Below are 57,671 nucleotides of genomic sequence, written 5' to 3'. Positions count from 1 at the left end.
AAAATGTCTGAAGCAAAAAATCCTTATGGAGACGGTAAAGCATCCCAACGAATTTTGGATTGTATCGCCTACGAATTTGGTTGCATGGACCAAAGACCTGAAGATTTCAAGTATTAGGAAGTTATATTTTTAAATAGTATTCTATAATTTAATATGCTATATTATGTTTTATGTTTGCTATTTAAGTGAGTTTTAAATAACTAGGAAGAAAGGTACAGGGCAATGCAAGTAAATCATTCAAAATTAAGCTGGAAAGATATTTGTTCTTTCAATTTTAAGCACGCCTACTTGATTAAGAATGCTATCTTAATCGTACTCGTGTTTCTCTTGATGAGATTAGTCGGATTTGAAAACGAGATGATCTCGTTTATTATCATGTTCGGTTTAGCAGTATTCAGTTATTTTTACATTTCAATAAAGAATAAAGATTTCTTCGATTTCAGGGCGATATTTTTAGCAGCCTGGTTGGTCTCGTTCGCTTTGAATTTGATCAGATTGAACCCTATCTATAATGAACTGAGTTTAAAGACCTCAATCGTTCTGATTGTCACGCCCGTTACGTTATTGTTGGGGTCTTTCCTCTATGAAATAATGCATAATAAGCAAACGGAGGGAAAAGTAAATCCAAGGGTATTTATGGACAGCAAGCTGTTTTTTGCTGTATCACTCCTTATTTCCGTGTTCATTTTAGGCTGTTTTATCGCGGAAAGTATCATAATCGGTGAGTTGCCATATTTCAGCAGTGACATGAATGCCTATGTTACCTTTTATGTCAGCGGGCTGCATCAATTTGTCGTGTTATCATACTTCGTTCCATGTTTGGCGATCATCTATATTCATCAGTATGGTGTAAAATGGTATTCGCCTAAAGCGTTGCTTTTGATTGCATTGAGTTTAATCAGTTATGCCATCCCAATACTGATTGTTTCCCGTCAGTTATTATTGCAGCAACTGTTTGTCATGTTCTTCACGTTAGCATTCTATCACCGAAAAAGAACATTTCAACTGTTTATCGCGATGGTGCTTTGCTTTGGATGGGCTTTTGTCTTCTTGTCTGGGGCGAGAAACCAAAGCGAGGAATATTTAGCCGATGCATACACACAAAGTAACAAACAAGAGGAAGATAGCAGTGAAGAAGCTTCAGAGGATTCTGAAACGATAATGCCAACCCAACATGAGGTCGCTTTTGATTTGCCATCGGTGTTGGTGACACCGTATGTCTATTTTTCAAATAGCCTCCAAAGTTTCAATAATCAGGTCAATTATCAGAAAAAATACTATTACGGCGTGTCTTTGCTGGAACTTCCGGTAAAGGCCTGGTCGAAGATTACGGGTACAGAAGTTGAGCTTATGGCCGCCTATAAACACGACAAGGCAAGGCTGCAAATCAGTCCTTTCCTCAATACTTTCGGCTTTGTATCTGATTTCTACTTTGATTTCGGCATTTTTGGGGTCATCGTTGGTATGGCCTTGTATGGCTATGTTTTGTCATGGCTGAAGCATAAATCGCTGGTTAGTCAAAATCCATTCATAATCATGCTATCTGGCCTGTTTGTTTACGCCTGTCTGTTTTCGTTCTTTATCCCATGGTTGAGCAACAGTACATTGCAATATACAGTTGTATTCTTGGTATTATTGGCTTTCTGGAACACGAAGATAAAAAATAAGGTTCCGGAAATGAACAGTCCGACCTACTGAAAACTGATTCTTGCTATTCCATAAGGCAATCCCGATAATGTTTCGGGATTGCCTTATTTTTGATTTTGAATGGAAAGTGATTTTGTAATGCGACGGTAATTATAATTCTCATTTTCCAATTTTCGTGAAGTTATGGTATTATAAGATGCGTATATTGTATCGGGAATTCAAAGGATAGGAAGGCATATCAACTTGTTTTTGAATGGGTACTTCCATGGTTTAAATTTATGAAGAGAAAGATTGGAGAACAGGCATGAAAGTCACAATTGTAAATTGTTTTGATACAAACCGTGATAGGGTGGATTTGATTTATGATTACTTTAAAGAGAAGGGTTATGAAGTCACCGTCATTGAATCCGATTTTCATCATGGCAGAAAAGAGAAAAAAAATATTACCCGTAATGATTTCCTGTTCATCGAAACTTTGCCGTATAAGCGTAATCTATCGGTAGGCAGATTGAACTCGCACGATGATTTCTCTAAAAAAGCTATACAACTTGCGGCGGATTTGCAACCGGATATCCTTTACGTGATGTTTCCTCCAAATTCATTAATGAAATACGCCAGTGCGTATAAAGCTAAAAATCCACAGGTGAAATTGATCGCAGATGTCATAGATCTCTGGCCTGAAAGTATGCCGGTTCCGGAAAACCTGAAGAGACTGTTTGTCTTCCGGATGTGGGCTGATATCAGGAACAAACATTTGGCAAAAGCTGACTTGTTCCTGACTGAATGTTATTATTATTATGATGTCCTAAAGAAACATATTGGTCAAACAAAAACCGGAACTTTATATTTAGCGCAAGATTCAGTACCATTTAATGGTGAAGAGCGTGTTCAGCTTTCCCAAGAGAGTTTCGATATTTGCTATTTGGGTTCCATCAACAACATTATTGATATCGACTTCATTTCCGAGTTGATCAAAAAGATGTCTGCCGTAAAAAAAGTGCGTTTGCACATCATTGGCGATGGCGAATCCAGAGAGGAATTTATCCAATGTTCCGAACGAGCAGGTGCTGAAGTTCTTTATCATGGCAAAATATATAATGCCCAAGAAAAACAAGCCATTTTTGATCAGTGTTATTTTGGCCTGAACATCATGAAAGAAACTGTTTCAATCGGCTTAACCACGAAATCAATCGATTATTTCAATGCTGGATTGCCAATCATAAATAACATAAAACACGATACCGTAAAACTGGTTGATCAGTACGGTATCGGCATTAATATTACTAGGGAATTGGACAATGTCCCGGAAATAATGAACGAGTCGATTGCGTTAAATAAACAAAGAAGAATAAAGGTCAAAGAAATATTCGATCAGTATTTTTCCAGAGAAGCTTTTTATGAACAGTTGGAAGTTCTATTGCGTAAAATAGACGTTTAATTGGCGCGATTGGCAACTGCAAGTATTCAATTATAGAGCTGGTTATCACCGCCGTGATTGCTATTTAAGAAGGGAACGGTTATTATTCAAAATCAAAAAATTTCGATACTCCTGGCTACTTACAGACCTAACTGGGAATTCTTCAAATTATTGTTGATCAGTTTAAATGATCAAGATTATCCGCATTTGGAATTGTTGGTCCGCGATGACAGCGACCAAATCGAAACCAGCGAAAAGATCCAGGAATACTTGCGCGAATTTGTCACAGCGATGCCGTACGTCTTTACCATCAATGAGCGGAATATGGGCAGCAACAGAACTTTTGAACTGCTGACGGAGGAAGTGGCGAATGGAGGATATCTAGCCTATTGCGATCAGGACGATGTATGGGAACCTGAGAAACTCAGCACGCTCGCCGCGCTGATCGAAGCACCCGGTGTCACCTTGGCTTATTCCGATTTATCCGTCATCGATCAGGATGGCAATAAAAAAGCGGACAGTTTCAGGGAGTTCCAAAAACGGGTGATCCATATTTATGGTGCCGATCTGTTTGGGACCTTATTGATGCGCAACAGCGTCACCGGTTGCTCGATGCTGATCGACACGGATGTGGCCAAACGGGCTCTGCCTTTCAGTCAATACTTTGTCCACGACCATTGGCTGACCTTGGTTGCCTCCAGCGTCGGAGAACTGGCCTATTCGGCAAAACCGTTGATCCAATACCGCTTGCATGACAATAATCAAATTGGTGCTTCGATGCTTCCGGGCATCAACAACAAGACTGATTATGTGGAGAAAAAATTAGCCCAAGATATCGTGCGCTTCAACTCCTTGCTGGCGGGAGACCTGTTTACGGCCGAGCAAAAGGCGCTTATACAAGGTAAAATTGCTGCCGTCGAGGACAGGAAAGCTTTCATCCAGTCGCCTAACCTGTCCGGTATCGGCAAATTGTTCAAGGCTTTGCAAGGGGATCATCAATTGTTTCTGGTCGAATTATTTTTGGGAATGGCTGGCAACAAACTGGGTGAGCGATTCCTGAAATTCCTGAAACGCTAGCAGTTATTCCATCGTTCGCTAGAGCGAGAAATTCGTTATTGAAAGAGAATAAAATGAAAATTATGAGCAGAGAATAGGAGCTGAAGAAATGAAAGGAATTATTTTAGCTGGAGGTAGTGGGACACGTCTATATCCGCTGACGAAAGCTGTCTCGAAACAATTGATGCCAATCTATGACAAACCGATGATTTATTATCCAATGTCTACACTGATGTTGGCAGGAATCAAAGATATTTTGATTATTTCCACGCCGACCGACACCCCTCGTTTTGAACAGTTATTCGGTGATGGTGCTGAATTGGGCTTGAATATCGAATATGCTGTACAGGAGAGTCCGGATGGATTGGCACAAGCTTTCATCCTCGGTGAAAAGTTTATCGGCTATGATTCCGTCTGCCTGATTCTTGGAGACAACATTTACTACGGCAGTGGTTTGGCTAAAATGCTGCAACGCGCGGCCGGCAAAGAAAAAGGCGCAACGGTCTTCGGCTACCACGTTCAAGATCCAGAACGCTTTGGTGTGGTGGAATTTGATGAAAATATGCGGGCCATTTCGATTGAAGAAAAACCGGAAAATCCGAAGAGCAGTTACGCAGTAACCGGGCTTTATTTCTATGACAATGATGTGGTGGAAATCGCGAAGAACATCAAACCATCCCCACGTGGTGAATTGGAAATCACGGATGTCAACCGCGTATACCTGGAAAAAGGCTTGTTGGATGTGGAAATCATGGGCCGTGGCTTCGCTTGGTTGGATACAGGCACACATGAATCCTTATTGGAAGCTGCAACTTTCATAGAAACCATCGAAAAACGTCAAAACTTGAAAGTGGCTTGCTTGGAAGAAATTGCTTACCGCATGGGCTACATTACCCGTGAGCAGTTAATCGACTTGGCACAACCTTTGAAGAAAAATGCCTACGGCCAATACCTATTGCGCTTAGTAAATGCATAAGAAAAACTCAACGAACCGTTCAACCTTGACAGGGAAATAAGATGTTTCCGCAGGGTGGCCGTGAGGTTCGACAAGTAAAAAAAGGGGTAATCGAATATGAATGTTTTAGACACAAATTTGCAAGACGTTAAGATTATTGAAATGCCTGTCTTCGGTGACCACCGTGGCTTCTTTACGGAAAGCTACGCCAAAGAAAAGTTTATGGCGGCAGGGATTGCTATTGATTTCATCCAAGATAACCATTCCTTATCGGTGGAACCTGGTGTATTGCGCGGGATGCATTTCCAAACTCCTGGCAAAGCCCAAACCAAATTAGTTCGTGCAACGACCGGCGTAATCTACGATGTCTTGGTGGATATGCGCGTGGGTTCGCCTACTTACGGCAAGTGGGAAGGCTACATCTTGAGCGAATTCAACCACCGCCAATTATTGGTGCCAAAAGGTTTCGCCCACGGATTTGTGACGCTGACACCGAATTGCAACGTCCAATACAAAGTCGATGAATACTATTCAAAAGAAAACGACGGCGGAATTGCTTTTAATGACCCAGCAATTGGCATTATCTGGCCAATGCCGATCGATAAGCTGATCTTGTCCGAAAAAGATACGCAACATCCGACTTTAGCCGAGTTTGATAATCCGTTTATTTACGGCAAAATTTAAGAACTAGGGGACACATAAAATGAAAAATATTATTGTTACTGGTGGAGCTGGCTTCATCGGATCGAATTTTGTTCATTACGTAGTGAATAACCATCCCGATATTCATATCATAGTATTGGATAAATTGACTTACGCTGGAAATAAAGAAAACTTAGCAGGTTTGCCAGCTGACAGAGTGGAATTGGTTGTGGGGGACATCGCTGACGCTGAGTTGGTGGATCGACTTGTGAAAGAAACCGATGCAGTCGTGCATTATGCTGCTGAATCCCATAATGACAATTCGTTGAAAGATCCGTTTCCTTTTGTTCAAACGAACATCATCGGGACGTACACTTTGATCGAGGCTTGTCGGAAGTTCGGTGTCCGTTATCACCATGTTTCAACTGATGAAGTTTATGGCGACCTACCGTTGCGGGAAGATCTTCCTGGACATGGTGAAGGACCGGGGGAAAAGTTCACTGCTGATACACCTTATAACCCATCCAGCCCTTATTCATCCACAAAAGCGGGTTCTGATTTGTTGGTGAAGGCTTGGGTGCGTTCTTTCGGGTTGAAAGCGACTATTTCGAACTGTTCCAATAACTACGGCCCTTATCAACATATTGAGAAATTCATTCCGCGCCAAATCACAAACATCTTATCCGGCATTCGTCCGAAACTCTACGGAGAAGGTAAAAATGTACGCGATTGGATCCATACGAATGATCATTCTTCAGCTGTATGGGCTATCTTGACCAAAGGCCGGATTGGGGAAACGTATCTGATCGGTGCGGATGGAGAAGAGAACAACAAACAAGTATTGGAGCTGATTCTTGAGCTTATGGATCAACCAAAAGATGCTTACGACCATGTAAAAGATCGCGCTGGCCATGATTTGCGCTATGCGATCGATTCGACGAAACTACGTGAAGAATTGGGTTGGACACCACAGTTCACCAATTTCAAAGACGGTTTAGCGGACACCATAAAATGGTATACAGAAAATAAAGACTGGTGGTCAGCTGAAAAAGCAGCCGTTGAAGCGAACTACGCGAAAAACGGTCAATAAGTGTCAGGAAAAAAGAGGTAGGATATTCCTACCTCTTTTTATAGAGGAGGAAGTTAAATGATTTTGATTACGGGTTCGAATGGGCAATTGGGTACAGAATTGCTTCACCTATTGGATGAAAGAAATATTTCCTATACTGCGACTGACTCCGCCGAAATGGATATCACGGATAAAGATGCCGTGGATACAGTTTTTCAAGCAGTGAAACCGACCTTCATTTTCCACTGCGCAGCTTATACTGCGGTGGACAAAGCAGAAGATGAAGGAAAAGAATTGGATGAAAAAATCAATGTATTGGGAACAAAAAACATTGCCGAAGCAGCCGAAGCAGCGGGGGCAGCTTTAGTCTACATAAGTACAGACTATGTTTTTGATGGCACTAACGCAGGAGAATATTCTGTGGATGCGGAAACGAACCCTAAAAACGAATATGGTCGGACAAAATTGGCTGGTGAACAACTGGTGCAATCGATTTGTTCAAATTACTATATCATCCGTACTTCTTGGGTGTTCGGTCAATATGGACATAACTTTGTCTATACGATGCGCCGTTTAGCAGAAACATACCCAATTTTAACAGTTGTAAGCGATCAAGTCGGCCGTCCAACTTGGACCCGTACTTTAGCTGAGTTCATGGTGCATGTGATGGAAACCAAACCAGAAAATGGCATCTACCATTTATCCAATGACAACAGCTGTTCCTGGTACGAGTTTGCCTGTGAAATTCTGAAGGATTTTGATGTGGAAGTGAAGCCGGTCACGTCAGAGGAATATCCACAAAAAGCTTACCGTCCGAAGCATTCCGTGATGGATCTGAGCAAAGCCAAGGCAACCGGTTTTGCGATCCCAACATGGCAAGAGGCTTTAGCAAGCTTTGTAAAAAATATTTAGTCACAAAGATAGATGAGTATTCCGGTCTGTGCCGCCAAGAAGGCGGCACTGGATGGAACTCTTTTTTGTATTTGATCAGTTCGAACCGATTATTAATTTGAAATTATTCGTTATGAAGTAAGGGAAACAGAACTGTAAAAATAAGCTCATTATAGGAGAAAAATGAAAATGGATAATCAGAAAATATTGTCAAAGGGTCTGACTCTGTTGCTATTGACTACGATGACATTGAACACAGGACTTACCACGGTATATGCGGTGGCGAACGAAGCCGATTCGAATGTAACAGTTCAACAAACGGAGAGTGCAGCTGCAACGGCTGATCCATCCGATTCGATCGAAATTGAAAGCAGTAAGGAGAGCACAGAGACAGCAGAAACAACAGAAATAATAGAAACAACAGAAATAATAGAAACGACGGAAGTGACATCTCAACAACCGACCGATTCAAATATAGAAACGGATATAGCCCCGGAAGCAGCTGATACTTCAGTTACGGAAGAAGTACCTTCAGCTGTCGTGACTGCAGAGGATAGTGACGTTGCTGTGGTAGAGGCAGCAAATTCCGGCGAAGTATACGATCGCGAAGCGTTGGCGGAACAAGCCATGCGAATGATGGCAGATGATTTGGCGCAAAAAAAAGCGATGCCGAAACTTTCGGGAAGCCTGACTGTCTCAACGAACAACACCTTCATCAATAAAATAGCGCCATTCGCAGCGACAACTTGGACAACACATCATATTTTGCCATCCATTACAATTGCCCAAGCAGTCTTGGAATCCGCTTGGGGTACAAGTAAATTAGCCATGGAGGCCAACAATTTGTATGGCATCAAAGCTTCCGATGATTGGACAGGTGAGGTATACGCCATAAACACTGCTGAATACGGTGATGCAGGATGGTATACGGTGACGGCCAATTTCCGAAAGTATGCTTCTTGGCTGGACAGCACTAATGATCACGGAGCCTTCTTCACCAGTACTGATTGGAGAAAAGAAAACTATAAAAATGTAGTGGGCGAGACTGATTATAAAAAGGCTGCCCATGCTTTAAGTGCAGCCGGATATGCAACAGATCCAGCATACCCAGCGAAGTTGATCAGCATCATCGAAAACTACAATTTGTCCCGCTTCGATCCGGTACCCAACATCACGATGAGCACCTATGTTGAAAATGACGGCTGGTCGGGCTTGAGCATGGGCTCCGATTATAGCGGCAAAGTCAGTGGAACGGTAGGAGAAAGCAAAAATATTTACAGTTTTAGCCTTTCCATCGATAACGATAATATTGCCGATGAAAAGGGTTTGGGTATCCAATATGCCGCCCACATCCAAGACCTTGGTTGGACCAATTATGTTTCCGAAGGGACTACTTTGGGAACTGCCAGCCAAAATAAACGGATGGAAGCCATAAAAATAAGGTTGACCGGAAACACCAATCTTAACTACAATATCTATTACCGTGTTCAGGCCGCAAACCTAGGCTGGACGGGCTGGGCAAAAAATGGTGAAGCCGCAGGCACGGAAGGCTTACAATATGGCATTGAAGCAATTGAAGTGTTGCTGTTGCCCAATTCAGCAACGGCGCCTTCTTCAACTACAATCGCCTTCCAGTCGCTGGTCGAAATGAAAGCAATTCAGCTGACGTATGCAGCCTACAGTCAGAACCTCGGTTGGCAAGCCAGTGTCGCAGAAAAACAGACAGCCGGCCAGATTAATTTGAGATTGGAAGCTTTTAAAATCAATATGAGCAACAGCAAATATGCGGATAAGCTCCAATATCAAGCCTATGTACAGAATAGCGGCTGGCAAGCGTGGCAAATGGGCGGTTCAACAAGTGGAACAACTAATCAAGCAAAACACATTGAAACTATCAAAATCCAGCTCAGTGGGTTGATGGCGCAGCATTTCGATATCTATTACCGCGTGTATGTAGGTGGTCTAGGCTGGCTTGATTGGGCCAAAAATGGTCAAGCATCAGGAACCAGTGGAATGGCCTCTCGCATTGAAGCGATGCAAGTTTCGTTGGTGGACAAAGGCAATGCCAGCCCTGGATCGACAAGCCAGCCCTATATTGAAGTTCCACCGATTTATTATGCGACCTTCAACCAAGCAACAGGTTGGCAAGCAGCGGTGAGTCATGGAGCTACCAGCGGAGCGACCGTCGATTCCAACCAAGTGGAAGCACTGCAAATTAAAGTACCAAACCTAAATTTAAGCGGAACAATCCAGTATCGTGCACATGTCCAGGACAACGGTTGGCTAGATTGGGCATCCAGTGGCGAAACAGCAGGTTTCACTGACAAAGGGAAACGCATCGAAGCTATCGAAATCAAGCTGACCGAAGAACTGGCCACCAAATATGATGTTTATTACCGCATCTACACCAACAAATTTGGGTGGTTAAACTGGGCTAAGAATGGCGCATCAGCTGGGACAGCCGGGCTAGCTGATCCAATCAAAGCGATTGAAATCAAAATACTTCAAAAAGGCAGTGCGGCTCCTGGGACGACCACCACACCATATGTCGACAAGAACAAATATGCCAGTGTGCTTTATCAAACTCATGTACAAAATATTGGCTGGCAAGGGGCGGTAGCGGATGGAGTATTGAGTGGCACAACCGGGTTATCCTATCGCTTAGAAGGCATAAAAATAAACTTGCAGAATAGTGCTTATAGCGGCTCAATCAGTTACCGTACACATATAGAAACTTATGGCTGGCAAGACTACGTCACCGGTAACGCCATCAGTGGCACAATGGGTGAATCCAAACGTTTAGAAGCGATTGAAATAAAACTGAGCGGCGAAATTGCCGAACATTATGATGTGTATTACCGTGTCCACGCTCAGGACTTTGGCTGGCTGGGGTGGACCAAAAATGGGGGTTCAGCCGGTACGGCTGGGTTAGCCAAGCGCCTAGAATCGATTCAAATCAAACTGGTGCCAAAAGGTCTGGCAGCACCCGGCAGCACAGCTAATGCTTACATAACGAAATAAACAACCAGTGAAGCATCGCCACAAAATAGCACTATTGGAACTTTAGCCATGAGAGATTATTTCAAGGAGGTACAAAGTGGAACAGCTAATAAAGAAAATTTCAATCATCTATCGATGGGACTATTTTCCATTTATCATTTATACATGTATTCTGTTGCTCGGTCATTTATTGCTTCCATTAGATTTCGGGGATGATATCTATTTCAGCAATGTTCTGAATGATCAAAATATTATTGCCTACCTTATTTCGAGGTACAGCAATTGGACCTCAAGAATCTTAATAGAGGCCGTTTTGGTTGTTGTGGCAAAGTACAGTATCTTATGGCGGATTTTGGATGTTGGTATAATGATATTGACAGCGGTGTCGATATCGAAATTGACAACGGAACAGCCATCCAGGAAAATAAATTGGATCATCATGTATCTGTCTGCCACGCTTTCTTATACTGTTTACAATAGCGCCGGTTGGATGGCAACTACACTAAATTATTCCTGGCCATTGGCGTTTGGGCTCTTTTCAATGATTTCAATAAAAAAAATTATATTGAATCAAAAAATACGTGGGTTTGAATATGCGCTGTATATATTTGCATTTATTTTTGCTGCAAACGCTGAGCAGATGTGTGCTATTTTATTAGGTGTTTACTTCGTTTTCACGCTGTATATCTATCATAGTAAAAAAATTGTGAACTGGTACATGATTGTGCAAACGCTGATAGGCATTGCCAGCATGGTATTTGTTCTGACCAATCCTGGGAATAAAATGAGACAGGAAACGGTTTATTCGATGTGGCCGGGATACAGTGAGCTGAGCCTCATCAGAAAAATTGAAATGGGCTATTCATCCACTTGGTATGAAATGATCATGCAGCCGAATCTGTTGTTCACGCTATTTTGCGGTCTGATTTTCATGAGCATGCTGCTCAAATACAATAAGAGCCTGTATTGTTGGCTAGCGTTTTTACCGTTGTTGGCAAGTCTTGTTTTTGGAGTGTTCAGTCCTGTCTTAAGTGTTATTTTCCCCTTCATAAGCCACATCCAGGGCGCGCTTACAGACTATGGCACCGGTATTAACCTGTCATCGTTCAGATCTTTGGTCCCTGACCTGATTTTGACAGTGGTCTTCCTGGCCATTCTCATATCGCTATTTTTGATTTTTGATGACAAGAAATACGCAGTGTTTTCGATTCTTATCGTGCTGGTAGGATTTGCCTCCAGAATGATAATGATCTTGACTCCTCAGATCAGAGGGGCCGGTTCCAGAGTGTTTATTTTTATGTATTTCTCATTGATTTTGGTATCTGTCTTGTTGTATCAAGTCATTTTGAAGTCTAATTCCGACCTGTATGTCAATGCTTCAAAGAATGTCATATATGTGGTTGGTTCTCTAGCGCTATTAAGCAATTTCTATTTGACGATTGTCTAAGGCGCATTCACAGGGATTATCCAAACTGACCTAAGGGGGGGTTTTATGAAAAAACGATTGGTCTTAGGGTTCGCTTTATGTATGATAATCGGCCTCACTTCATCTTTCCTGTATGAGAGTGCTGGACATCCAAGTAATGAACAACGTGCACTTTCTAAAGTTGCAGGAAGTGAGACAACTTTTCTTCAAACCAAAATAGACAGTATAGTTGAATCTGAGGGAGAAGAAGATTCAAGCGAGAGTGAGAGAGTGCTTGCAGAATCCATTGATCCAGTAAAAATAGGCCAAGCTCAAATAGAGCAGGTTACCGGCAATGAGGCTTTTGCGCCGGGAAAACAGACTGGATCCATATTCCTATCAGGTGAACTTTCTACGCCACAGCTACCCGGTGAAGAAGCCGCAAAAACGTTTCTGCAGGAAAAGAAACAGGCTATCGGTTTGGCTGACAATACCCAACTAGCGGTTGCTGAAGTGAGGACAGATGCGATAAACAACACCCATGTAAAATTTGCCCAAGTGGTGGACGGAATAAAGGTGGAGAATAACTCTTTGAGCGTCCATTTTGACGAAACTGGCGTTATTACAAGTGTCACCGGGGATTTGACGGATATTCAATCAATAGAAAAAACGGCTAGCGAACGAATTGCCGAAAATAGTGCAGTAGAAATTGCCAAGAAACAATATACATATGAAAGTTTGAGCGAAACACCTACAGTCGAGGAGGTGATCATCACTAAGGATGGCAAAAACTATGAAACCTATAAAGTGAAAATTTCCTTTATGGCGCCAGAAATTGCAAACTATGATGTTTACGTAGATGCCTATTCAGGTAATATTATTTATTCAGAAAGTAATATCCGTTATGCAAATGTTATGGGATCTGGATTAGACGTTTTGAATAATATTAGGGTTTTAAATCTTTACTATGACGGTTCGTATTATTATATGCAGGACGATACGCACAGGGCGACGAATGTCATCGAGACCTATTCGATGAACGGTGGAACGTCAAGTAAGACCCTTGTGAGAGCAACGAGTAATGTTTTTTCTTCTGAAAATAACAAAGCGGCTGTCAGTGCCCAGTATAATGCGAAACGCACCATTGATTTTTATAAAAATTTATTTGATCGAAATAGCTTGGATGACAACTATATGAATGTTGTATCATCCACGCAGTATTCAACGAAATACAACAATGCATTCTGGTCGGGCAGCCAAATGATTTATGGTGACGGTGACGGCTTAAACTTCACCTATTTAAGCGGAGATCTGGACGTCGTGGGGCATGAAATGACTCACGGGGTAATCGAATATACGGCTGATTTATCCTATCATAATGAATCCGGAGCTTTAAGTGAATCAATGGCTGACATATTCGGGGTGCTCATTTCCACCTATGATAAATATAATGTGGAATCCGGAGGTAGCTGGACATTTGCTGCTGCTGACTGGGTGATCGGGGATGATATATATACACCTTATATAACAGGGGATGCCTTGAGAAGCCTTGCGAATCCCGCACTTTATAATCAACCAGAGAAGATGAGTGAGTATATCAGCTCTCCTGATACAGAATCTGGCGACTGGGGAGGGATCCACAGTAATTCAGGTATCCTTAACAAGGCAGGTTATCTTGTAGCGGAAAGTATCGGAATGGAGAAGACTGCTCAAATCTATTACCGAGCTTTGGTGCAATATATGACAGAAATGACCGATTTTGACCAGGCAAAAAATTATCTAGTCCAAGCAGCAATAGATTTGTATGGTCAGGATTCTGCTGAAATGGCAGCCATCAACAGTTCTTTTTCTGCAGTCGGTATTGGGCAAGTATCGGTGAAGCCTGTTACCGGCATCAGCCTGGATAAGAAAGAGGCTTCTCTGTATCTGGATGAAATGTTAGATCTTAAAGCTACAGTGATCCCTCTTGAAGCTATAAATTATCAAATTGTTTGGTCAAGCAGTGCCCCCTCTATTGCTACTGTCGATGATAAAGGTACAGTTACAGCAGTGGGAATAGGGCAGGCAATCATCACAGCCAGTGTTGGGGATGTAACGGCTTCTATTACGATAACAGTTAAAGAATCCAACCTTTCCATATCATACAGTGTCCATGTTCAGAATATAGGTTGGCAAGAAGCTGTTAAGGATGGTCAATCTGCAGGTACCACAGAGCAATCTTTGAGGCTTGAAGGCATTAAAATTAACCTTTTTGGAGATGGGAGCAGCCTGTCCGATGCCCTTTCATATCGGACACATGTTCAAAACTATGGTTGGTTGGATTGGGTGCAAAATGATGGCATGAGCGGAACGACAGATGAAGCGAAACGTCTGGAAGCCATCGAAATCAATTTGACCGGGGAACCGGCAGAGCAGTATGACATCTATTACCGTGTTCATGCACAAAACTTTGGTTGGCTAGATTGGGCGAAGAATGGCGCCTCATCCGGAACCGCGGGTTATGGTTATCGACTGGAAGCTATCGAAATCCGTTTGGTGAAAAAAGGAGAGTCCGCTCCAGGACCCACGGCAACACCATTCGTTGAGGCTTTCATAGATAGTACCGAAAAGCTGACAGTCTCCTACACAACGCACGTGCAGGACTATGGTTGGCAGTCTTACGTTTCAGATGGCGTGTTGAGTGGAACTTTCGGCGAAGCGAAACGCTTGGAAGGCATTAAAATACAGCTGCAAAACGCCCCTTACCCCGGTTCCATTTCCTACCAAACGCATGTGCAGGACTATGGCTGGCAAGATTGGGTTTCCGACAATGGATTCAGTGGAACTTCCAGCGAAGCGAAACGTCTGGAGGCCATCAGGATCAAAGTGACGGATGAAATGGCTGAATACTACGATGTCAATTACCGAGTGCATGCACAAAACTTCGGTTGGTTGAACTGGGCAAAGAATGGGGAAGCTGCCGGGACCGCAGGCTACGCTTACCGTTTGGAAGCAATAGAAATTCAATTGGTTCCTAAAGGCGGCAATGCACCCGGGACGATGGGAACAGCTTATGCAGAGAAACCGGAAACGTTGGCAACAATTCCGAGCACTGACAGTGATGCGGGCATAAATTATGTGGTTGTTGAAAATAAAATTATGGAACTGCTAAATGGATTGCGGACAGAAAACGGGTTGAACACTATAAGCGAAAATGATACGCTAAAACTGGCGGCCGCCAACCGTGCAGTTGAAGTGGCCAGCTTATTCTCTCACACGCGTCCTGATGGAAGTCAATGGGATACGGTTCTTGAAGGCAGACCGTATGTGTATGATTATAAAACGATTGGCGAAAATCTGGCGATATCCACCTATTCCCAAGGTGAAGAAGAAATGGCTGCCTATATATTCGATATGTGGGTGAACAGCTCAGATTATTATGCGAATATGATCAATGCCGACTATAAAGAAGTCGGCATTGGGGTTCATTATAATGGTGGAGATATATACGCTGTGCAAATATTCGGAACGCAATTGAATTAAGTGGAAATCCTTGCATAAGCAAGGATTTTTTTATGGCTGATTAAATCAATGAATCAATAATAATTGTTGATTTATTTTCAAAAAGATGCAATTTCGTGTATAATTGAAGAGTAGCATAGTTCATGATGGTAAGCGTTTTCGTTTGTTTTTAGGGAGGCAGGATGGAACAAATTCTGTAGGGAGAAGTGATAAATTTGAAGATATTTTGGCGGATAATGATGATAGGGATGTTTTTTTTCGGTAGTGCGTTTCCATTAGTGCAAGCAACGGAAGGTTTCGAAGCTGACTCAACGGTCAGTGCCGATATGCTTGCTGAAGAAATAACGATAGACAGTTCAGTCGATTTAGTATCAGAAGCCACTGACAGTTCAGTGATAACAGACAGCTCAGCTGAATTGCCGGAAAATAGTGAATCAGGTGATTCGTTGGAGGTAAAGAGTGTTGTTTCGGTAGCGGATGAAGCAGTTCCTTTTGTATCCTATCGCACGCATATTCAAGATTTTGGCTGGCAAGGTGCAGTTAGAGATGGGGAGTCCAGCGGGAGCGTAGGACAGGCGAAACGTTTGGAAGCCATTGAAATCAAGTTAGGCGATACACCGGTAGCAGGGGGGATTGATTATCAGGTACATATCCAAAACTATGGCTGGATGAATACAGTTTCGAACGGCCAATCAGCCGGAACGATTGGAGAAAGCAAGCGTCTGGAAGCCATTAAAATTAATCTAACAGGTGAGATGGCGGCCAAATATGATGTTTATTATCATGTCCATGCGCAAAATTTCGGATGGCTAGATTGGACAAAAAATGGAGAACCCGCAGGGACTGCTGGGTACAGCTACCGCCTGGAAGCCATTGAAGTTGTGTTGGTGACAAAGGGCGCTGCTGCACCGGGAGCCACAGCGAGACCTTTTGTAAAATATCCTACGCTTTCCTACCAGACTCATGTACAAAACATCGGTTGGCAAAATTACGTTTCCTCTGGGGCATTGAGCGGAACGACAGGAGAAGTCAAACGATTGGAAGGCATTAAGATTAATCTGGCGGATTCAACATTTGCAGGTTCGATTTCGTACCGTACGCATGTACAGGATTACGGTTGGCAAGCTTGGAAGCAGGATAATGCATTCAGCGGCACCGAAGGGGAAGCCAAGCGGTTGGAAGCTATCGAAATTAACTTGAGCGGAGAAATAGGGGGATACTTTGATATTTACTACCGCGTGCACGCGCAAAATTTTGGATGGCTTGATTGGGCTAAAAATGGCGAAGCCGCAGGGACAGAAGGTTTGGGATATCGCTTAGAAGCCATCGAAATAAGACTGGTGAAAAAAGGCGAGGTGGCTCCGGGGGCAACAGCTACTCCATTCGTCAGGCTAGGTGGGATTGCTACGCAAGTAATGAGTGCAAACCAAATGAGTGCAACAAAGGTGCAACTGAAAACGCAGCTTAGCTATGGCACTTTGGTGAATGGTGTAAGGGTTGCAGCTCCCATCAGCAACATTACGGCGTATATGCAATCCACAACCAGCGGTCATCAGGTAAACCTTTCCATTTTAGCAACAAGCGATCCGTTGATTTTTAACCTTAGCTTCAATGAAAAAGCGTTGAATCCGAGCGAAACATATAAATTCATCGCATCAGTGGCGGGGACTTCGTCACAGTTATGGACCAGTGGCATAAATCAAAATACGATTTTAGGCAAGCTGTCCACCAACGGCAGTTATGTATACTACAGAAGAGATCAAACACCAGTAAATCAGTTGACGCTGAAGCATCTGCTTAAAACGGCGTTGGAGCCGGTAGGAAGCACATTATATGTTTGGGGCGGTGGATGGAATGAAGCGGACACGGGCTCAGGTATAGAAGCCGTCACCATGGGAGCCAGTCCACAATGGAAAAGCTTTTTCAATCAATACGGATCAATCTACGATTATACGAAAACACTGTATCAGATCCACAATGGACTTGATTGCTCCGGTTATATCGGTTGGGCAATCTACAACACTGTAAATACGTCAAACAATAAAGATGGTTACGTGATGTTGGCAGATGGCATATCAAGCAATTTCGCCGGCAGGGGCTGGGGAACCTATAGGTATAAAACAACAATCAGCCAGTACAAGCCGGGGGATATTTTGAGTTCGGCTGGACATGTGTATATGGTGTTGGGCGTTGCTTCGGATAAGAGTTTGGTGATTGTGCACTCTACTCCAAAAGGGGTTCAGATAAACGGCACCCCCACACCGTCCGGTAATACAAACAGTGTTGCAGCCAGTTTGGCGAAGCAATATATGAGTACTTATTATCCTGCCTGGTATAATAAATTTCCGAGCGTGAAGGTGGGTTATTCCTATTTAACCGACTTTAGCCAGATGACGTGGGATGTTTCCGGCAATGCATTATTGAGCGATCCGGATGGAATCGTAAATAAGAGCGCCGAGCAAGTGCTGGCTAGCCTTTTTTCGGAATAGATTGCTCCTTAGGCCTTTCGAATCAGCTGAAAATAGCCTGTATTTATAGATCAGAAAGTTTTGGTGCATTCGAAATGCGCCAAAGCTTTCTTTTTTTGGGGCAAACCGAGCAGGCCAGGATGGAAAGTGAAGCGCTCATAGTTGAAGCAACGCTCATTCTTGGTGGTTACATGAATAAATGATATAGTTATGTTAGTGATTGTCTAAATATCTAATGCCGGTTTACAAGTAATCATTAATCTGACTTTCGCTCAGTTTAATGTTCAAAATCCTGCACAAAGGTCAGCAGATGTATGCTGTTTTCTGGGCTGACCTTGTTTCGGGCACTGTTATTTCTCGACACGAAATGAATCCGTTTACAAGGAGGCTGGGGTATTTGCTTTGTTTTGACCTACAGGGAGTAACAAGTTGTAAAATGATGTATATCGTTTTTATGGATTGTAGTTCGGTGATTTGGTGAGGGGGAGAGGGCGAATGAAAGCGATTGGTAAAATAATTATTCTATGGTCATTCATTTTTAACAGTTTATCACCAGCACTCGCGTACGCAGTTGAAGATAGTTCTGCAATAAGACAAAGTGAGATTTTTGAGGCAAATAGTGCAGAGGTGTACAGAAACGATCTAATTGATTCCTCAGCACCTGTGGATACGGGAAGCGAAGAACAGACAACAGAACAAACAATTCAGGGCAGTGAGGAAAATGCGGTTACTGGGACAGAAAATACAGATAGTTCAGATCAAGTTTCGGAAAACGATGAAGAAACTAAAAGTATAGAATTGGATAGCGGTGATTCAATTGATTCCTCAGCATCCGAACAGCTTGAATCAACCGTGATTGGAAGTTCAATCAGTGAAACTACGAATACAGACAGTTCAATTGAAGCACAGGAAAGCAGTATTTTAGCTAATCAGCCGGAAGTAAAGCCCATGCTTGCGGCTGATTTGACAACACCGTCAGTATCATATCAAACGCACATCCAGAACTATGGTTGGACAACTGCGGTGAAGGATGGCATTACCAGCGGTACCATCGGCGAAGCGAAACGTTTAGAAGGAATAAAAATCAGCTTGGTTACTGCACCGGTAACTGGTGGAATCGAATATCAAACGCATGTCGAAAATATTGGCTGGATGGGAGCCGTTTCTGATGGACAGGTAGCCGGAACGATAGGGGAAAGTAAACGGTTGGAAGCCATCCGCATCAATTTAACCGGAGATTTGGCGGGAATTTATGATATCTATTATCGCGTTCATTCCCAAAATTTTGGCTGGTTGGATTGGGCGATGAATGGAGCGTCTGCAGGAACTTCGGGCTATGGCTATCGTTTGGAAGCCATTGAAATTCAACTTGTGAAAAAAGATGGAATCGCTCCAAGTCCCACAGCGCAGGCCTATATGGAGAAGGGGGAAGGTGTGTCTTATGCGACACATGTCCAATCTATTGGCTGGCAAAATTACGTAGAGGATGGAGCCTTGAGCGGAACGACAGGAGAAAGCAGACAGATAGAAGCCATCAAAATTAAAGGGACAAATTTTCCTTCATCCGGTTCGATTACTTATCGAGCCCATGTCCAAGGTATAGGTTGGCAGAATTGGGTGGGTAATGATGCATTAAGCGGTACTGTAGGGATGGGTAAACGTTTAGAAGCAATTGAAATAAAACTGACGGGAGAAATGGCAGAGCGCTATGATATTTATTATCGGGTGCATGTGCAGAAATTTGGTTGGCTCGGATGGGCCAAAAATGGTGAATCCGCTGGGACGGAATTCTACAGCTATCGCACCGAAGCCATTGAAATTAAGCTTGTTGAAAAAGGCGGAGGCGCACCGGGATCAACAGCCAATCGCTTTATTGTGCGGGAGGAACCTGTTCTTTCTTACTCTAGCCATGTCCAAAATGTAGGCTGGCAAAACTATGTGTCTGATGGAGCTTTGAGTGGTACTTTAGGGGAAAGCAAACGCCTGGAAGCCATTAAGGTTCGTTTGGATTCGCAGCCCTATGATGGGGCGGTTGCCTACAGTGCCGATGTGCAAGGATCTGGTTGGCAAGGGTGGTCGCAAAACGATGGATTGACAGGAACGACAGGAACGGGCAAGTATTTAGAGGCCGTCAAAATAATGTTAACGGGAGAAATGGCAGAATACTATAACATTTATTATCGTGTCCATACCCAAAACTATGGTTGGTTGGATTGGGCAAAAAATGGCGCCTCTGCAGGGACAGAAGGCTATGACTACCGCATTGAAGCTGTGCAGATCAAAATCGTACCCAAGGGAGAACCCGCACCTGGAAACACGAGCCGACCGTTTGTGAAGAAGCCTACGCTTGTCCTCGGACCAAACTGGACTGTGGAACAAGGTTATTTCCAGACAACATCCGGTATAAGGTATTATGTCGGAGGCAGTTATATTATTCTGAGCATCGCTCAGCAAAAAATGTGGTCATACATCGGCATACAAAAAATTGTGGAAACAGATGTCATTACCGGAAATCCCTATCTGGGATATGCTACTCCAAAAGGATTATTTTCAATCCTAAGTAAACAATCGCCAAGTGTATTGATTGGTCCCGGTTATGTTTCACCGGTGCAGTATTGGATGCCGTTTTTAGGTAATGCATATGGGATACATGATTCTTCTTGGCAAACGCATGGCTATGGGGGGGATTTGTATTTAACTTATGGTTCGCACGGCTGTGTGAACACACCTTTAGCTGCAGTCAGGACTTTATTCTATACGTATTCGGTGGGCACCCCGGTAGTTATTTATTGAGGAAATTCGGAGCTGTAAAAAAAACGCGCAATCGATCCAGCAAAATGCTGCTGATCCGGTTGCGCGTTTTTTTATAACTTGTAAAGTGGTGTCACTAATAAAAAAGCTGTTTTACCATATTAAAAAACAAAAAGAAACATTTAATGAACAAAAACAAAAAAATAAAACAAAAAAACGAACAAAAAGATTGATTTTATGTTTGGTTCTGTTTATAATGAGGGCATAAGGAAATAAAAACGCTTCCGGGAAAATGAGTTGTGATTTTCCATACTGTCTTCGTAAGATCATTAAAATATTTTTAGTAAGTAGAAATTAATATGGCTATTGTACTGGGGACGGATTTAGCGGGTAAGTAATTGAAATCAATTAATACAAATCAAAGAGGGTGAGCAAGCTGCACGTAAATGGTGGCGAAAGACTGGCTTTAATATCGATACACTAAGCAAAGTTCTTGGAATGGCAGCAACATCTTGGAAAGAAAAAATCTGAACAAATTGGAGGAAATGAAATGAACAGGGAAGAAGCTACTTTATTAGGGTTTGAAATTGTTGCCTATGCAGGTGAAGCGCGATCGTATCTTTTGGATGCTTTAAAAGCAGCGGAAAAAGGTGATTATGATAAAGCCGAAGCATTATGTGAAGAAGCAAATACCAGCATCAAAGAGGCTCATAAAGCTCAGACAAGTTTGCTTACTATGGAAGCTTCAGGCGATGATATTGCCTACAGCGTTACGATGATGCATGGACAGGATCACTTGATGACAACATTACTGCTTAGGGATTTGATGAAACATATGATTGAATTGTATAAAAGAGGGAGCAACTAATTATGATGAATGCCTTGATTGCACAAATTGAAAAAGCTAAACCTTTTTTTGAGAAAGTATCCCGTAATATCTATCTACGCGCAATACGTGATGGCTTTATCTCAGCGATGCCTGTTGTTCTGTTTTCAAGTATTTTCTTATTGATTGCATATGTTCCTAATATCTTCGGTTTCTCATGGAGTGCATCGACTGAAGCTTTGATTATGAAACCATACGGATATACGATGGGGATTTTAGGAATTTTGGTTGCTGGCACAACCGCAAAATCTTTAACAGATTCCTTTAACAGAAAGCTGGAAAACACAAATCAAATTAACTTTCTTTCTACTATGCTGGCTTCCATATCTGGTTTCTTACTCCTTGCTGCGGATGCAGTTGAGGGCGGTGGATTTGCAAACGGATTCTTAGGGACAAAAGGACTATTGACAGCGTTTCTTGCAGCGTTCATTACTGTGAATATCTATAATATCACTGTGAAAAATAATGTGACAATCCGGATGCCGGAAGAAGTACCACCAAACATTTCACAAGTATTTAAAGATATTATTCCTTTTACCTTAGTGATAGTCGTTCTTTATGGTTTAGATATATTGACTAGGAACATTATGGGCACGAATGTGGCGGAGTCTGTTATTAAGTTATTCGAGCCACTATTCACAGCGGCTGATGGTTACTTGGGCATTACAATAATATTTGGTGCATATGCACTATTCTGGTTTGTTGGTATACATGGGCCATCTATCGTTGAACCTGCTATTGCAGCGATTACTTATGCGAATATTGAAACAAATTTCCAACTTTTACAAGCTGGACAGCATGCAGATAAGATTCTGACATCCGGAACACAAATGTTTATCGTTACAATGGGTGGTACGGGTGCAACGTTAGTTGTTCCATTCATGTTCATGTGGTTATCAAAATCAAAACGTAATAAGGCGATCGGTAGAGCGTCAGTTGTACCAACTTTCTTTGGGGTTAATGAGCCAATCTTATTTGGAGCACCTATCGTTTTAAATCCAGTATTCTTTGTTCCATTTATTTTTGCACCAATTGCTAACGTATGGATTTTCAAATTCTTCGTTGATGTTATTGGAATGAACAGCTTTAGTGTGAATTTGCCTTGGACAACGCCAGGTCCTTTGGGAATTGTTATAGGAACAGGATTCGGGTTGATGTCATTTGTTCTCGCTCTTACATTGATTGTAGTAGACGTAGTGATTTACTACCCATTCTTTAAAGTCTATGATGCACAAATTCTTGAAGAAGAAAAAGCAGGTGTATCATCTATTGATAGTTTGAAAGAAAAAGTTGAAGGTAGCTTTGATACTAAAAAAGCCAAAGCGGTCCTTGCAAGTGCTGATACGAACGAGAATGATCCGAAAGTTTTTGAAAATAAAATAATAGAAGCTAAAAATGTTCTTGTCCTTTGTGCCGGCGGTGGAACAAGTGGCCTTCTTGCTAATGCTTTAAATAAAGCTGCGGCTGAATATGGGGCTCCTGTAAAAGCAGCAGCGGGTAGCTATGGTGCTCACATGGATATCATGAAAGACTATGATTTAATCATCCTGGCACCTCAAGTGGCTTCGAATTACGAAGATATTAAACAAGATACTGACAGATTGGGCGTTAAACTTGCTAAAACGCAAGGAGGTCAATACATTAAATTGACCCGTGATGGCCAAGGGGCTCTTGCATTTGTTCAGGAACAATTTGAAGACTAGACAGGAGATTATAATATGAAAAAGTTACCAAAAGATTTTATTTTCGGGGGCGCAACAGCAGCCTATCAAGCTGAAGGGGCGACACAAACAGATGGAAAAGGCCGTGTAGCTTGGGATACTTATCTTGAAGAAAACTATTGGTATACAGCAGAGCCAGCCAGTGATTTTTATCATCTTTATCCTGTGGACCTGGAACTTAGTGAAAAATTCGGTGTAAACGGCATTCGAATTTCCATTGCATGGTCACGTATTTTTCCGACTGGTTTTGGTGAAGTAAATCCTAAAGGTGTTGAATACTATCATAATCTCTTTTCAGAATGCCATAAACGTCATGTAGAACCTTTTGTCACGCTGCATCATTTTGATACTCCTGAAGTGTTGCATTCAGATGGAGACTTCTTAAATCGTAAAAACATTGACTATTTTGTTGATTACGCTGCGTACTGTTTTAAAGAATTTTCAGAAGTTAACTATTGGACTACGTTCAATGAAATAGGCCCGATAGGTGATGGTCAGTACTTAGTTGGTAAATTCCCTCCAGGGATCAAGTATGATTTTGAAAAATTATTCCAATCCCATCACAACATGATGCTTGCACATGCAAGAGCTGTTAAGTTTTATAAGGATAAGGGATATTCAGGAGAAATAGGTGTCGTTCATGCGCTCCCAACAAAGTACCCTTATGATCCATCCAATCCAGGTGACGTGCGAGCAGCAGAATTGGAAGACATCATTCACAACAAATTTATTCTGGATGCCACTTACTTGGGGAGGTACTCTCAAAAAACGATGGAGGGTGTCAATCATATTCTCTCCATAAATGGTGGCAAGTTAGATCTTCGTGAAGAAGATTTTGAAATTCTTGAAGCAGCTAAGGATTTAAATGATTTTCTGGGCATTAATTATTACATGAGCGATTGGATGCGTGCGTTTGATGGTGAATCAGAAATTACGCATAATTCAACCGGGGCTAAAGGCGGATCTAAATATCAGCTGAAAGGTGTCGGAAGAAGAGAATTTGACGTAGATGTTCCACGAACTGATTGGGATTGGATGATCTATCCACAAGGCTTATATGATCAAATGATGCGGGTCAAAAATGATTATCCTAATTATAAAAAAATCTATATTACTGAAAATGGCTTAGGCTATAAAGATGAATTTGTAGATGGTACAGTCAAGGATGATGCACGTATCGATTATGTTAAAAAGCATTTAGAGATCATTTCAGATGCAATAACAGCAGGTGTGAACGTGAAAGGTTATTTCATATGGTCATTGATGGATGTTTTCTCATGGTCAAATGGCTATGAGAAACGCTACGGATTATTCTACGTGGATTTTGAAACACAGGAACGTTATCCGAAGAAAAGTGCTTACTGGTATAAGAAGTTGGCAGAAACTCAGATAATCGAATAGCACGTTTATTCTTATAGAGTAGGAAAGTATAAAATTTTTCAGCTGTGGAATGTGATGATAGCACATGTTCCACAGTTTTTGTTTTGGTTTCACAGTGGTAAAATACTTAAGTTATTGAACCGCCGTGTACGGAACCGTGCGCACGGTGGTGTGAGAGGTCGGAAAATTCAGAGCCAGCTCCGGCGAAGGGACTGCTCGCCGGAGGAAACAACTCCAAAAATAGGGGCTAACGCCGGCGAAGCCGTCGATCACCGGATCACCGGGAGCTGTGCTCCGGTGATCCGGTAACCTTTGGCAACACCGTAACTCCACAAAAATAGAACGCACAATCGGGATAAGCCGATTGTGCGTTCTATTTTAATTTTTCAGGCTTTCTCTTCGAAGATGCGCTGGGTGAAGCCGTTGAAGTCCGTGATGACGCCGTCCTTGCAGAGGTTTTCCTTTTGGAAGGTGTCCCGGTTCTTGAAGAACGGATCGATCGCGATAATCATGCCGATGTTCGCGCTGTTGGCAGCGCGCAGACCGGAATAAGCATCCTCGATGACCAGACATTCTTCGGGGGTGACCCCGAGTTTTTTGGCGGCATGCAGGAAGATGTCCGGCTCCGGTTTGCCGGGGAATGAACCGTCATCGAAGACGACTTTGTCCGGATCGAACCAACGATCAAGCGCGAAGGTGTCGAAATAGAAGTCGACATTTTCTTTGATGGTCGCGGTGGCGATCGTCAGCGGCAAATTGCGCTCCTTCAGATCGTCCAGCACTTCGATCAAGCCGTCCGTCAACACGAGTTGCTCCGGTTTGTTCAGGCAGAGTCTGCGGTAGTGTTCTTCCTTCTCCAAAGAAAGTTTCTGCACTTCCTCGTCCGTCAGGTCAGGGGATACAAAATGACGCAAGATTTTGTCGTTCGTGCGGCCGTGTACGTTTGTCAGAATCTCTGTTTCTGTGAGCCCGTTGCCTGGACTGTACTTTTGGATCATGTCGATCCAGGCCTGTTCGTGCAGATGCGAATCCTGGAACATTGTGCCGTTGAAATCAAAAATGATGCCGTTCAGTTTCATAAGTTAGCTCCTTCTTCTGTTTGGGCTTGGGTCAGGGTGACGTACTGCGAGTAATGCGTGACCAGATCTGCGCTGATATGGTCATCGGTGACCAGGTGATCAATGTCGTGCAGGTTGTAGAAATTGTAGAAGTCGTCCCGGTTGAATTTCTTGTTGTCCGCCAGCAAGTATTTTGTGCGGGAGTTGTTCAGGGCGATGTTCTGGGTTTCGCCTTCCGCCATGCTATAAGTAGAGATCGCTTCATTGTGGATGCCGTTGGCGCTGATGAAGCATTTGGTGAACTTCAACTTTTTCAGGTTGTCGTTCGCGATCGGGCCGAAGAAAGCACCCGTATTTTTCCGGTAATCGCCGCCAATCATAATGATATCCGCGGTGTCGTATTGGCGCAGATTTTCGAAAACCGGATAGCTGTTTGTGATGATGCGGATTTTTTTGCCACCGAGATAGCTCGCCAGTATTTCGATCGTCGTGCCCGGCCCGAGGAAAATGGTGTCGCCATCCTCGACGTAGCTTGCCGCCAACTTTGCGATCGCTTTCTTTTCTTCTTTTTGGACTTCTTGTTTTTCCGTATGCGAGAGCTCCTGATCCAATGCGTAGCTGATGCTTTGTGCTCCGCCGTGGATGCGCAGGATTTTTCCGGCCTTATCGAGTTCGTCCAGATCCCTGCGCACGGTCATGTCGGAAACATTCAGTTGCTTGACGATGTCGGCTACGGTGATGATGCCTTCTTGGTTGACGATTTCAGTGAGTATTAACAGGCGTTCTTTTTTTAACATTTTCATTCACCTCTTTATATTATCCATAATTTAGCACAATTTCACGGTCTGGTCAATGGTAAACGAACAAAAATAAACAAAAACATAACAAAGTAGTGGGGTTTCGAACAAGAATATGTTTTTTAATGCAATATAGGTGAAGTTAATTGTTGGAAAATCATTTGGATGCGGTTTCCGTAAAGACGTAAAGAAACACAAACAATCATTAATGAACATGAATAGGGGAGAGGCAGCTGTTTCGATCACCTGAAGATCTTCTATTTGGTTGGGCCACTGCTGCATATCAAGAAGGTGTGTATTTCTATCATAAAGTCTTTGCGGAATGTGAAAAACAAGATGTGCTGCCATTCGTGACGCTGCATCATTTCGGCGCAATTCTGATTAGCAACAAAAAAACCAGCTGATGTGCTGTTTTTTTTGTGAAAATACATCGCCAGCTCCGGGGAAGGGCCTCTCACCGGAGCACAGCTCCCGGTGATCCGTTATCAGATCAGGGTGTAATTGGAAAGGCACAAAAAAAGACGCACACCAGCCGATTGCTAGTGCGCGTCCGTATTTCTTGATTATAGTGATTTAGCCAATGCTTCTACTTTAGCCAAGCCTTCTTCGATGATTGCTGCTGCTTGATCAGGAACAGCTGCGTGTCCTTCGATGATGACTTCGCCGATGATTTCCATTCCGAATACGCCGCCGAATGCGTTGCGCATGTAGTTGACGCCCATGTCCAATGGAGCCATTTCAGGAGAGGAGTAGTTGCCGCCGCGTGCGTTCAGAAGGATAACTTTCTTCTCAGGCATCAAAGCGACCATTTGGCCAGTTTCGTCGTATTTGAAAGTGAAGCCGGCTGCGAAGATGTAGTCGATGAATGTTTGCAATTTAGCAGGGATCGTCAAGTTCCACAATGGGAATGCGAAAACGATCACGTCAGCTGCAGTCACAGCATCCATAACTTTTTGTTTTGCTGCCAAAAGGCGTGTTTCGATGTCAGTCAATTCTTCGCCGACTGCCATTTTGCCGTAAGCGCCGAAAAGATCTTGGCCCAAGTAAGGCATGTCTTCTGAAAAGACATTGTAAGTTGTGATGTTCAATTTTTCATTTTCTTTGGCTGCAGCCAAAAAAGTTTCGTACATTTTTGAAGAAATTGCCTCTTCTGCTGGTCTGTTGTTTCCTTTTACTACTAAAACGTTCATGTGTGTTCCTCCACTTATTGTATATTTGATGCGGTTTTCAGTTCACTTACCGCATGTAAGTACAGTATAACATCTCGGCTTCGAAATAAATAGTCGGAATGCTCAAAAAAATAAATAATTTGAAATTTTGTAACATTTGAACTACCATAGTAAAGAATATTTCGATAGTTTCGAAACAACGGGAGTGAATGTTTATGCAAAAATCCGGCCAAAGCCAACGGATTGAAATTTTTGACGGTATGCGGGGATTGGCTTCCCTTATTGTCATGATTTTCCACATGGCGGTCTGGACAGTTTATGGCTACAGCGCCAATGAATACAAAATATTTGCCAATTCCTTTTGGAGGGTGGCGACGCAGACACCCTTGAAAATGATCTGGGGCGGCAATGAAGCGGTGCTGGTTTTCTACATCATCGGCGGTTTCGTCCTGGCGCGGCCTTATCTGAACGGGCGGAAGCTGGACTTCAAGCCGTTCATCATCAAACGCTGGATCCGGCTGATGCTGCCCTATGTGCTTATCATCGCAGTGACGGTCATCCTGATCGCGCTGTTCGGAGCATGGAAACATGACACGATCGACTTGAGTGGTTCGTTCAATGTGAAATGGAAAAGAGTGCCGAATGCGCTGGAGATGCTGCTGTATTTTCTCGGGTACGACTACAATCTGAACATCCTCAGCGGCGCTTTTTGGAGCATGGTCCAGGAATGGCGCTTGTCCTTCATCCTACCCTTTTTGGCTGTAGCGCTTCACCGCAACCGGACAGGGAAGGTCCTTGGATATTATACTGTCGTGCAGTTGGGGATCGAGGCATTGACGAACTGGGGCATGCGCAGCGGCACGGCCTGGTTGGCACAACTGTCGGAGTCGCTCAACCGAACCAATTACTATGCAATCTTTTTTGTGATGGGGGCAGTGCTGGCGAAGCACCTTCCGGCCATCCGGACATTTGTGCGGGAGCACTGCCGTTTCCGGATCCTGTCGGCCTTGGCGATCCCATTCTTGATCCCGAGCCAGTGGATCCTGTCGGCGCTCGGTTTATCGTTCCGGGTGCGGCACGCGCTGTTGCTGACGGGGCTGGGCATCATTTTGTTCCTGCTGCTGTGCATGGAATCTCCGCATTTGACCGCCTTCTTCAAATCGAAACTGCTGCTGCTTTTGGGAAAGCTGTCCTTCAGCCTGTACCTGACGCATACGACGTCGATCATCCTCTTCGTGACATTTTTGGGACAGGTCATCCCCCCGGAAACGGCGCTGTTGCTTTCGCCGTTGTTCGCTTTGCCGGTGGCGTATCTGTGGCAGAAGCACGTCGAAGCTAGGTGCCTTAGTTTGCTCAATCATTTCAAGAATTAGACGGCCAACCCGCCTCAAATATGATACTATAGAAAGAAGTATAAGAATTCTGAAAAAATAAGCAGAGGTGGACACATGTCAAAAGATATCATTTCCATCGTCGTTCCTTGCCATAATGAGGAGGAGATGGTCCCGATTTTCCATAAAGCGATTGCGGCAGTCAGCTATCAGCTGCCGGATGCCGCATTCGAACTGATTTTTGTGAATGACGGTTCAAAGGATGCCACGTTGGTGGAATTGAAGCAAGCGGCCGCTTTGGATGAGCGGGTGCACTACCTTTCCTTTTCGCGGAACTTCGGCAAAGAGGCCGCGCTGGTGGCAGGGCTGCGCCATGCGACCGGGGATTACGTAGCCGTGATGGATGCGGATCTCCAGGACCCGCCGGACATGCTAGTGGAAATGTTTGCGTTGATCCGCACAGGCGAATATGATTGCATCGGCACGAAACGCATTGACCGCAAAGGCGAACCGCCAATCCGTTCCTTTTTCGCGCGGCAATTCTATCAATTGATCAACCGCATTTCTGATACGGAAATCGTCGATGGCGCCCGGGATTATCGTTTGATGACGCGCCAAATGGTCGATGCGGTCCTTGAAATGACCGAATACAATCGGTTTTCGAAAGGGATTTTCAGTTGGGTTGGCTTCGAGACGAAATACTTACCCTATGAAAATCAGGAACGGGTCGCCGGCCAAACGACATGGTCGTTCTGGAGCTTGTTCAAATATTCGCTGGATGGGATAGTTGCCTTTTCTGAAGCACCGTTGGCGATTGCTGCCTTAACCGGGGTCCTGTCTTTTGCGGTCGCTATTTTGGGAGCATTGATCATTGTCGTGCGGACCTTGGTCTTCGGAAACGAAACATCTGGTTGGACTTCGCTCATCGTCATCATTTTGGGGATGGGGGGCTTACAGTTGCTTTGTCTGGGGATACTCGGAAAATACCTGGGGAAAACCTTTATGGAGACCAAAAGGCGGCCGATCTATATCTTGAAGGAGACAGATATTACCTTGCCGACTAATTACAGGGAGGGGCAAGACAATGACTAAACTGTTGGCCCAAGTGGTGAAGTTTGGACTCGTCGGTGTAGTGGCTACTGTACTGGATTTTCTGATTCTTTACATTTTGGCCGATTTCATCGGCTTTCATTATCTGACGGCCGCCGCGATGGCTTTTGTGGCGGCGACTTTGTTCAATTACGCAGCGAGCATGCGCTATGTTTTCACGAGCCGCTTCGGTGCGGCGGAGAAGCGCCAAGAGTTGCTGTTATTTGTCACCCTCAGCGTCATAGGTTTGGGATTGAACCAATTGCTGATGTGGCTGTTCGTTGATCAAGTGGGGTTATACTATCTGGTGGCCAAAATCGCCGCCACCGTGTTCGTGATGGCCTGGAATTTCATTTCCCGGAAAGTTTGGCTGGAGGACAAAAACGGATAATGGCGAAGGGGCTAAAATCAGAACGCCTGCTCCGGGGAGATTACGCTCACCGGAGTAGGGAGTATTTTAGCGTTGCCTCCTCCGGTGAGGATCTCCTCGCCGGAGGAGCCGCTTCGTTTATCCAGAGGACATTAAGAATATAAAAAAACGAATGCGTTTGCCTCCTTTTGGAACAGCCGCATTCGTTTTTCTGTAACAGTAAGCCTAAATCAGTAACTGGTCCAGCCAGCGTCCGCGGTCACGACGGCGCCATTGACGAAACTGGAGTCGTCGGATGCCAGAAAGAGTGCGACAGAAGCAATCTGATCGGGCGTCCCGAAAGCCGGGTTGATCACCATGCCGACGCCGGTCGTTTCCTGGCCGAATTTGCTGACTGTGCCCATGGATTGGGCGATATTGGTAGCGACAGCTCCAGGGGCGATTGCGTTGCAGCGGATGCCTTTTTTCGCGTACATGAAGGCTGTATTTTTCGTCAACCCGATGACAGCATGCTTGGAAGCGACATAAGCTGCGCCAGCGCGGCCACCTTGCAGACCGCCAATCGAGGCGATGTTGATGATGTTGCCATGGCCTTGTTCCAGAAAATATTGGATGGCTTTGCGGCTCGCATACATCGGACCGTTGACGTTCACGGCGAAGACCCGGTCCCAGCGCTCGTTCGAGACTTCCCCGACCGGTTCGAAGCCGTCCATAATGCCGGCGTTGTTGACGAGGATGTCCACTTTTCCGAAGAGAGCGATGGCGGTATCGATCATAGCGTCGGCATCGGCTTCGATGGAAATGTCGGTTTTTATGGCAGCGGCAGCATCCAGGGTTTCGGCGTTGATTTCGTTTGCGACTTTCAGTGCACCCTCGTAGTTGTAATCAGCAATAACTACTTTTGCGCCTTCTTTTGCGAATTTGCGGCAGATGGCTTCGCCCATACCCGAAGCGCCTCCGGTCACAACAGCAACTTTGTTCGTCAGTCTCATGTTGATTTCCTCCTCATGACTTGTTGGTTCAATCATATCACGATGGCGCTTACAAGTATCGGATGATGATCTGTGCAGAAGAAAAAATACAAAAAGCGATGGCTTATTTCTTCATTTCGGATAAAATAGAGTGATAATAACGTGGGAAAGGATGTGGAAAGCGGAAGATGGCAAATTATCCATTCGACAAGGAGCGCAGCCTCCTGAAGACGGACGAATCGACCAGAATAACAATGCTGCTGCTGAATACTTTTTTAATTGTGACTGCTGTCGCGTTGGTGATCAGCTTCTACATCCTCGCCAATCTGGAAATAAACGAAGAGCCGGCCGTATCCGACATCATCATCGTACCGGAAGGCGCGCCGGAGCGGGGCATCAAGGCATCCGAGTTGCTGGATGAAGGCTATTCCGAGTCCGGCAAGATTATCGTCTCCCCGCTGCTTGTGGATGCCGAACTGTTGCATCTGCAGCCATACGGCGAACTGGGCATGATGGATGATGACATATTGGCGGATTACCAGGCGACCAGCACTTGGACCAATGCCGTCTTCAGCATCGCGTTGATGGAGGAGAACGGCTACGATTCCGCGATTGTTGTTTCGAGCGATTATCACATGAACCGGGTCAAGTACAGCTTCGAGAAAGCGGCAAAAGGGAAGGACTTGACGTTCATCTACGTTTCCGCTGGCGGCCCGTACGGTTTGCCCTGGATCGAAACCCAGCTCGGCAGGCGACTGGCTCAGTATGAAATCTTTAAGACAGTCGGTTATTGGTTAGGGTTATATAATTTCATCGATATAGGGGAAGGCGGCTCGTGAATGGGGAGCGCGCCTTTTTTTATTTCATGGGGGATTTTCCTCATGCAAACATCCAAAAAATACATACAAATCCGCACTCGTGTATCCGTTTGCAAAAACGTTCCCCACTTTTGCATTCTTGACGGTTATTCTTAGAAGAAACGCCGCTGTGGTGCTATACTTTTTGGTATAGGAGGTGCTGAGATGCTCGTGGAAATTGTGATGGAGAACTTTTTTTCCTTTAAGGATGAAGCTACTTTTTCGATGGTAGCCAGCCCGATTGCTGAACATCCGGAGTCCGTCTACGGCAAGGACAATATCGCCGTGACGAAATTGGCGACGATCTACGGGGCGAATGCCAGCGGGAAAAGCAACTTGCTGAAGGCGATGAAGATGATACAGGAAGGCGTACTGTTGCAGAATTTAACGTCCATAGAATGGTTGGATCACATCGAACCGTTCCATCTGGATGCGCGCACCGAGAAAAAGGACACAATGTTGGAAGCCAGCTTCCTTTTGGCCGGGAAACTTTATCGCTATGGGTTTTTCGTCAATCGCAAACGGGTGACCGAGGAATTTCTTTATCTGGAAGGCGACGAGCAGAAGGATTTGTTTTTCCGGGATGCGACAGGCAAGATCGTCGGCGGGGAATGGGCCGAACTGTTCAATCACATCATTTTGGATGATACGCGGTTGGCATTGTCATCCTTGCTTTCCGCACCTGAATCAGCCGAGCATCCGGAGTTGAAACTATTTCTCGAATGGTTTACGGAGATGCGCATCATCCTCGATGCGTCGAAAATTGGCCTGTCCATTTCGATGGCGAAGATGCATCTGTCCAAATACAAACATAATCTTATGGCCTTGATTCGCGTGGCCGACCCGTCCATCCAGGACATCGTTGTCCACGAACTCGGCAATACGCGCAATGGCCGGCCGGAACTGGCGTTTTTCGTCGTCAAAACCCGGCGTAATGAAGCAGGGGAAGCAGAGCCGCATTGTGAAAATTTCCGTTTCCAGGATACCGAATCAGCCGGGACCGTCAAACTGTTGGCATTGGCCGGCCCGATCATCGAGGCGCTCGAAAAGGGTGGCCTGTTGATGGTCGATGAGATGGATACGCAATTCCATACATTGATGACGCGCTATGTGCTGGAACTCTTTTCCGGCGACGTCAATGACAAAGGCGCGCAGATGATCTATTCGACGCACGACATCACGAATCTGTCCAGCAGCCTTTTCCGCAGGGATCAGGTCTGGTTCGTGGAGAAGGACAGCTACAGCGCTAGCCACCTGACTTCCTTGGTGGAATATCGTTTTGATGACGAAGAAAGGAAGAACAGTTTTGAATTTTACCGCAACTACCTGAACGGCAAATACGGGGCGATCCCGTTCCCGTTGCCGGTGGATTGGTGGGTCGACAATGGAAAATAGAAGAAGGGGCCACAAGAAAAAATTTGAACGGCCGGTCGGAACCAAACGGCCGGAAAAAACTTTCCTGATCCTTTGCGAAGGCACCAAGACCGAGCCGAACTACTTCCGCAGTTTTCACGTCATCTCTGCGCAGGTCGAAATCGTCGGGACGGCGATGAACACGATGTCCTTGGTCAACCATGCGCGCGAAGTAATCGATACCCGGCGTGACGAGTATGATGAAATTTGGCTTGTTTTCGACAAGGATTCCTTTGACCGGGACATCTTCAACGAAGCCGTCTTTTTCTGCGAAACGCATTACCGGGAAGGCTTCCGGGCTGCCTACAGCAATGAAGCTTTCGAAATCTGGTATCTACTGCATTTCGAACTGATCAAAAAATCGATTTCGCGCTTCCATTACCCTGACATGCTGTCGAAACGGCTGGGATTTTTCTACAAAAAAAATCATCCGCATATGTACAACGTATTATTATCAAGGCAGCCGGCAGCTATCCAGAACGCCAAGAAACTCTACAGTCAGCGCTCGCCATCGCCAGCCCGGGACAACCCGTCCACGACCGTCTTCATGCTTGTCGAGGAACTGAACAAACACCTGCGAAAATAAATTAAAAAATTTTAAAAATAAAAAAAGCTGGCGCGGATTTTTGCGGATAATACCAGTGTAGGTCTTATCAAGCAGCAAAGGCCATTTAACAAGACGAGAAGGGATCGATTGCATATGTTCATGACACCGGTATTAGGGATGGATTTCACGGAGGACAAGAAAGGGGTCGTCATTCATTTTGTTGAAGACGACGCAGTGGCAGAGGAGTATCTGTTCGAAACGACGGATGAGGCGTCCGTATTTTTCAGGAGCTGCCAAAACTTGTGCGCTGAGGTCAAAGAGGAACCGCTAGAGGTCCAATATGCCATCATCAGAGAGTTTTTGGATCTGGATATCGGTAAATTCAACTACGAACGCGCTTATTATTGATGGGAATCACAAAAGAAGGCCAGTCCCGGTATGATTCGGGGCTGGCCTTCTTTTGTGGCGTCGGAATCGATGCGCAGTTCCGGCGAGGGTCATGTTCGCCGGAGGACACCGGTATTAATCGGCCTCACATTCGGCGAAGCATGCCTCATCGGAGCACGCACCCGAAAATGTGGCCCGAACTTCGGCGAAGCCTGCGTTCACCGGAGAAAAGATTTTAATGCCCATGCAACGATATCTGCGGAAGCAACAGGGGATTCGGATTCTCTGCATTTATTGCGATTTCCGGTATCTTTCAGTATTGGCGCACCTTCAGTTGCTGGCCGATCAAGATCAGATCGCCCGACAGCTGGTTCAGCTGCTTCAGCGTAGCCGGTGTCGTTCCGTATTTGCGCGACAAGCCCCAGAGCGTTTCGCCTTTCACGACGCGGTGCAGCAGGAATGTGCCTGGCGCGCTCGCAAAGGGAGGCAGCGCGGATAGGCCGGCTTCGATATCCTGACGGAACCGGGTCTGCGATATACCCCAACTCGCTAGGTAGCCATCCGGATCGGTATGGTTGGTCCCGCCGACATTTTTCGAAACCCAGGAATGGGTTTTGATGCCTCTGTCCTGCACGCTCGCTCCGCTGTTCAGCGTGCAGGGGATTCCTGCTTCCAACGCCAATTTTTGCAGCAGCCAGACATAGGCTTTGTAGTCCTGTTCAAAGATGGAGCGATTGTTCGTCCGTGCCAGCTCGACTTGAGCATAGGCATAACCGTTCGCTTTCGGGCCGACACCCCATTGGACTTTACCGGTGTTGGCGATCTGGATTATTTTTCCGCCTCCGCCGACCCAATGGGAAACAAAGGCGTTTTGCCAGTTGCACTGCATGTAGCTGACTTCGTTCTCGAGGCTGTTGCGGCCGACGTTGTTTGGGTTGCCGGACTCGTGGGCGATGATCAGGTTGCTTGCGGAGAGCGGGTTTTGGTAGATGGCAAAGATGCGTTTTTCGATTGTGTAGTTCATGCTGTTCCTCCTCTAATTTGTAAAATAGCCGCCCGGAATCGCATCCGGGCGGCTGTTTATTGTTGATGAATACTTAAGTTGTCCAGCAGTCCAAGCGGCTTGTACTGCTTTTCTAATTTTTATTCGGCTTCGGCGATCAGGTCAGTGATGGTGCGTTCCACGTAGCGGGCGCTGTTGACTGCAGTGAAGGGGTTGATGCCTTTCACTTCGAACGCGTTCAGACCGATGATGGCATCCATTGCCGGCTGCAGTTCAGCCGATGTCAAACCGCTTTTCGGGTTCTTGACACTCAAGTTGCGGGTTTTCCCGTCGGCCGTCAAAAATTTCAATTCCAAGGTTACTGTTGTCGTCATGTTCATTTCCTCCTAGATGTCTGATGGGTAGTGATTATCGAGCTGCTTTCGGTTGGCTTAGGCGATGGAGTAGCGGTTCTTTTCGACAACGACTGCGTAGGCAGCGGGCAGGTCGACGAGACCGGATACGGCTGTTTGGAAGGATTGGACCTGTTCAGCTGTGACGCCTGGTTTCAGGTTCGCGAATGACTGTTTAACTTCCTTCTCGTTTGCAAAATCATTGAAATAAAGCTCGATGTTTCCTTCTTCGTATTGTTTCACCATTTGGCATTCCTCCGTTTTCTTTTCTAGTAAGTGTCATGACTGCTTACACCTATAACGACGAAGGGGGACAGGTGATGTGTAACCCCATCTATCAGCCCTTCAGAAAAGTGCTGGCTTTGGTTTGGATGTGGCGTCTTCTTTTGTAGATCGTTTTGCGCGAAATCTTTTGTTTTTTGGCGATTTCGGTGATGTTCAGTCCTTCCAACGCGTCCCGCAGATAGGCATTCTCCTCAGTTGTAAGACAGGCGCAAAGGCGTTGCAGCAGATCTTCCTGCTCCAGTTGGTCTTCAAACGACGCTGCGTTGGGGATTTCCTCCAGCTCCTCTTCGGAAAGGTAGGCTTCGCGGCTTTCTTTTTTCCGGTCCTTGCGGATTTGGTCCAGGAAGGTCCAATGGATTTTTTGTTTGGCATAGCTGACGAACAGAAAACTGTTCTCGGTTGCGAGCGCGTCCTTCAGGCAAGTTTCGTACGTGTCAAAAAGGGTGATCAGCCCTAATTGGTAGAAGTCGTCGTAGTCGTTGTGGTCCGGATACCGATTGATTTTTTTCAGACAATGATGGATGACACCCGCGTACAGCTCGCTCAATAGGGTGGCGGCTTCATCGGTGCAGATTCTTTTTTTCATATTCATGGTTTTGCCTCCGTAATGTAGTGGATGGCGTGATGCAGGGAAAGTTCCCTGTGCATGCTCATCACGGCCCGGCAAGCTTGCTGATGCCATATTAGCGGTCTGGAGGCGGAAGGGTCAAAACAGCAAATACGGCAAAAAATATGACAAAACCAAAGACAATCAAACATTTGCATACAAATTTTCCGAATACGCGACAAAATGTAAGCGTTCTTATATCATTCTGACGCAAAGTAGTATATATTTTTGTTAAACATTCCTATTTGGGGGGATTTTATGGAAAATAAGGCAAATAAAAAATCAGGGAAGGGACCGAATCAGAAAGTGGCCCAACAATCGAACGAAAAATCCGGTAAGCCAATTGTCAGGAAATCAGCGGCAGAAGTACTAGCTGAGCAACGCTTGAATGATTTGGGGGCAACCAAAGATGTGGGGAAAATACTCGATCCGGCAACATTGGATGCGATCATGTCGCATTTCCGCACATCGCTGGAAGAATCTTTTGCGCATAAAAGCCAGAAGAAGGAGGAGGTAGCACCATTCCTTGTCCTGCTTGATCCGGAAAGTATCCAGACCTATCTGGAAAAGGCCTGGGATCTGGACCGGTTTGTGTTGGACAACAGTTTTCTCTACCTGCTCAGCCTGGACCCCAAACTGCACCGGACCGATTTTCGTACGCTCATCTTCTTCAAGGACGGTCGCCTCATCAAGACGCGCGAAAGCAGCAACAATGTGATGCGTTCGTTTTTTGAATTGATCGGGTTCAGTTATGATTTCATTCGGGGAATCTCGACGCGAGTCAACGGAAAAGAGGGCCATTGCGTGCCTTATATTCTCGGGAGATACAGTTTTTTGCCGTTGAGCGGACCGACCCGCAGGCAGAGTTCGTGGGTCAACCTTTCGAAGGTGCAGCATTATCGGGCTCTGAAAGGGGAAAAAGGGGTGGAAATCCATTGTGAAAATCAGCATGTTTTCCAGCTTCCGGTGCGCCCGCAATTTTTTGTCGATAAGGTCAAACAGGCTGGCCAGACTATCCATCGCCAAGAGCATCTTTTACGCAATGTTTTAAAGAATTTCGATTATGTCGACGGAAGGAAAACGGAGCGTGAGAATAATCTGTTGGGGAATGCTTTTCATGCGCACACCGATCGGATTTCGCTGATTTCGATGGAAGATTACATCCGGATTTTTCAATTTTCCTTTGCAGAGACGGCTTTGAAGCATCCTTCGTTGCGTGACAATCCAGTGACGGACGAAGCGCTGCACCTCTTGAGGGAGAATCTTTACGACGATTTGCCTCATCTCAGGAACGCTAGTCGCTAGCCGCCCACACGGATTGAGGAAACGCACACTTATGAAAAAGGCTATCATTTGTGATTCAGGTGGAAGTATTTTACAATGAATGCAAAGAACTAATCATCAGTAATGGGAGGAATCGAAATGGACAAGAGAATCGAAGGTACCTTTGCTAATCAGGAAATGGTGATCGATGAAATCACGCATTTGATCAAGCATGAGGGCTATGCACCGGAGCAATTGCTGGTCATCACCCGCAACGGCAAGAGCAATTTCATCACGGAGGAGACGGCGGTGCAGGTCATCATAACCGGAGAAGACCGCGAGGAAGATTCCTTATGGGACAAGATCGTAAAATTCTTTACAGTTGATTTGGACGAAGAAGAGGAAGAAGCGATTTTCGAACGCTACGGCATTGATGAGGATACGTACGAACGGTTTGAGGATGCGTTGGATGACGGGGAATTATTGCTGCTGATCGACGATGCGGCTCCGATCAATGATGAGCATGCTGAATTTCTTGTGCGTGATGGCATTTTGCCTGACGAAAAAATCGTCCCTGCGGCAGTAACAGCTGCCACTGCCACGAAACCGGATTGGACAGCTGCCGACAGCGAAGAAGTCGGCGATGTGCCGGCCCATTCCATCGAAGCTGAGAAAAAACTGGAAGTCACCGAAGCTGAAGTTGCGGCGCCGACTCAACCAGCCGATTTGACCGACGACATCACCGGCCAACCGATCGAAGCGGAAACGGTGGCGGATCCTGCGATGGCGGAAGAGAGTCACCATTTACCTGAAATGCAGTTCGACAAAGACGCTTCCCTTCCAGAAGTGGATGAAGAGAAGGAACAGTTTTCCAAAGACCCATTCGGAGGCGACACGGTCGTTGCTGAAGCCGGCGAGGACGCGGAAGACATCGAACCTGATTATGACGAGACGGACAAATCAAAACCGGCTCTGTGATTGATGAAAACACCAAAGGCTGCCTCGAAAAAAAGAGGCAGCCTTTGGTGTTTTTGGCGGGCGGAGACTGATTGGATGAATAAACCATCTTTAAATGTGCTACAAACGCCAAAAAGATGAATAAAAAAGAGTAATTCATCTTTTTGCGTATGTAGAGTCCTGAAAAGCTGGATTGTTGAGAGTTATTCATTTTTTTGGGCACATTGGAGTCCGGAAAGATGGATAAACGTGAGTTATCCATCATCGCATGCCTGAACGGTCAAGTCGGCCTGAGCCATCACCGGCCCAAATAAAGATTTCGAACATACGTTTTGTTCCTTTTGTGTTTTGCATGTATAATAGCAAGTGAGATTCGCCGAAAGGAAGTAGAACATGGATCATACCGAAGAGCAGGCTGGAAAATTGCCTGTCGTAACAAAAATAACCGTCCAGAAAAAACGCAAGGACCGCTTCAATGTCTTTATCGACGGGGAGTACTCCTTTCCGATATCGGAAGCCGTGCTCATCAAGGTCGGCTTGCACAAAGGCATGACGCTCACGAAAGAACGCAGCGCCGAAATCGAGAAGGAAAATTACGACTATATGGCTTACACGACAGCCGTCAATTATCTGTCCTACAGTCTGCGCAGCGAGAAAGAGGTCCGCAAAAAACTGTATGACGAAGAAATCAGCCCGGACGCGATCGAACGTGCGCTGACGCGGCTGGTGGATCAGAATTACGTCAATGATCGCAGTTATGGCGAAAGCTATACGCGCACGGCGGCGAACCTGAATCTGAAGGGGCCACAGCTGATCGCGAATGAACTGAAAGGGAAGGGCTTGTCGGAAGAAGATATCGCCTTTTCCCTGAAACAATATCCACATGAGCTGCAGCTGGAAAATGCCCAAACGATCGCCGAAAAGCAACTCCGCAAACAAAGCCGGGTCTCTTCGCATGAAGCGGCATCCAAAATCCGCCTCCATCTGCATCAGAAAGGCTACCCTTCCGACATCGTCCTGGAAGTCATGGGAGAGATCGAAACGGAAAAAGAGGAAGAGGACGAAATGGCCGCACTGCGCATGCAGGGGGACAAGCTTTGGCGCCGTTATGAGCGCAAAGCGAAGGGCCGTGAGCTGCAGCAAAAAGTGAGATCGGGCCTTTACCAAAAAGGGTACCAGGGGGATATGATCTCCGCCTATATCGAAGAAAAGGAACAGGAAACAGAATAATGACAAATTCGGAACACGAAAAAATATTCAAAGCAGCCGGCATCGAAATGTGGCCGGCCGAAAAGATAAATGCTTTCCGCAAAGCCTTGTTGGATTGGTACGAAAAAGAGAAACGCGACTTGCCTTGGCGCCGCACGAGCGATCCCTACAGCATCTGGGTGTCGGAAATCATGCTGCAACAGACGCGGGTGGACACAGTGATCCCATATTACCACAATTTCCTGGATAAATTCCCGGACATCGCAGCGTTGGCGACAGCGCCTGAAGACGCGATACTGAAAGCTTGGGAAGGGCTCGGTTATTATTCCCGCGTCAAGAACATGCAGAAAGCAGCACAACAGATCGTCGCCGAATACGGCGGTGTTTTCCCGGAAGATCCGCAGGAAATCGCGAAGCTGAAGGGAATCGGTCCGTATACGGCAGGAGCCGTTTCCAGCATCGCCTTCCAGATCCCAGAGCCGGCAGTCGACGGCAACGTCATGCGGGTCATGAGCCGATTGTTCGAAATCGATGCCGACGTCGCCAAACCAGCCAGCCGGAAAATTTTCGAAGCAATCGTGCGCGAACTGATCGATCCGGAGCGTCCGGGCGACTTCAACCAAGCCTTGATGGATTTGGGCTCGAGCATCTGTTCGCCGCTGAATCCGCAGCCTGAGATCAGCCCGATCAAGGCATTCAATGCAGCCTACCAAAACGGAACGATGCACCTTTATCCGGTCAAAAGCAAAGCGAAAAGACCGGTGCCGATGAACTTGCAGGGCGTCATCCTGCAGAACAAAGAGAAGCAGTTTCTTTTGGAGAAGCGTCCGAACAGCGGCCTGTTGGCGGATTTTTGGACCTTTCCGTTGATCCAGCTCGACCTCGATGCGCTTCCGGAATCGGTGGATGCAACCCTAGAACCGGCAATCATCCAGACGGAATTGCTGGTCGCGGAGGATTCCCCGCAGCTGACAGAAGCAGCAAGGAAGGCCGACAAAAAGCTGCCATCCTTTAACCAGCTCGAGGCCCAGCTTTCAGCGGCTGTGGCTGAGAAATACGGCTTGAAGCCCGTGTGGCTGAAGTCGGAAACCGGATCGGTCAATCATGTCTTCAGTCACATCAAATGGCACATCACCGGTTATTACGGACGCGTGTTGACGAACGATGGCAGCCAATTGCCCGAACAATGCCGTTGGGTCAGCGAAAATGATTTTGCCGATTATGCCTTCCCGGTGCCACAGCAAAAAATGTGGCAACAATTCCAGCAACAAACCCGAAAAGAATTTGGTCTATAATAGCTAAAGTTTCGCAATCTATTTCCATTTTATGATATACTGTTCAATGAACTGAAAGTTGAGAGTTCCGCCGAAATGATTTCCGGCGAGGGCTCAAATAGTTGAAGAAAGTTGGGCACCGTGATGCATAACCCTCGGGAGGGAGAATTCATCACCATAAAGAGTTATAAGCATGACGGCAGCCTGCATCGAACGTGGCGTGACACCATGGTATTAAAAACTAGTGACCAATCCATAATCGGCTGTAATGATCACACCTTAGTAACGGAAGCAGATGGGCGTCGTTGGGTCACCAGAGAGCCTGCATTGTTGTATTACCATAAACATTATTGGTTCAACATCGTCACCATGATCCGCCAAAAGGGTGTCTCCTACTATTGCAATCTGGCATCGCCTTATGTGATTGACCAGGAAGCACTGAAGTACATCGATTATGACCTGGACATTAAAGTTTTTCCTGATGGTGAAAAACGTTTGCTTGATGTAGATGAGTATGAATTGCATCGCAATCGCATGAATTACCCAAAAGAGATCGATCATATCCTGAAAGAGAACGTAAAGATTTTGGTGAGCTGGATCAACGAAGAAAAAGGTCCATTTTCCAAAGAATACGTCGACTTATGGTATGAGCGGTACTGTCAGCTGTCGCATAATCAGCAAAACTCGTGATGAATCCAAATTATAAAAAACCAGTCGAGCTTCATGATCGGCTGGTTTTTTATCGAAATATACGCTTATACAAAAAAATATCGTGCAATAATACCACCGTTATATTAAGATAATTATATCTGTAATATAGAGTCAATATTTGTAATATCATTAAAATATTGGAGGAGTCAGAATGAAAAAAAGGGAAATAGTACTAGTTTCCATCATGGGTATCCTTACGATTGCGATTGTTCTTTTTGGATATAAATATGCTGCCGGGGAAAAAGATGCTTTATTGAACGAAGTGGAAAAACAGACGGAAACTGTTTCCGAAACGGTTTCCTCCCAGGAGTCGACAGTCGCAGAGAGCGACACATCCGAAGCTTATTCACAGTTCTTGGCCGCTTTTTCCGAGAACAGAAGCAACACGACGGTTGTTGATTATCTGCAATATGTTCATCACCATACGAAAGAAGTCAATGTCGCCTTCTTCGGGGATGTCGCAGCAGACGCGGCTTGGACCAAGTCTGCTATCGCCGCAATCCAAGCCGATTATCCGCTCGAGAATCTGACGACATCATTCTTCAGCCATCCGTCCGACAGCAGCTCGGTCTTTCTGAGCAGCCAGTACGTTCAGGAAATGGTCGCCATCAATCCGGATGTGATTTTTTACACCATCCCGACGAAGACCGATCAGGTGGTTGACATCAGTTTGGTCGATTCTACGCAAAACATCTACGCGATATATGATGAAATCAGAGCGGCTTTACCTGATGCGCTAATCGTATTGGTGACCCCGCCACCTGCAGAAGCAAAAATGTCTGATTGGAATTCACGCACTTTAGATTATCAGAACTACACTAATAATCTGATTTCAGAAAACGCTGTGTTCACGGTTCCTTTATTCGATCTCCATGCGGATTTTCTTGCTGAGCTGTCGAATCGCAGCGAAGTGCTGGCCACCTTCACTGATACAGCCGGATTGGAATTGAATGAAGCCGGACAGCAACTTTACGGTGAAATGTTCGCGAACAGCCTGCTGACAAAAATGATCGATACGACGGCGGGCTTGTATGTGGAAGGCGAGAAACCTGACTACACGCCGATTGCACCGAACTTAGTCGTTCCTGAAATGCCTGTCGCAGAAATCGAAGAGACTGTCAGCGAAGAGACTGTATACGAGGAGCCGGTTTATGAGGAGTCAACCTATGTTGCGCCGACCTACGTTGCACCAACATATGTAGCACCAACATATGTAGCACCTACATATGTTGAACCGACATACGTTGAACCGACATACGTAGAACCGGTTACCGAAGAGCCTGTTCCCAGCATGGATACTTCATCATCGACTTCAGAAACTCCAACGGTAGATTCAGCTTCATAGAATTATTTTTTTACGATGACATGAATACGAGATGTTCTCATTAAATTCTCACATGAAAAAGTCTGCGTTAACCGGTTTGTCCGGTAAATACGGGCTTTTTTAATACTTTTTTCGGATTTCTGCTCACGGAAAAGCAGATAAGTTTACCGTTCTTAATCCATGCTTCACAAAGTACTGGTTTATGGATAACACAAAAACATTTTTGTTTTTACTTCTTAAGACATGCTTTGAAATATTGATATTATTGCGTTTCTATTGTATAATTATGGCGTAATAAAAAGATGTAAGCGTTTTTATAAAAGGGGTTCTGTGTAGGTCCAAAACTTTGTATTTCACAAATATGCAGACAAATTTGGAGACCGCCGCACGACAGCCATCCGCATAAACGCAATTTCATCAGAAAAGAGATTTTTCGGAGGTAATGTCATGTACATACAAGTTGATGAACGGAAACGGACTGACGTTCTATCGACTACTTATTATCAATATAACTTAGATAATTTAGATGATCGACTAGAGCAATTTGTACAGTCGCCTGTTTTTGATAAAAAGTATTCATTTGATGGGGAATTGGGAGCACTCTATACACCACAGCGAACTATTCTGCGGCTATGGGCTCCGACTGCGCTCAGCGTAGAAGTAATCGTTTATGAAAGTCTGTATCGCAAAGAGAAGAAAAGACACACGATGGGGAACGGTGGAAGAGGGACTCACGAACTCATTATGATTGGGGACTATGCGGGCACTGCCTACAAATACGCCATTACTTTTCCGGATGGCAAAGTTGTTGAAACAGTCGATCCTTATAGCTATGCGACCACCGCAAACGGAGAACGCTCCGTCATTATGGATGCAGTAAACACGAATCCAAAAAGATGGGGAGCCCGATTGGAGCCGATCGCTTCACCAGTCGACGCCATTATTTATGAATTACATATTCGTGACTTCACGATTTCCCCAACAAGCGGGATTGCAAACAAAGGCAAATTCCTTGGAGTGGTCGAGCAAGGTACCTTATCTGCGGATGGCGACAAGACCGGGCTGGATTATCTTAAAGAGTTGGGCGTAACGCATGTCCAGTTTTTGCCGATGGCCGATTTTTCCACAGTCAATGAGATGAAACCGTTGGAACAATACAACTGGGGCTATGATCCGCAGAACTTCAATGTTCCGGAAGGATCCTATGCCACCAATCCCTATCAACCGGAAGTTCGGATCCTGGAAATGAAAGAAATGATCCAAGGATTGCACGATGCGGGAATCCGTGTCATCATGGACGTCGTTTACAATCACGTCTATTTACCGAAACTGCATGCTTTGGAAAAAACTGTGCCAGGCTATTATTTCCGGAAAAATGCTGATGGAACGCTCTCCAATGGGACGGGTGTCGGTAACGATACCGCCTCGGAGCGTTATATGATGCGCAAATACATCATCGACAGCATCACGTATTGGGCGAAGAACTTCCATCTGGACGGATTCCGCTTTGATCTCATGGGAATCCATGATATCGAAACGATGAATGAAATCCGTGTCGCTTTGGATGCAATTGATCCTTCCATCATTATGCTCGGTGAAGGGTGGAATCTGAACACCAATCTGCCTCCTTCCGAAAAGGCTGTCCAACAGAATGCGGACCGCATGCCCGGTGTGGCTCATTTCAATGATGCGTTGCGCGAAGCAATCAAAGGTTCCGACTTCAACAGCGGGAACGATACTGGGTTTGTCACCGGCAAACCGTTCATGGAAGGTTGGGTAGCGACCAATCTGCAGGGCGGAGCGTATTATCCCGCTAGTCGAGGAAACTACAAGACTCCGGCTCAGATAGTGCAATATGTGGAGGCGCACGACAATCTGACGCTTTATGACAAATTGAAGATTTCAATGCCGTGGGATGAGGAAGATTCCCGTATGCGGCGTCATCTTTTGGCAACCAGCTTCGTTTTGTTGAGCCAAGGCATTCCGTTCATTCATGCAGGGCAAGAGTTTATGCGCACAAAGAACGGGCTTGAGAACAGCTACAATGCGCCGGATTCGATCAACCGCATGGATTGGCACCGCCGTTTCGAGATGAAACAGGCTGTGGATTACATGAAAGGCTTGATTGCATTGCGCAAACGGGAGCCGTTATTCCGTTTGCAGACCATTGATGATGTCAAAGGGCACATGAACATACTCAAAGCCGATTATCAGATCGTCGTCTATCAGTTGGAGGACACGGAAAAGTTATACTACGTCATTTTCAATGGCCAGACGAATGCCATCGATTTTGATGTCGAAGCCGGAGACTATCGGGTGTTGATCGAAGACGGCAAAGCGAACTTGGATGAACCGAGAATAGTCGAAGGACTTTCCCGCATCCGGGTGGAATACCTCTCCGTTACAGTGCTTGTAAAAAATAAATGATGGTAGTCCGGGCGGTCGTCTCATTTGAGGCGACCGTTTTTGGTATGAAAGAACGATCCGGAGCTGTCCTCCGGCCAATGGAGGGTTGGTCGGAGGACAGCGGTCGAATCCGCGCCTAACTCCGGTTGCCGGATTCTGGCAGGAGAAGAGCCGCCGAATGCTTGACTAGCTCCTGCCAAGGCTTGCGCCGCCGGAGTTAGCGGACCCAAGCGACAGCTTGATTGCCGTTCTTTGCGGCATTTTCCATTCGGACTGATGCAAGATTGTCACATTCCGAAGCATTTTTTGGTACAATGGACAGAGAATGATGTTGAATGATAAAGATGAGGTGGGGTATACAGATGATAAAAATGATAGCGATCGATATCGATGGCACGTTGGTCAATGAACAGAAAGTAATGACGCAAAAAGTGAAAGAGACGATCCAAGAGGCAATGCGCCGCGGCATCAAAATCGTACTTTGCACCGGCCGTCCGCCTGCGGGCATCAAGCCGTATGCCGATGAGTTGGGCTTCGGGGAACATGAGGACTATATTATTGCACAGAATGGCGCCTACATTCTGCGTGCGGACACGGACGAAACGGTCTACAAAAAAACGTTGACGCTTGCTGAAGTGCAGGAAATTTACGAGTTCGGAAAAGGTTTTTCTGTTGGGACACTGTTGGTTGGCGAGCACCATTATTACAGCTTGGAAGATGAAGTGACGGAATCGATGCAGAAGGATGCCACCCTCGTCAACATGGACATCAGTGTATTGGATCCCACAGCGGTAAGCGAAGAGATGGGTTTGATGAAGATCCTTTACATCGGCGAACCGAATGAGGTGGACGTCATCGATTCGGCCATTCCCGACAAGATGCGTGATGACTTCTATATCGTCCGTAGCCAGGATTTCCTTATGGAAGTAATGGAGAAGAGCTCGAATAAGGGCACCGCGTTGTCTAAATTGGCGCATCATTTGGGTATCGAGATGGAGGAAGTAATGGCGTTGGGCGACGGCGAGAACGATTATGAAATGATCCAAGTTGCCGGTCTGGGTGTCGTGATGTCCAACGGAACCGATAATCTGAAGAGCATCGCGAATGAAATTACCTTATCCAACGAAGAAGACGGCGTGGCCCATGCTATCGAGAATTGGGCTTTCCAAAGCTAGACCCAAAAATGTTTCCGGAATATATAAAAGAGGCGCGCCATCGACCAGAAATTATTCTTGGTCGATGGCGCGCCTCTTTTTGCAGATCCTGAAAAGCGGAATAGGCAGGTCAGTGGATGATGTCTTCGATATTTTTTATGTTCTTGGATATATTGCCCGGAGTCGCTTTGTAGCTGCGGACCAGTTTGTTGAAGTGAACCAGATCGTCTTCGTAGGCCAGGATGGCACTCATCAGATGGATGATGCCGTAGCTTTCGGAACTGCTGTATTTGCCGAAATCACTTTCTTCCTGGGCGCGCTGGAAAAAGACGTCCATCATTTCATGACGCTGGGCCTTATCGGCTTCAAAGAAATTGACTTGATTAGCCCGAACGCGTCCACTGAATTTTAGCATGATCTGTTCATGCCCACTCATCAGCGTTTCCAAACGTTCGCGGATCATGATGCGCATTTCGGCTGGGAACTGATAGAACACATTTTCGTAATCGTGCAGAACTTCCAGAACGTGGAAGGCGGAGCGCGTCGTTTGGATCATTTTGCGGTAGACGACCAGCATTTTTTTGTTCTGGTATTTATTTTTTTTGTTGAACAAGCCGCTTTCAGTCAAATACTGATAGAGATTGTCCATTTTTTTGAGCTGCGTGCGCGCCCATTTCAGATCGTTGTTCATGATGGAGTACTCGGTGTTCTTGCGCAAACCGGCACGGATCCAAATCAGAAACTCGGTAGTGGCATAATCCACAGTGTGGTACAAGCGTTCATCGTATCGCGGTGGGGCGACGAATGTATTGACCAAAAAGGCAATGATGACGCCGATGAATGTTTCCAATACGCGGTAGGTGGCACTTAACATCAAATTGTCATCCGTGCCCACCATGATGACGATCAATGTCACGATTGACAGCCCGATCACGTCTTCGAGCTTGAGGGAATTCAGGATGGCGATCAACAGCATCACCGAAATGCCGAGGAGATAGATGTTATATCCCAGCGTCATGACAACGAAAACGGCCACCAAGCCACCGATTGTATTGGCCATGATTCGGCTCTTCAGGTTGGTATAGGAACGGCCAAGCGAAGGCTGGGTGGAATAGATGGCTGCAATACCTGCGATGACGCCTCCTCCTTCGAATCGGAAGTATTGGGCGACGATCATTGATAATGCGACGGCGAGACCCGTTTTAAAGGTGCGGGCGCCAAGTTTCATAAGTTTCAGCTCCATGTCAATAATTTGTGTAGATGACTAATAATAGCATTTCAAGTTAAGAATATACCAATCCGGGGCCGGTGTAAAGATTGGATGAAAGTATCCTAAGCCAAGTGTTGCCTTGCATCCGCTATCATCAGCGGCGAGATAATAAAAAGTAAGCATTTTTTGTGAATGTTAGAGGCTTATGTATTGCTATTTTCGGCAAATCGATATATGATGAATTCAGCTAAATGTAAATTATAATGACTATCATATACAAGTGATTCCAGAAGAGGGGGGATACACCATGCACCGTACAGTCGTAAATGATTCAATCGAAAAAATGAAAAATGCAAATATCCGGATTACACCGCAACGTTACGCTATTTTGGAATATTTGGTCGAGTCCAAGATGCATCCGACTGCGGATGACATCTACAAAGCGTTGGCCGATCGCTTTCCGAATATGAGCGCAGCCACTGTTTACAACAATTTGAGACTTTTTGTAAAAATTGGTTTTGTGAAGGAATTGGCTTATGGAGATGCTTCAAGCCGATTTGACTTCAGCAATACGCAGCATTATCACGCCATCTGCGAAAGTTGCGGAAAAATCGTCGATCTTTATTATCCTGTATTGGATGATGTAGAGATGGTCGCCGAGAATTTGACTGGTTTCCAAGTCAGCCATCACCGCATGGAAGTCTACGGCATCTGTCCTGAGTGCCAGGAAAAAGGGGTCCAAAAAGAAGACATCGATGACGGAGCCGAAGCTGCCGGGCATCACCACCATCATTAACAATTGTACAGCTGAGAGCTCTTACTCCGATATTGTGGGGTAGAGCTTTTTTCATATCACAAACGAACCCCCTGAGCGAGTGAGCGGCTCAGGGGGTTCGTTTTGGTTAGATTCAGTTTTCTTTCGGTTTGCTCATGGCGATGGATTTGTCGATGGTTGTTTGGACTGCCGAAATGACAGCGGATCGGAACCCATTTTTTTCCAATTCCGCAACGGCTTCGATTGTCGTTCCACCCGGGGAGCAGACCATATCTTTCAGTTCACCTGGATGTTTGCCTGTTTCCAGCACCATTTTTGCGGAACCAAGGACTGCCTGTGCCGCAAATTTGTAGGCTTGTTGGCGAGGCATGCCGCCGCGGACGGCGCCATCGGCCAAAGATTCGATGAACATGAAGACTAAGGCCGGAGATGAACCGCTGACGCCTGTCACCGCATCCATCATGTATTCCGCAACCATTTCGCTGCGACCGAAGCTGTCAAAGATGTTTTTGACGTCCGTCAGCTCCGCTACGTTCACTACTTCGTTGGCGCAAATGCCGGTCATGCCTTCGCCGACCAAAGCAGGTGTGTTCGGCATGGCGCGGACTACTTTCACCTTGCGGCCGAAGCGCTCTTCGATGTCGCTTAAGCTTTTGCCGGCTGCGATCGTTACGATGACGACATTTTCTTTGATGGCTGTTTTGATTTCATCGATGACGATGTGGTAGATATTCGGTTTGACTGCCAAAAAAAGGATGTCCGCTTCGGCTGCCGCCTGTCTGTTGTCGGCCGCGATGCGGATGCCGTGTTGTTCCTTCAAGGCTTGCAGGCTTTCGTTGTCTTGGCTGGATACGATGACTTGGTTTGGTGCAACAAGCGCAGAACCGACAAGCCCGCCGATGATGGCTCCGCCCATGTTCCCGCTGCCGATGAATCCGATTGTTTTTTTCATGGATGAGGACTCCTTTTGGATGATGAGTAAGTTAGTTTAAATGCTTTAACTTCATCATTATACCAAGGAAATGGGGAAATCGTACAGAAAATGATGGAATGCTGCAAAGTATGGGCATCATCACATCCTGTGATTTGTTTTTATTAGGCCTTTTGGGTAAGCTTAAGGTAAGTATTGTTCCAACGAATAATGATGGCTAGCTTCACGGGTTAGCCCTTCGGAAAAAGGATAAAGGAACCTCTTGTCTCTGCGAGCCAAGACATACTGTTCGACTAACCTGCTGACGCAGGAAGTCTCTCAGCAATTGCGCTCTACGATGCTCATTCAGGGCCAGATTTCCTAAAATTCTTTCAGGGCTGGGCGAACCCGTTCCGCTTTTCACATCATAAAAGTGAGGTTTTTGGTATGGGTAATGTGCGTGAGTGGTGGCATGGATTGATTGTGTATCAAGTGTATCCGATGAGTTTTCAGGATTCCAACGGGGATGGTGTCGGGGATATCCGCGGCGTCATCAACCGTTTGGATTATATTCAAAATTTGGGCGTCAATATGATTTGGCTGAATCCGATTTTCAAATCGCCGAAAGTCGATAATGGGTATGATATTTCCGACTTCCTCGAAATTGATCCGATTTTCGGGACGATGGCTGAAATTGAAGAGCTGATCCTCGAGGCGCATAAACGCGGCATTAAAGTCATCTTCGATTTTGTGATGAACCACACTTCGGAACAGCATCCGTGGTTCCAGGAGGCCTTAAAGGGGAAAGACAATCCGTACCGCGATTATTATATTTGGGCGGACGGCAAAAACGGCGGGCAGGATCTGCCGAACAATTGGGAATCCTTTTTCACCGGGACTGTTTGGGAAAAGGAACCATCCGGTGACCAATATTATTTCCATCTGTTTGCGAAGGAAATGCCCGATCTGAATTGGGCCAATCCGGAAGTGCGGCGCGCGATGGTCGACATCGCCTTTTTCTGGCTTGACAAGGGAGTCGACGGTTTCCGTTTGGATGCTTTCATCCATCTGCAAAAGGAAGAAGGCTTTCCGGATGTGGAAGGGCTGGTTGAAGGGGAAATCGGACTGGCCGAGAACTATTACGCCAATCTGCCGAAAATCAATGAATACATGAAATTCTTCACCTCGACTTTGCGGGAACGCTATCCGGACACGTTCATCGTCGGGGAAGCAGCCTCGGCCACCGTCGAGCTGGCGCGTTCCTATACGGATCCCGTTGCCGGGGGCTGCGATACGGTCATCACTTTCCGTTATTTCACGATGGATGAAAAGTCGAAAGACCCGCGCCTTTCCTCAAATATGCAGAAGACGAAGCTGCTGTACGGTGCCTTCAAGAAAAATCTGCAGGAGTGGCAGAGAGTCATGGCGGATGTCGGCGGTCCGACGCTCTATTGGAACAACCACGATATGGCTCGGGTCGTTTCCCGGATCGGGGACGACACGGTCTACCGCGATAACAGCGCGAAAATGCTGGCGGCTCTGATGTATCTTCAGAAGGGCATCCCGTTCATCCTCAACGGAGAAGAACTTGGGATGAAGAACCTTTACCTGAATGACATCAAAAATTTCCATTCACCGGAAGCGCAAACGTTCTATAAGGATGCCTTGGCATTGGGGTACAGCGAAGAGGCGGTCCTCTACAATCTGCGGGAAAGTTCCAAAGACGCCAGCCGCGGTGCGATGCAATGGTATCAGTCAGCTTTTGCCGGTTTTTCGACGGTTACCCCGTGGAGCGGCGTCAACGTCGAGCCGGATTATAACGTAGCCGCGGAAGAAGCCAATTTCGACAGTATATTGCATTTTTACCGGAAAGTATTGGATCTGAAGAAGACGGATCTGTTCGTCGAAGGGGACTATCATCTTTGGGACACGCACGATGATTTCTTTGTCTATGAGCGCGTGATGGACAAAGAGGTCGGCCTGGTCATCTGCAACGTCACGGACCAACCGAGGGAATTTGTGCTTCCACGTTTGGAACAGCACGGTTACCGCCAGATTCTGTTGCAGAATGAAGGGAACAGGCTGGAAGGGGAAACTTTGTACTTGGCGCCTTACGGTGTGACCGTTTTCCAGACTGTTTACAATAGTTAGATTTGTAAAGGGGGATTCTTATGGCAAAAGATACACGCTTGAATTTACGAAATGAAATCATCTATTGCATTTATGTCCGTAACCATACGCCTGAAGGGACTTTTGCTGCCATCATCCCGGACTTGCAACGGATAAAGGGGCTGGGTACGGACACCATCTGGTTCATGCCAATCCATCCCATCGGCGAAAAGAAGCGCAAAGGGGTGGAAGGCAGTCCTTATGCCATCAAAGACTACCGCTCCGTCAATCCTGCCTACGGGACGATGGAAGACTTCAAAGCACTGGCTGCCGCGATCCATGAATTGGGCATGAAGGTGATGATTGATGTGGTGTACAACCACACATCGCCGGATTCCCAGCTTGTCGAACAGCATCCGGAATGGTTCTATCGCCGACCGAACGGCGAAATGGGCAATAAAGTCGGCGAGTGGTACGACATCGTCGACTTGGATTACAGTCATCCGGCTTTGTGGGATTATCAGATCGAAACCTTGAAGCAATGGGCTTCCATTGTCGACGGTTTCCGCTGCGATGTGGCGAGCCTCGTGCCGTTGGAATTTTGGATTCGGGCCAGAAAAGAAGTCGCTGAAGTCAAAGAGGGTGTCGTCTGGTTGGCCGAGTCGGTCCATCCGACTTTTCTGAGGATGAATCGGGACCGCGGAAATATCGGCCACTCCGACAGTGAATTGTATGAAGCGTTCGATATCACCTACGACTATGATGTGCATGATTTTCAGCAAGATTACTTCTGGGGAGAAATCAGCCTCAAAAACTATTTGGATGTCCTTCTGTTCCAGGATGGCATCTATCCCGTGAATTACGTCAAACTGCGTTTCCTGGAGAACCATGATCATCCGCGCATCCGTTCGGAAATCGAGGAGCTCGGCAGGTTGCGGAATTGGACGGCCTTTACCTATTTCCAGAAAGGGACCTTGCTGCTCTTCGGCGGACAGGAGACCGCGACGGCACATCTGCCGGATCTGTTCGAAAAAGATCCGATTTTGTGGAACCATGAGGAAGACCTGACGCCCTTACTGCAGCGGCTGCAACGTTTCAAAAGGGAAGCGTCCGTTCGGGACGGGAGTTATGACCTGACGGCAGCCACCGAATCGGAGACGGTCATCGGCTATTACCGGCTTGGGAATGAAAGGCTGACAGGTATTTTCTGTCTGGACGGGAAAGCGGCCAAGGTTGCCGTTGATTTGCCGGATGGCAGCTATCGCAATCTGTTGGATGACAAGGAATATCAAATCAGGGAAGGTTTGTTGGAAACTCGCAGCCTGCCGATATTGTTCAAGAGCTACGGCGAAGCGCTGCTGACCGAAGTTTGAGTTCACAGAGGGAAATATTCGAATCAGATTGAAAATATAGCAGCACTAACCGTGATTGCGCTTGCAATAGAGTGGTCAGAATTGGGATAATAAAGTCATCAAAACAATCGTTCTTATGCGGGCTCCGCCAAGGACCGGCATCTGATTTCGGAAAGAGGGAACGTTCATGAAAAGACTGTTTGATATCGATCCATGGAAATTAAAGACGGCCGAGTTGGATAAAGAAGAGAAGCGGCTGCAGGAAAGCCTGACCGCGATCGGCAACAGCTATATGGGGATGCGCGGCAATTTCGAGGAAGGCTACTCAGGCGACACCCATGAAGGGACCTACTTGGCGGGTGTCTGGTATCCCGACAAAACACGTGTGGGTTGGTGGAAGAACGGCTACCCGGAATATTTCGGGAAAGTCATCAACGCCATGAACTTCATTGCTGTCGGCATCCTCATCGATGGCGAACCGCTTGATTTGGCGAAGCAACCCGTCGCGTATTTTCACATGGAATTGGACATGTATCGCGGCGTATTGAACCGCAGCTTCATTTGGAAAAGTGAGGGCGATACTGCGGAAATCAAGTTCACTTTTGAACGCTTCGTCAGCATCTCGCAGAAGGAACTTTGCCTCGTGCGGGTCATGGCAGAAGTATTGAAAGGTTCCGCTGATTTGGAATTCCATCCGCGTCTGGACGGGAACGTCACGAATGAGGATGCGAATTACGAGGAAATGTTCTGGGAAGAAGCGGGGCGTACCTTGGATGCACCAGTCAGCCTGAGCGCCAAAACGATTCCGAATCCGTTTGGGATCGAGCAGTTCACGGTCACTGCAGCGATGAGCAACCGTGTTTCTGGATTAGGACAAACCGGCAGCAACGAAAGCGGCCTTTTAGTAGAAGAAACTTTTTCAGGACTCGTTTCCGCGGGCGAAAAGGTCGTTTTGGACAAGTATGTCGCTGTCATCACCAGCCGGGACATTCCGGATGCTGAGCAGGCGTTCATCGCCAAAAAGATGTCCAGTGAAGCAGCTGGGGAAGGCTATGACATGCTTATCGCCGCGCATGAACGTGCTTGGGAAGCGAGATGGGCGAAGGCGGACGTGAAAATAATGGGCGAAGACGAAGCGCAGCAAGGGATCCGCTTCAACCTTTTCCAATTGTTTTCTACCTATTATGGAGAAGATGAACGCTTGAACATCGGTCCGAAAGGCTTCACCGGCGAGAAATACGGCGGCGCCACCTATTGGGATACGGAGGCATACATGGTGCCGATGTACCTTTCCGTGGCCGAACCGAAAGTCACCCGCCAGTTGTTGCGCTACCGTCATCAGCAGTTGCCGGGTGCTTTCCACAACGCACGCCAGCAGGGGCTGAAAGGCGCTTTGTATCCGATGGTGACCTTCAACGGAATCGAATGCCACAACGAATGGGAAATAACTTTTGAGGAAATCCACCGCAACGGGGCGATAGCGCATGCCATCTACAACTACACGAACTACACGGGGGATGAAAGCTACCTAGTGGAAACGGGAATCGATGTCCTTATCGGTATTTCCCGTTTCTGGGCGGATCGGGTCCATTTTTCCAAACGCAATCAAAAATACATGATCCATGGCGTGACTGGCCCGAATGAGTACGAAAACAACGTAAGCAACAATTACCACACCAATAATATGGCGACGTGGACGCTGCAGTACACGCTGGATGCACTTGAAAAAGTGTCCCCCAAGAAATGGGCAGAGCATGGCCTGACGAAATCGGAAACGGACCACTGGAAAGATATCATTGCCCGGATGTATTATCCGTATGATGAAGAACTCGGCGTTTTCGTCCAGCATGACACGTTCCTTGACAAAGACCTTCGTCCTGCCGATACGTTGGATCCGAGCGAAAGGCCTTTGAATCAGCACTGGTCATGGGATAAAATCCTGCGATCTCCGTTCATCAAACAGTCCGATGTGTTGCAGAGCATCTATTTCCTGAATGATCGGTACAGCATGGAAGAAAAGAGACGCAATTTTGATTTCTATGAACCGATGACTGTGCACGAATCATCCTTGTCGCCTTCCGTACATGCCGTTCTGGCTGCGGAACTCGGCAAAGAAGAAAAAGCGGTCGAATTGTATGCGCGCACCGCAAGGCTCGATCTGGACAACTACAACAATGATACGGATGACGGGCTTCACATCACTTCGATGAGCGGTGCCTGGTTGGCTATCGTCCAAGGCTTTGCCGGAATGCGCGTGAAAGAGGGTGTCCTACATTTCAAACCATTCGTTCCCGAAAATTGGCAAGGCTATGATTTCAAAATCAATTTCCGGGGTAGTTTGCTTGATGTGGAAGTAATCGGGGGAGAAGTGACACTTACCGTTGAGGAAGGGCCGGAGCTTGACGTTTACTTAAATGATGAATTGGTGCAAGTGAATGAAGCTGTCGTCGTCAAGATGAAGCTGTGATCGAATTGGGGGCTGCTGGGAGGCGGCCCTTATTTGCGTTCTATCATCGCTGAAGAGCCGTACTGCCATGAAAGTGTATGGGTGTTTCGAATCGAAGCTGAGGATAGTCTGCGGGGATGCAGAAGCTAGCATTGTAGCCATAAAGTCAGTCGGAAACTTGGAGGAAAACATAAAAAAAAATTCAAATAATTTAAAAAAATGGGAAACATTTACTTGCAAAGCAAGCGCTTTCGTGTTATTATTACAGTGTAAAGAAGGAAGGGTATATAACTCGAAAGGGTTGTATAAAATGAATTCTTTACATAGAACCAATTGAAGTTCTTGCATCTTATGGTTTTAATTTCATTCATGATCGAGTAGAGACTTTAAGTATAGACCCGAAAAATCTAGAAAAGATTCAACATGACAGATTGAATGAAAAAAGTAACGTAGCAGCAGAAAAGATTTAGATTAGCTTGAAAAACTATGAAAAATTGATTTAACCTGTGAAGTTAAAACCGTAATAGAATGGATAAAGGTTCAGAAGTGAGAAACATTTTAGGCGAGTAAACTTAAAATGTTATCTCGAAGAAGATTCGTGTTTAAATGTGAGTGGCGAGATGCCCCGTTTAAATGTTTGATGAATCTTCAGTACTACAACTTCATATTGTGGCCATGTTCCTCATTCAGTGGAAAAGAAGTCCGGAAGTTTGTAAGACTCACATGAACGAAGATCATGTCAAAGAACATTAACTTTAAATACCAACGGATACATTGTTGGTAGATAAATTAACAGGAACTAGTGCTACAAGCATGAAGTGAGGCAACCTCGTAATTTGAGGTTGCCTCTTTGATTTTCTCGCGTTGCTTCAGCAGTATTTTTGGGAAATTTAGCATATGCAGCCTTATATTTGAAGAAATAATCGGGTTTCCCATAAAATGACGGACCCATAGTAATGCTGATGCACTGGTGTTGACAAGGCTTACATTTTTGTGGTAAAGTTTAGTTCCTCGGTAATCCGATGCGTTTTATTCTGAAATCTGTTTGACACAGGTTTGAAATGATGATAGTATTATGAAGTTGTCTTTTGTAAGGCAGCGGCAAGATAAGAATCATTGTTGACAGCAAGATAAAACGATGTTATCATATGAAAGTTGCTGATTCATCCAACGAAACAGTTTGAAATTTAATTTTAAAAACTGTTGACAAGATGCGGTGACCGTGATAATATGAATAAGCTATCACGTAACGAGTGATACACGATTGACCTTTGAAAACTGAATAAAGAATGAACGAACCAAATGTGCAAGGAGCTTAGACTTCGGTCGAAGCAAACGAAGACGATACTTTTGTATCGCAAACATAAAGTCAGCAAAACATTAAGAGCAATCAGCTTAACGTGTAGGATTTCTGTACAAGAGTCCACATTTACATGAGAGTTTGATCCTGGCTCAGGACGAACGCTGGCGGCGTGCCTAATACATGCAAGTCGAACGGTCTTTTCT

General features: G+C 45.8%; 45 protein-coding genes, 1 rRNA gene and 1 pseudogene (1 of these 47 running past the window's edge). 37 read left to right on the top strand and 10 right to left on the bottom strand.

Annotated features, from left to right (window positions below):
• The 16 genes from wecB to lacG form a co-directional block, all read left to right on the top strand.
• Positions 1–117 carry the 3' portion of a non-hydrolyzing UDP-N-acetylglucosamine 2-epimerase gene (gene wecB / locus PH235_RS11165; protein WP_272162411.1) on the top strand. The gene continues 1,029 nt to the left of window position 1, outside the view, so only the last 117 of its 1,146 coding nucleotides appear in the window; its start codon lies off the left edge, out of view; the stop codon is at positions 115–117.
• Between the two features lie 105 nt (positions 118–222).
• The gene (locus tag PH235_RS11160; RefSeq protein WP_272162410.1) at positions 223–1,698 is read left to right on the top strand and encodes an O-antigen polymerase; all 1,476 of its coding nucleotides are present in this window, start codon (positions 223–225) and stop codon (positions 1,696–1,698) included.
• Between the two features lie 253 nt (positions 1,699–1,951).
• Positions 1,952–3,085 carry a glycosyltransferase gene (locus PH235_RS11155; protein ID WP_272162409.1) on the top strand — a complete coding sequence of 378 codons (1,134 nt, stop codon included), beginning with the start codon at positions 1,952–1,954 and terminating at the stop codon, positions 3,083–3,085.
• A gap of 57 nt (positions 3,086–3,142) precedes the next feature.
• Complete coding sequence (locus tag PH235_RS11150) at positions 3,143–4,141, top strand: glycosyltransferase (protein ID WP_272162408.1); 999 nt, start codon at positions 3,143–3,145, stop codon at positions 4,139–4,141.
• A gap of 88 nt (positions 4,142–4,229) precedes the next feature.
• On the top strand, positions 4,230–5,096 hold the full coding sequence (rfbA, locus tag PH235_RS11145) for a glucose-1-phosphate thymidylyltransferase RfbA (protein WP_272162407.1): 867 nt from the start codon (positions 4,230–4,232) through the stop codon (positions 5,094–5,096).
• A 96-nt stretch (positions 5,097–5,192) separates the two neighbouring features.
• The gene (rfbC, locus tag PH235_RS11140) at positions 5,193–5,759 is read left to right on the top strand and encodes a dTDP-4-dehydrorhamnose 3,5-epimerase (protein WP_272162406.1); all 567 of its coding nucleotides are present in this window, start codon (positions 5,193–5,195) and stop codon (positions 5,757–5,759) included.
• A 19-nt stretch (positions 5,760–5,778) separates the two neighbouring features.
• Positions 5,779–6,807 carry a dTDP-glucose 4,6-dehydratase gene (rfbB, locus tag PH235_RS11135; RefSeq protein ID WP_272162405.1) on the top strand — a complete coding sequence of 343 codons (1,029 nt, stop codon included), beginning with the start codon at positions 5,779–5,781 and terminating at the stop codon, positions 6,805–6,807.
• Positions 6,808–6,864: 57 nt separating this feature from the next.
• The gene (rfbD, locus tag PH235_RS11130) at positions 6,865–7,698 is read left to right on the top strand and encodes a dTDP-4-dehydrorhamnose reductase (RefSeq protein WP_272162404.1); all 834 of its coding nucleotides are present in this window, start codon (positions 6,865–6,867) and stop codon (positions 7,696–7,698) included.
• Between the two features lie 168 nt (positions 7,699–7,866).
• Positions 7,867–10,698 carry a glucosaminidase domain-containing protein gene (locus tag PH235_RS11125; protein WP_272162403.1) on the top strand — a complete coding sequence of 944 codons (2,832 nt, stop codon included), beginning with the start codon at positions 7,867–7,869 and terminating at the stop codon, positions 10,696–10,698.
• A gap of 76 nt (positions 10,699–10,774) precedes the next feature.
• Positions 10,775–12,124: a hypothetical protein gene (locus PH235_RS11120; protein ID WP_272162402.1), complete on the top strand. Its 1,350-nt coding sequence runs from the start codon at positions 10,775–10,777 to the stop codon at positions 12,122–12,124.
• 45 nt (positions 12,125–12,169) lie between these two features.
• On the top strand, positions 12,170–15,604 hold the full coding sequence (locus PH235_RS11115) for a M4 family metallopeptidase (RefSeq protein ID WP_272162401.1): 3,435 nt from the start codon (positions 12,170–12,172) through the stop codon (positions 15,602–15,604).
• A 194-nt stretch (positions 15,605–15,798) separates the two neighbouring features.
• Positions 15,799–18,072, top strand: coding sequence for a hypothetical protein (locus tag PH235_RS11110; RefSeq protein ID WP_272162400.1), 2,274 nt, complete (start codon positions 15,799–15,801; stop codon positions 18,070–18,072).
• Positions 18,073–18,546: 474 nt separating this feature from the next.
• Positions 18,547–20,844, top strand: a complete 2,298-nt coding sequence (locus PH235_RS11105; protein WP_272162399.1) for a L,D-transpeptidase family protein — start codon at positions 18,547–18,549, stop codon at positions 20,842–20,844.
• A 508-nt stretch (positions 20,845–21,352) separates the two neighbouring features.
• Positions 21,353–21,670, top strand: coding sequence for a PTS lactose/cellobiose transporter subunit IIA (locus PH235_RS11095; RefSeq protein WP_016173973.1), 318 nt, complete (start codon positions 21,353–21,355; stop codon positions 21,668–21,670).
• Positions 21,671–21,675: 5 nt separating this feature from the next.
• On the top strand, positions 21,676–23,391 hold the full coding sequence (locus PH235_RS11090; protein WP_272162487.1) for a lactose-specific PTS transporter subunit EIIC: 1,716 nt from the start codon (positions 21,676–21,678) through the stop codon (positions 23,389–23,391).
• Positions 23,392–23,406: 15 nt separating this feature from the next.
• A complete protein-coding gene (gene lacG, locus PH235_RS11085; protein ID WP_272162398.1) occupies positions 23,407–24,810 on the top strand; it encodes a 6-phospho-beta-galactosidase in 1,404 nt (467 codons plus the stop codon).
• 365 nt (positions 24,811–25,175) lie between these two features.
• Here the strand turns inward: lacG and PH235_RS11080 are convergent, their stop codons facing one another.
• Entirely contained in the window at positions 25,176–25,862 is a 687-nt protein-coding gene (locus PH235_RS11080) for an HAD family hydrolase (RefSeq protein WP_272162486.1), read from the bottom strand.
• Between the two features lie 2 nt (positions 25,863–25,864).
• Entirely contained in the window at positions 25,865–26,644 is a 780-nt protein-coding gene (locus PH235_RS11075; protein ID WP_086629655.1) for a DeoR/GlpR family DNA-binding transcription regulator, read from the bottom strand.
• 284 nt (positions 26,645–26,928) lie between these two features.
• On the opposite strand from PH235_RS11075, the pseudogene PH235_RS14595 reads away from it, so the two are divergent.
• Positions 26,929–27,012 (top strand): annotated as a pseudogene (locus PH235_RS14595) (family 1 glycosylhydrolase); the annotation flags it as partial.
• Positions 27,013–27,207: 195 nt separating this feature from the next.
• Here the strand turns inward: PH235_RS14595 and PH235_RS11065 are convergent.
• The gene (locus tag PH235_RS11065; protein WP_272162397.1) at positions 27,208–27,834 is read right to left on the bottom strand and encodes an FMN-dependent NADH-azoreductase; all 627 of its coding nucleotides are present in this window, start codon (positions 27,832–27,834) and stop codon (positions 27,208–27,210) included.
• A 194-nt stretch (positions 27,835–28,028) separates the two neighbouring features.
• Between PH235_RS11065 and PH235_RS11060 the strand changes: the two genes are divergently transcribed.
• The 3 genes from PH235_RS11060 to PH235_RS11050 all read left to right on the top strand — a co-directional run bounded on the left by PH235_RS11060 (position 28,029) and on the right by PH235_RS11050 (position 30,624).
• Positions 28,029–29,186 (top strand): acyltransferase family protein, encoded by a 1,158-nt coding sequence (locus tag PH235_RS11060; protein ID WP_272162396.1) that lies wholly within the window; start codon positions 28,029–28,031, stop codon positions 29,184–29,186.
• 75 nt (positions 29,187–29,261) lie between these two features.
• Positions 29,262–30,236 carry a glycosyltransferase family 2 protein gene (locus PH235_RS11055; protein WP_272162395.1) on the top strand — a complete coding sequence of 325 codons (975 nt, stop codon included), beginning with the start codon at positions 29,262–29,264 and terminating at the stop codon, positions 30,234–30,236.
• Positions 30,229–30,624 carry a GtrA family protein gene (locus tag PH235_RS11050; protein WP_272162394.1) on the top strand — a complete coding sequence of 132 codons (396 nt, stop codon included), beginning with the start codon at positions 30,229–30,231 and terminating at the stop codon, positions 30,622–30,624. Before PH235_RS11055 ends, PH235_RS11050 begins: the two co-directional genes overlap by 8 nt.
• A gap of 209 nt (positions 30,625–30,833) precedes the next feature.
• Here the strand turns inward: PH235_RS11050 and PH235_RS11045 are convergent, their stop codons facing one another.
• The gene (locus tag PH235_RS11045) at positions 30,834–31,595 is read right to left on the bottom strand and encodes an SDR family oxidoreductase (protein ID WP_334223641.1); all 762 of its coding nucleotides are present in this window, start codon (positions 31,593–31,595) and stop codon (positions 30,834–30,836) included.
• A gap of 167 nt (positions 31,596–31,762) precedes the next feature.
• Here PH235_RS11045 and PH235_RS11040 point away from each other — a divergent pair, with 167 nt between their 5' ends.
• The 4 genes from PH235_RS11040 to PH235_RS11025 all read left to right on the top strand — a co-directional run bounded on the left by PH235_RS11040 (position 31,763) and on the right by PH235_RS11025 (position 34,799).
• Complete coding sequence (locus PH235_RS11040) at positions 31,763–32,413, top strand: YdcF family protein (protein WP_272162393.1); 651 nt, start codon at positions 31,763–31,765, stop codon at positions 32,411–32,413.
• Positions 32,414–32,596: 183 nt separating this feature from the next.
• Entirely contained in the window at positions 32,597–33,826 is a 1,230-nt protein-coding gene (locus tag PH235_RS11035) for an AAA family ATPase (RefSeq protein ID WP_272162392.1), read from the top strand.
• Entirely contained in the window at positions 33,816–34,430 is a 615-nt protein-coding gene (locus PH235_RS11030; protein ID WP_272162391.1) for an RloB family protein, read from the top strand. The genes PH235_RS11035 and PH235_RS11030 overlap by 11 nt, the downstream gene beginning before the upstream one ends.
• 114 nt (positions 34,431–34,544) lie before the next feature.
• Entirely contained in the window at positions 34,545–34,799 is a 255-nt protein-coding gene (locus PH235_RS11025; RefSeq protein ID WP_272162390.1) for a hypothetical protein, read from the top strand.
• A 292-nt stretch (positions 34,800–35,091) separates the two neighbouring features.
• Here PH235_RS11025 and PH235_RS11020 read toward each other — a convergent pair whose 3' ends face one another.
• From PH235_RS11020 to PH235_RS11005, 4 genes are all read right to left on the bottom strand, one after another.
• On the bottom strand, positions 35,092–35,802 hold the full coding sequence (locus tag PH235_RS11020) for a LysM peptidoglycan-binding domain-containing protein (protein ID WP_272162389.1): 711 nt from the start codon (positions 35,800–35,802) through the stop codon (positions 35,092–35,094).
• Positions 35,803–35,921: 119 nt separating this feature from the next.
• On the bottom strand, positions 35,922–36,155 hold the full coding sequence (locus tag PH235_RS11015; protein WP_068622645.1) for a DUF2922 domain-containing protein: 234 nt from the start codon (positions 36,153–36,155) through the stop codon (positions 35,922–35,924).
• A 57-nt stretch (positions 36,156–36,212) separates the two neighbouring features.
• Complete coding sequence (locus PH235_RS11010) at positions 36,213–36,419, bottom strand: DUF1659 domain-containing protein (protein WP_086629677.1); 207 nt, start codon at positions 36,417–36,419, stop codon at positions 36,213–36,215.
• A gap of 91 nt (positions 36,420–36,510) precedes the next feature.
• On the bottom strand, positions 36,511–37,050 hold the full coding sequence (locus tag PH235_RS11005) for a sigma-70 family RNA polymerase sigma factor (RefSeq protein ID WP_272162388.1): 540 nt from the start codon (positions 37,048–37,050) through the stop codon (positions 36,511–36,513).
• A 273-nt stretch (positions 37,051–37,323) separates the two neighbouring features.
• On the opposite strand from PH235_RS11005, the gene PH235_RS11000 reads away from it, so the two are divergent.
• The 8 genes from PH235_RS11000 (at position 37,324) to PH235_RS10965 (ending at position 47,384) form a co-directional block, all read left to right on the top strand.
• Positions 37,324–38,370 (top strand): competence protein ComK, encoded by a 1,047-nt coding sequence (locus tag PH235_RS11000; protein WP_272162387.1) that lies wholly within the window; start codon positions 37,324–37,326, stop codon positions 38,368–38,370.
• A gap of 117 nt (positions 38,371–38,487) precedes the next feature.
• On the top strand, positions 38,488–39,306 hold the full coding sequence (locus tag PH235_RS10995) for a general stress protein (protein WP_272162386.1): 819 nt from the start codon (positions 38,488–38,490) through the stop codon (positions 39,304–39,306).
• A gap of 372 nt (positions 39,307–39,678) precedes the next feature.
• A complete protein-coding gene (gene recX, locus PH235_RS10990; protein WP_272162385.1) occupies positions 39,679–40,515 on the top strand; it encodes a recombination regulator RecX in 837 nt (278 codons plus the stop codon).
• Positions 40,515–41,789 (top strand): A/G-specific adenine glycosylase, encoded by a 1,275-nt coding sequence (gene mutY / locus PH235_RS10985; protein ID WP_272162384.1) that lies wholly within the window; start codon positions 40,515–40,517, stop codon positions 41,787–41,789. Before recX ends, mutY begins: the two co-directional genes overlap by 1 nt.
• A gap of 123 nt (positions 41,790–41,912) precedes the next feature.
• On the top strand, positions 41,913–42,458 hold the full coding sequence (gene ntdP, locus PH235_RS10980) for a nucleoside tri-diphosphate phosphatase (RefSeq protein ID WP_068561041.1): 546 nt from the start codon (positions 41,913–41,915) through the stop codon (positions 42,456–42,458).
• A gap of 172 nt (positions 42,459–42,630) precedes the next feature.
• Positions 42,631–43,824 (top strand): SGNH/GDSL hydrolase family protein, encoded by a 1,194-nt coding sequence (locus PH235_RS10975; RefSeq protein ID WP_272162383.1) that lies wholly within the window; start codon positions 42,631–42,633, stop codon positions 43,822–43,824.
• 426 nt (positions 43,825–44,250) lie between these two features.
• Positions 44,251–46,230, top strand: coding sequence for a type I pullulanase (gene pulA, locus PH235_RS10970; protein ID WP_272162382.1), 1,980 nt, complete (start codon positions 44,251–44,253; stop codon positions 46,228–46,230).
• Positions 46,231–46,571: 341 nt separating this feature from the next.
• Positions 46,572–47,384, top strand: coding sequence for a Cof-type HAD-IIB family hydrolase (locus tag PH235_RS10965; RefSeq protein ID WP_272162381.1), 813 nt, complete (start codon positions 46,572–46,574; stop codon positions 47,382–47,384).
• Positions 47,385–47,493: 109 nt separating this feature from the next.
• Here the strand turns inward: PH235_RS10965 and PH235_RS10960 are convergent, their stop codons facing one another.
• Positions 47,494–48,591 (bottom strand): FUSC family protein, encoded by a 1,098-nt coding sequence (locus PH235_RS10960; RefSeq protein WP_272162380.1) that lies wholly within the window; start codon positions 48,589–48,591, stop codon positions 47,494–47,496.
• Between the two features lie 289 nt (positions 48,592–48,880).
• Here PH235_RS10960 and perR point away from each other — a divergent pair, with 289 nt between their 5' ends.
• Entirely contained in the window at positions 48,881–49,369 is a 489-nt protein-coding gene (gene perR / locus PH235_RS10955; RefSeq protein ID WP_106451011.1) for a peroxide-responsive transcriptional repressor PerR, read from the top strand.
• Between the two features lie 112 nt (positions 49,370–49,481).
• Here perR and proC read toward each other — a convergent pair whose 3' ends face one another.
• A complete protein-coding gene (gene proC / locus PH235_RS10950; RefSeq protein WP_272162379.1) occupies positions 49,482–50,300 on the bottom strand; it encodes a pyrroline-5-carboxylate reductase in 819 nt (272 codons plus the stop codon).
• A gap of 405 nt (positions 50,301–50,705) precedes the next feature.
• Between proC and PH235_RS10945 the strand changes: the two genes are divergently transcribed.
• From PH235_RS10945 to PH235_RS10930, 4 genes are all read left to right on the top strand, one after another.
• A complete protein-coding gene (locus PH235_RS10945) occupies positions 50,706–52,409 on the top strand; it encodes a glycoside hydrolase family 13 protein (protein ID WP_272162378.1) in 1,704 nt (567 codons plus the stop codon).
• Positions 52,410–52,429: 20 nt separating this feature from the next.
• Positions 52,430–53,740, top strand: coding sequence for an alpha-amylase family glycosyl hydrolase (locus tag PH235_RS10940; RefSeq protein ID WP_272162377.1), 1,311 nt, complete (start codon positions 52,430–52,432; stop codon positions 53,738–53,740).
• Between the two features lie 166 nt (positions 53,741–53,906).
• Complete coding sequence (locus tag PH235_RS10935; protein ID WP_272162376.1) at positions 53,907–56,186, top strand: glycoside hydrolase family 65 protein; 2,280 nt, start codon at positions 53,907–53,909, stop codon at positions 56,184–56,186.
• A gap of 1,408 nt (positions 56,187–57,594) precedes the next feature.
• Positions 57,595–57,671 (top strand): 16S ribosomal RNA (locus PH235_RS10930); the annotation flags it as partial.

It is taken from the genome of Trichococcus sp. K1Tr, from assembly GCF_028309625.1.
Taxonomy (GTDB): Bacteria; Bacillota; Bacilli; order Lactobacillales; family Aerococcaceae; genus Trichococcus.
Note: the sequence above shows the minus strand (reverse complement) of the source record. Positions and strands in the feature narration are given on the sequence as shown.

Excerpts from the sequence above, each read along its gene's own strand:
- lacG (WP_272162398.1), top strand. The coding sequence starts at position 23,407 with ATGAAAAAGTTACCAAAAGATTTTATTTTCGGGGGCGCAACAGCAGCC.
- PH235_RS11040 (WP_272162393.1), top strand. The coding sequence starts at position 31,763 with ATGGCAAATTATCCATTCGACAAGGAGCGCAGCCTCCTGAAGACGGAC.
- PH235_RS11005 (WP_272162388.1), bottom strand. The coding sequence starts at position 37,050 with ATGAATATGAAAAAAAGAATCTGCACCGATGAAGCCGCCACCCTATTG.
- PH235_RS11060 (WP_272162396.1), top strand. The coding sequence starts at position 28,029 with ATGCAAAAATCCGGCCAAAGCCAACGGATTGAAATTTTTGACGGTATG.
- PH235_RS11000 (WP_272162387.1), top strand. The coding sequence starts at position 37,324 with ATGGAAAATAAGGCAAATAAAAAATCAGGGAAGGGACCGAATCAGAAA.
- PH235_RS11095 (WP_016173973.1), top strand. The coding sequence starts at position 21,353 with ATGAACAGGGAAGAAGCTACTTTATTAGGGTTTGAAATTGTTGCCTAT.
- PH235_RS10960 (WP_272162380.1), bottom strand. The coding sequence starts at position 48,591 with ATGAAACTTGGCGCCCGCACCTTTAAAACGGGTCTCGCCGTCGCATTA.
- PH235_RS11035 (WP_272162392.1), top strand. The coding sequence starts at position 32,597 with ATGCTCGTGGAAATTGTGATGGAGAACTTTTTTTCCTTTAAGGATGAA.
- PH235_RS11075 (WP_086629655.1), bottom strand. The coding sequence starts at position 26,644 with ATGTTAAAAAAAGAACGCCTGTTAATACTCACTGAAATCGTCAACCAA.
- PH235_RS10995 (WP_272162386.1), top strand. The coding sequence starts at position 38,488 with ATGGACAAGAGAATCGAAGGTACCTTTGCTAATCAGGAAATGGTGATC.
- rfbB (WP_272162405.1), top strand. The coding sequence starts at position 5,779 with ATGAAAAATATTATTGTTACTGGTGGAGCTGGCTTCATCGGATCGAAT.
- PH235_RS11160 (WP_272162410.1), top strand. The coding sequence starts at position 223 with ATGCAAGTAAATCATTCAAAATTAAGCTGGAAAGATATTTGTTCTTTC.
- recX (WP_272162385.1), top strand. The coding sequence starts at position 39,679 with ATGGATCATACCGAAGAGCAGGCTGGAAAATTGCCTGTCGTAACAAAA.
- PH235_RS11020 (WP_272162389.1), bottom strand. The coding sequence starts at position 35,802 with ATGAACTACACAATCGAAAAACGCATCTTTGCCATCTACCAAAACCCG.
- PH235_RS10945 (WP_272162378.1), top strand. The coding sequence starts at position 50,706 with ATGGGTAATGTGCGTGAGTGGTGGCATGGATTGATTGTGTATCAAGTG.
- PH235_RS10935 (WP_272162376.1), top strand. The coding sequence starts at position 53,907 with ATGAAAAGACTGTTTGATATCGATCCATGGAAATTAAAGACGGCCGAG.
- PH235_RS11030 (WP_272162391.1), top strand. The coding sequence starts at position 33,816 with ATGGAAAATAGAAGAAGGGGCCACAAGAAAAAATTTGAACGGCCGGTC.
- PH235_RS11125 (WP_272162403.1), top strand. The coding sequence starts at position 7,867 with ATGGATAATCAGAAAATATTGTCAAAGGGTCTGACTCTGTTGCTATTG.
- PH235_RS11050 (WP_272162394.1), top strand. The coding sequence starts at position 30,229 with ATGACTAAACTGTTGGCCCAAGTGGTGAAGTTTGGACTCGTCGGTGTA.
- PH235_RS11025 (WP_272162390.1), top strand. The coding sequence starts at position 34,545 with ATGTTCATGACACCGGTATTAGGGATGGATTTCACGGAGGACAAGAAA.
- PH235_RS11090 (WP_272162487.1), top strand. The coding sequence starts at position 21,676 with ATGAATGCCTTGATTGCACAAATTGAAAAAGCTAAACCTTTTTTTGAG.
- PH235_RS11010 (WP_086629677.1), bottom strand. The coding sequence starts at position 36,419 with ATGGTGAAACAATACGAAGAAGGAAACATCGAGCTTTATTTCAATGAT.
- pulA (WP_272162382.1), top strand. The coding sequence starts at position 44,251 with ATGTACATACAAGTTGATGAACGGAAACGGACTGACGTTCTATCGACT.
- PH235_RS11155 (WP_272162409.1), top strand. The coding sequence starts at position 1,952 with ATGAAAGTCACAATTGTAAATTGTTTTGATACAAACCGTGATAGGGTG.
- PH235_RS11055 (WP_272162395.1), top strand. The coding sequence starts at position 29,262 with ATGTCAAAAGATATCATTTCCATCGTCGTTCCTTGCCATAATGAGGAG.
- mutY (WP_272162384.1), top strand. The coding sequence starts at position 40,515 with ATGACAAATTCGGAACACGAAAAAATATTCAAAGCAGCCGGCATCGAA.
- rfbD (WP_272162404.1), top strand. The coding sequence starts at position 6,865 with ATGATTTTGATTACGGGTTCGAATGGGCAATTGGGTACAGAATTGCTT.
- PH235_RS11045 (WP_334223641.1), bottom strand. The coding sequence starts at position 31,595 with ATGAGACTGACGAACAAAGTTGCTGTTGTGACCGGAGGCGCTTCGGGT.
- rfbC (WP_272162406.1), top strand. The coding sequence starts at position 5,193 with ATGAATGTTTTAGACACAAATTTGCAAGACGTTAAGATTATTGAAATG.
- PH235_RS11115 (WP_272162401.1), top strand. The coding sequence starts at position 12,170 with ATGAAAAAACGATTGGTCTTAGGGTTCGCTTTATGTATGATAATCGGC.
- ntdP (WP_068561041.1), top strand. The coding sequence starts at position 41,913 with ATGCATAACCCTCGGGAGGGAGAATTCATCACCATAAAGAGTTATAAG.
- PH235_RS11065 (WP_272162397.1), bottom strand. The coding sequence starts at position 27,834 with ATGAACGTTTTAGTAGTAAAAGGAAACAACAGACCAGCAGAAGAGGCA.
- PH235_RS10940 (WP_272162377.1), top strand. The coding sequence starts at position 52,430 with ATGGCAAAAGATACACGCTTGAATTTACGAAATGAAATCATCTATTGC.
- perR (WP_106451011.1), top strand. The coding sequence starts at position 48,881 with ATGCACCGTACAGTCGTAAATGATTCAATCGAAAAAATGAAAAATGCA.
- PH235_RS11015 (WP_068622645.1), bottom strand. The coding sequence starts at position 36,155 with ATGACGACAACAGTAACCTTGGAATTGAAATTTTTGACGGCCGACGGG.
- proC (WP_272162379.1), bottom strand. The coding sequence starts at position 50,300 with ATGAAAAAAACAATCGGATTCATCGGCAGCGGGAACATGGGCGGAGCC.
- PH235_RS10975 (WP_272162383.1), top strand. The coding sequence starts at position 42,631 with ATGAAAAAAAGGGAAATAGTACTAGTTTCCATCATGGGTATCCTTACG.
- PH235_RS11105 (WP_272162399.1), top strand. The coding sequence starts at position 18,547 with ATGAAAGCGATTGGTAAAATAATTATTCTATGGTCATTCATTTTTAAC.
- rfbA (WP_272162407.1), top strand. The coding sequence starts at position 4,230 with ATGAAAGGAATTATTTTAGCTGGAGGTAGTGGGACACGTCTATATCCG.
- PH235_RS10965 (WP_272162381.1), top strand. The coding sequence starts at position 46,572 with ATGATAAAAATGATAGCGATCGATATCGATGGCACGTTGGTCAATGAA.